This is a genomic window from Methylobacterium ajmalii, from assembly GCF_036448855.1.
Classification (GTDB): domain Bacteria; phylum Pseudomonadota; class Alphaproteobacteria; order Rhizobiales; family Beijerinckiaceae; genus Methylobacterium; species Methylobacterium ajmalii.
Genome location: NZ_JAZFXT010000028.1, coordinates 110,940 through 166,939 on the forward strand (window position 1 = coordinate 110,940; position 56,000 = coordinate 166,939).

At 72.2% G+C, this 56,000-nt stretch carries 47 protein-coding genes (1 of these 47 only partly in view); 29 read left to right on the top strand and 18 right to left on the bottom strand.

Annotated features, from left to right (window positions below; genetic code table 11):
* The first annotated feature begins 405 nt into the window (after positions 1 to 405).
* The 3 genes from V3T34_RS14015 to V3T34_RS14025 all read left to right on the top strand — a co-directional run bounded on the left by V3T34_RS14015 (position 406) and on the right by V3T34_RS14025 (position 2,806).
* Positions 406 to 1,341: a sugar kinase gene (locus V3T34_RS14015; RefSeq protein WP_305076922.1), complete on the top strand. Its 936-nt coding sequence runs from the start codon at positions 406 to 408 to the stop codon at positions 1,339 to 1,341.
* Entirely contained in the window at positions 1,338 to 1,982 is a 645-nt protein-coding gene (eda, locus tag V3T34_RS14020) for a bifunctional 4-hydroxy-2-oxoglutarate aldolase/2-dehydro-3-deoxy-phosphogluconate aldolase (protein ID WP_091881572.1), read from the top strand. Before V3T34_RS14015 ends, eda begins: the two co-directional genes overlap by 4 nt.
* Before the next feature lie 191 nt (positions 1,983 to 2,173).
* Positions 2,174 to 2,806: a L,D-transpeptidase gene (locus tag V3T34_RS14025; RefSeq protein WP_060846957.1), complete on the top strand. Its 633-nt coding sequence runs from the start codon at positions 2,174 to 2,176 to the stop codon at positions 2,804 to 2,806.
* 157 nt (positions 2,807 to 2,963) lie between these two features.
* Here V3T34_RS14025 and V3T34_RS14030 read toward each other — a convergent pair whose 3' ends face one another.
* The gene (locus V3T34_RS14030) at positions 2,964 to 3,758 is read right to left on the bottom strand and encodes an AraC family transcriptional regulator (protein ID WP_305076921.1); all 795 of its coding nucleotides are present in this window, start codon (positions 3,756 to 3,758) and stop codon (positions 2,964 to 2,966) included.
* A gap of 108 nt (positions 3,759 to 3,866) precedes the next feature.
* On the opposite strand from V3T34_RS14030, the gene V3T34_RS14035 reads away from it, so the two are divergent.
* Both V3T34_RS14035 and V3T34_RS14040 read left to right on the top strand, forming a co-directional pair.
* Complete coding sequence (locus V3T34_RS14035; RefSeq protein WP_305076920.1) at positions 3,867 to 5,186, top strand: tetratricopeptide repeat protein; 1,320 nt, start codon at positions 3,867 to 3,869, stop codon at positions 5,184 to 5,186.
* 11 nt (positions 5,187 to 5,197) lie between these two features.
* Positions 5,198 to 6,421, top strand: a complete 1,224-nt coding sequence (locus V3T34_RS14040) for an MFS transporter (protein ID WP_305076919.1) — start codon at positions 5,198 to 5,200, stop codon at positions 6,419 to 6,421.
* Between the two features lie 8 nt (positions 6,422 to 6,429).
* Here the strand turns inward: V3T34_RS14040 and V3T34_RS14045 are convergent, their stop codons facing one another.
* Entirely contained in the window at positions 6,430 to 6,816 is a 387-nt protein-coding gene (locus tag V3T34_RS14045; protein WP_091881561.1) for a gamma-butyrobetaine hydroxylase family protein, read from the bottom strand.
* A 127-nt stretch (positions 6,817 to 6,943) separates the two neighbouring features.
* Here V3T34_RS14045 and moaA point away from each other — a divergent pair, with 127 nt between their 5' ends.
* Complete coding sequence (gene moaA, locus V3T34_RS14050) at positions 6,944 to 7,993, top strand: GTP 3',8-cyclase MoaA (RefSeq protein WP_407942706.1); 1,050 nt, start codon at positions 6,944 to 6,946, stop codon at positions 7,991 to 7,993.
* Positions 7,994 to 8,016: 23 nt separating this feature from the next.
* Here moaA and V3T34_RS14055 read toward each other — a convergent pair whose 3' ends face one another.
* On the bottom strand, positions 8,017 to 9,744 hold the full coding sequence (locus V3T34_RS14055) for a chemotaxis protein (protein WP_305076918.1): 1,728 nt from the start codon (positions 9,742 to 9,744) through the stop codon (positions 8,017 to 8,019).
* Positions 9,745 to 9,948: 204 nt separating this feature from the next.
* On the opposite strand from V3T34_RS14055, the gene V3T34_RS14060 reads away from it, so the two are divergent.
* Positions 9,949 to 10,734 carry a transporter substrate-binding domain-containing protein gene (locus V3T34_RS14060; protein ID WP_305076917.1) on the top strand — a complete coding sequence of 262 codons (786 nt, stop codon included), beginning with the start codon at positions 9,949 to 9,951 and terminating at the stop codon, positions 10,732 to 10,734.
* Positions 10,735 to 10,858: 124 nt separating this feature from the next.
* The gene (locus tag V3T34_RS14065) at positions 10,859 to 11,725 is read left to right on the top strand and encodes an NAD(P)-dependent oxidoreductase (RefSeq protein WP_060846949.1); all 867 of its coding nucleotides are present in this window, start codon (positions 10,859 to 10,861) and stop codon (positions 11,723 to 11,725) included.
* A 40-nt stretch (positions 11,726 to 11,765) separates the two neighbouring features.
* Here the strand turns inward: V3T34_RS14065 and glpK are convergent, their stop codons facing one another.
* The 10 genes from glpK to V3T34_RS14115 form a co-directional block, all read right to left on the bottom strand.
* The gene (glpK, locus tag V3T34_RS14070; RefSeq protein ID WP_060846948.1) at positions 11,766 to 13,259 is read right to left on the bottom strand and encodes a glycerol kinase GlpK; all 1,494 of its coding nucleotides are present in this window, start codon (positions 13,257 to 13,259) and stop codon (positions 11,766 to 11,768) included.
* Positions 13,260 to 13,399: 140 nt separating this feature from the next.
* Positions 13,400 to 15,145 carry an ABC transporter substrate-binding protein gene (locus V3T34_RS14075; protein WP_091881550.1) on the bottom strand — a complete coding sequence of 582 codons (1,746 nt, stop codon included), beginning with the start codon at positions 15,143 to 15,145 and terminating at the stop codon, positions 13,400 to 13,402.
* A gap of 110 nt (positions 15,146 to 15,255) precedes the next feature.
* The gene (locus V3T34_RS14080; RefSeq protein ID WP_060846946.1) at positions 15,256 to 15,537 is read right to left on the bottom strand and encodes a DUF2160 domain-containing protein; all 282 of its coding nucleotides are present in this window, start codon (positions 15,535 to 15,537) and stop codon (positions 15,256 to 15,258) included.
* 15 nt (positions 15,538 to 15,552) lie between these two features.
* A complete protein-coding gene (locus tag V3T34_RS14085; protein ID WP_305076915.1) occupies positions 15,553 to 16,350 on the bottom strand; it encodes a carbohydrate ABC transporter permease in 798 nt (265 codons plus the stop codon).
* The gene (locus V3T34_RS14090; protein ID WP_060846944.1) at positions 16,350 to 17,321 is read right to left on the bottom strand and encodes a carbohydrate ABC transporter permease; all 972 of its coding nucleotides are present in this window, start codon (positions 17,319 to 17,321) and stop codon (positions 16,350 to 16,352) included. Before V3T34_RS14090 ends, V3T34_RS14085 begins: the two co-directional genes overlap by 1 nt.
* On the bottom strand, positions 17,318 to 18,403 hold the full coding sequence (locus V3T34_RS14095; protein WP_060846943.1) for an ABC transporter ATP-binding protein: 1,086 nt from the start codon (positions 18,401 to 18,403) through the stop codon (positions 17,318 to 17,320). The genes V3T34_RS14090 and V3T34_RS14095 overlap by 4 nt, the downstream gene beginning before the upstream one ends.
* A 14-nt stretch (positions 18,404 to 18,417) precedes the next feature.
* On the bottom strand, positions 18,418 to 19,503 hold the full coding sequence (locus tag V3T34_RS14100) for an ABC transporter ATP-binding protein (protein WP_305076914.1): 1,086 nt from the start codon (positions 19,501 to 19,503) through the stop codon (positions 18,418 to 18,420).
* Between the two features lie 22 nt (positions 19,504 to 19,525).
* Positions 19,526 to 21,082, bottom strand: coding sequence for a glycerol-3-phosphate dehydrogenase (gene glpD / locus V3T34_RS14105; RefSeq protein WP_331369195.1), 1,557 nt, complete (start codon positions 21,080 to 21,082; stop codon positions 19,526 to 19,528).
* 133 nt (positions 21,083 to 21,215) lie between these two features.
* The gene (locus V3T34_RS14110) at positions 21,216 to 22,031 is read right to left on the bottom strand and encodes a DeoR/GlpR family DNA-binding transcription regulator (RefSeq protein ID WP_200601980.1); all 816 of its coding nucleotides are present in this window, start codon (positions 22,029 to 22,031) and stop codon (positions 21,216 to 21,218) included.
* Between the two features lie 469 nt (positions 22,032 to 22,500).
* Complete coding sequence (locus tag V3T34_RS14115) at positions 22,501 to 23,565, bottom strand: RHE_PE00001 family protein (protein WP_305076912.1); 1,065 nt, start codon at positions 23,563 to 23,565, stop codon at positions 22,501 to 22,503.
* Between the two features lie 187 nt (positions 23,566 to 23,752).
* Here V3T34_RS14115 and V3T34_RS14120 point away from each other — a divergent pair, with 187 nt between their 5' ends.
* The 4 genes from V3T34_RS14120 (at position 23,753) to V3T34_RS14135 (ending at position 29,602) form a co-directional block, all read left to right on the top strand.
* Positions 23,753 to 24,664 carry a glycosyltransferase family protein gene (locus V3T34_RS14120; RefSeq protein ID WP_060846938.1) on the top strand — a complete coding sequence of 304 codons (912 nt, stop codon included), beginning with the start codon at positions 23,753 to 23,755 and terminating at the stop codon, positions 24,662 to 24,664.
* The gene (locus V3T34_RS14125) at positions 24,655 to 25,608 is read left to right on the top strand and encodes a glycosyltransferase family 2 protein (protein ID WP_407942709.1); all 954 of its coding nucleotides are present in this window, start codon (positions 24,655 to 24,657) and stop codon (positions 25,606 to 25,608) included. The genes V3T34_RS14120 and V3T34_RS14125 overlap by 10 nt, the downstream gene beginning before the upstream one ends.
* A gap of 40 nt (positions 25,609 to 25,648) precedes the next feature.
* Positions 25,649 to 27,418, top strand: coding sequence for an ABC transporter ATP-binding protein (locus V3T34_RS14130; RefSeq protein ID WP_305076910.1), 1,770 nt, complete (start codon positions 25,649 to 25,651; stop codon positions 27,416 to 27,418).
* Between the two features lie 144 nt (positions 27,419 to 27,562).
* Entirely contained in the window at positions 27,563 to 29,602 is a 2,040-nt protein-coding gene (locus tag V3T34_RS14135) for a methyl-accepting chemotaxis protein (protein ID WP_305076909.1), read from the top strand.
* 67 nt (positions 29,603 to 29,669) lie between these two features.
* Here V3T34_RS14135 and V3T34_RS14140 read toward each other — a convergent pair whose 3' ends face one another.
* Positions 29,670 to 30,290 carry a pyridoxamine 5'-phosphate oxidase family protein gene (locus V3T34_RS14140; protein WP_305076908.1) on the bottom strand — a complete coding sequence of 207 codons (621 nt, stop codon included), beginning with the start codon at positions 30,288 to 30,290 and terminating at the stop codon, positions 29,670 to 29,672.
* Positions 30,291 to 30,536: 246 nt separating this feature from the next.
* Here V3T34_RS14140 and repA point away from each other — a divergent pair, with 246 nt between their 5' ends.
* From repA to V3T34_RS14175, 7 genes are all read left to right on the top strand, one after another.
* Entirely contained in the window at positions 30,537 to 31,757 is a 1,221-nt protein-coding gene (gene repA, locus V3T34_RS14145) for a plasmid partitioning protein RepA (protein ID WP_091746799.1), read from the top strand.
* Positions 31,754 to 32,800, top strand: a complete 1,047-nt coding sequence (gene repB / locus V3T34_RS14150; protein ID WP_305076907.1) for a plasmid partitioning protein RepB — start codon at positions 31,754 to 31,756, stop codon at positions 32,798 to 32,800. Before repA ends, repB begins: the two co-directional genes overlap by 4 nt.
* A gap of 199 nt (positions 32,801 to 32,999) precedes the next feature.
* The gene (locus V3T34_RS14155; RefSeq protein ID WP_091747057.1) at positions 33,000 to 34,133 is read left to right on the top strand and encodes a replication protein RepA; all 1,134 of its coding nucleotides are present in this window, start codon (positions 33,000 to 33,002) and stop codon (positions 34,131 to 34,133) included.
* A gap of 2,332 nt (positions 34,134 to 36,465) precedes the next feature.
* Entirely contained in the window at positions 36,466 to 37,206 is a 741-nt protein-coding gene (locus tag V3T34_RS14160; RefSeq protein WP_091746805.1) for an ImuA family protein, read from the top strand.
* Positions 37,124 to 38,626: a DUF6504 family protein gene (locus V3T34_RS14165; RefSeq protein WP_082742481.1), complete on the top strand. Its 1,503-nt coding sequence runs from the start codon at positions 37,124 to 37,126 to the stop codon at positions 38,624 to 38,626. The genes V3T34_RS14160 and V3T34_RS14165 overlap by 83 nt, the downstream gene beginning before the upstream one ends.
* 223 nt (positions 38,627 to 38,849) lie before the next feature.
* Positions 38,850 to 42,071 (top strand): error-prone DNA polymerase, encoded by a 3,222-nt coding sequence (locus V3T34_RS14170; RefSeq protein WP_305076906.1) that lies wholly within the window; start codon positions 38,850 to 38,852, stop codon positions 42,069 to 42,071.
* A gap of 14 nt (positions 42,072 to 42,085) precedes the next feature.
* The gene (locus V3T34_RS14175) at positions 42,086 to 42,241 is read left to right on the top strand and encodes a hypothetical protein (RefSeq protein ID WP_167543915.1); all 156 of its coding nucleotides are present in this window, start codon (positions 42,086 to 42,088) and stop codon (positions 42,239 to 42,241) included.
* A gap of 197 nt (positions 42,242 to 42,438) precedes the next feature.
* Here the strand turns inward: V3T34_RS14175 and V3T34_RS14180 are convergent, their stop codons facing one another.
* Complete coding sequence (locus V3T34_RS14180; RefSeq protein ID WP_236044353.1) at positions 42,439 to 42,849, bottom strand: tellurite resistance TerB family protein; 411 nt, start codon at positions 42,847 to 42,849, stop codon at positions 42,439 to 42,441.
* 593 nt (positions 42,850 to 43,442) lie between these two features.
* On the opposite strand from V3T34_RS14180, the gene msuE reads away from it, so the two are divergent.
* The 5 genes from msuE (at position 43,443) to ssuD (ending at position 48,095) form a co-directional block, all read left to right on the top strand.
* On the top strand, positions 43,443 to 44,024 hold the full coding sequence (gene msuE, locus V3T34_RS14185) for an FMN reductase (protein WP_060846929.1): 582 nt from the start codon (positions 43,443 to 43,445) through the stop codon (positions 44,022 to 44,024).
* Entirely contained in the window at positions 44,021 to 44,977 is a 957-nt protein-coding gene (locus V3T34_RS14190; protein ID WP_305076905.1) for an aliphatic sulfonate ABC transporter substrate-binding protein, read from the top strand. The genes msuE and V3T34_RS14190 overlap by 4 nt, the downstream gene beginning before the upstream one ends.
* A gap of 7 nt (positions 44,978 to 44,984) precedes the next feature.
* On the top strand, positions 44,985 to 45,785 hold the full coding sequence (locus V3T34_RS14195; RefSeq protein WP_305076904.1) for an ABC transporter permease subunit: 801 nt from the start codon (positions 44,985 to 44,987) through the stop codon (positions 45,783 to 45,785).
* A gap of 43 nt (positions 45,786 to 45,828) precedes the next feature.
* Entirely contained in the window at positions 45,829 to 46,659 is an 831-nt protein-coding gene (locus V3T34_RS14200; RefSeq protein WP_305076903.1) for an ATP-binding cassette domain-containing protein, read from the top strand.
* Positions 46,660 to 46,931: 272 nt separating this feature from the next.
* Complete coding sequence (gene ssuD / locus V3T34_RS14205; RefSeq protein ID WP_060846925.1) at positions 46,932 to 48,095, top strand: FMNH2-dependent alkanesulfonate monooxygenase; 1,164 nt, start codon at positions 46,932 to 46,934, stop codon at positions 48,093 to 48,095.
* A gap of 111 nt (positions 48,096 to 48,206) precedes the next feature.
* Here ssuD and V3T34_RS14210 read toward each other — a convergent pair whose 3' ends face one another.
* Positions 48,207 to 48,884 carry a GntR family transcriptional regulator gene (locus tag V3T34_RS14210; RefSeq protein ID WP_091881519.1) on the bottom strand — a complete coding sequence of 226 codons (678 nt, stop codon included), beginning with the start codon at positions 48,882 to 48,884 and terminating at the stop codon, positions 48,207 to 48,209.
* A gap of 131 nt (positions 48,885 to 49,015) precedes the next feature.
* Here V3T34_RS14210 and V3T34_RS14215 point away from each other — a divergent pair, with 131 nt between their 5' ends.
* The 3 genes from V3T34_RS14215 to V3T34_RS14225 all read left to right on the top strand — a co-directional run bounded on the left by V3T34_RS14215 (position 49,016) and on the right by V3T34_RS14225 (position 52,714).
* A complete protein-coding gene (locus tag V3T34_RS14215; protein WP_305079042.1) occupies positions 49,016 to 50,431 on the top strand; it encodes an FAD-binding oxidoreductase in 1,416 nt (471 codons plus the stop codon).
* A gap of 73 nt (positions 50,432 to 50,504) precedes the next feature.
* Positions 50,505 to 51,845 (top strand): MFS transporter, encoded by a 1,341-nt coding sequence (locus V3T34_RS14220; protein WP_060846922.1) that lies wholly within the window; start codon positions 50,505 to 50,507, stop codon positions 51,843 to 51,845.
* Entirely contained in the window at positions 51,842 to 52,714 is an 873-nt protein-coding gene (locus tag V3T34_RS14225; protein ID WP_060846921.1) for an isocitrate lyase/PEP mutase family protein, read from the top strand. The genes V3T34_RS14220 and V3T34_RS14225 overlap by 4 nt, the downstream gene beginning before the upstream one ends.
* 267 nt (positions 52,715 to 52,981) lie before the next feature.
* Here the strand turns inward: V3T34_RS14225 and V3T34_RS14230 are convergent, their stop codons facing one another.
* Both V3T34_RS14230 and V3T34_RS14235 read right to left on the bottom strand, forming a co-directional pair.
* Positions 52,982 to 53,941 carry a D-2-hydroxyacid dehydrogenase gene (locus V3T34_RS14230; RefSeq protein WP_305079041.1) on the bottom strand — a complete coding sequence of 320 codons (960 nt, stop codon included), beginning with the start codon at positions 53,939 to 53,941 and terminating at the stop codon, positions 52,982 to 52,984.
* A 173-nt stretch (positions 53,942 to 54,114) separates the two neighbouring features.
* On the bottom strand, positions 54,115 to 54,384 hold the full coding sequence (locus V3T34_RS14235) for a hypothetical protein (protein ID WP_060846919.1): 270 nt from the start codon (positions 54,382 to 54,384) through the stop codon (positions 54,115 to 54,117).
* Positions 54,385 to 54,547: 163 nt separating this feature from the next.
* On the opposite strand from V3T34_RS14235, the gene V3T34_RS14240 reads away from it, so the two are divergent.
* A complete protein-coding gene (locus V3T34_RS14240; protein ID WP_305079040.1) occupies positions 54,548 to 55,057 on the top strand; it encodes a (2Fe-2S)-binding protein in 510 nt (169 codons plus the stop codon).
* Positions 55,054 to 56,000, top strand: the 5' portion of a protein-coding gene (locus tag V3T34_RS14245; RefSeq protein WP_305079039.1) for an FAD binding domain-containing protein. 109 nt of this gene lie beyond the right edge of the window; the window shows 947 of its 1,056 coding nt (coding positions 1-947); its start codon is at positions 55,054 to 55,056; the stop codon falls past the right edge of the window. The genes V3T34_RS14240 and V3T34_RS14245 overlap by 4 nt, the downstream gene beginning before the upstream one ends.

A 56,000-nucleotide genomic window follows, 5' to 3' on the forward strand; every position in this document is an offset into this window, starting at 1 on the left:
CCCCCGCGGCTGCGGCGGGGACACGACCTGTCGCCTCGTCCCGGCAGACGAGGTTGTGCATCTTCTAGCGTCTCCTCCAGATCGTTCAATAGCTGACCTTGCGTGCGGTTGCTGCCGTTACGACACGGTAAACCGTCCGCGCATGCCGCAGCCTCGCCGCGCCGGGGCCGGGGATGTGCCCGGGCTCCCCCGCCCCAGGCCCTTGATCGCGCCGCAACTTTCGCGGCGCGAGCGGTATCCAGCGCCGGCGGAGATGCTCTAGGGAAAGGGATGGACGCGGCGCGGGCCGCCCCGGACGCGCCGATGCCACCCCCACCAAAGGGGAAGGCGCGGACGGGGATGCCGGCGCGGACGATGCGCCACCCGGACGGAACGCCGTCCGCGCGCGGGAGGGGGACGGACACGATGACGACGAGGGTCGCCTGCATCGGCGAGTGCATGATGGAGCTGTCGGAGCGGCCCGACGGCAGCCTGCTGCGCGGCTACGGTGGCGATACGCTGAACACCGCCCTCTATCTCGCCCGCCTCGGCGTCGCGGTCGACTACGTGACGGCGCTCGGCGACGATCCGTGGAGCGAGGAGATGCGGGCGGCCTGGGCGGCCGAGGGCATCGGCACCGATCGGGTGCGCCGCCTGCCGGGCCGGATGCCCGGGCTCTACATCATCCGCACCGACGGATCCGGCGAGCGCAGCTTCCACTACTGGCGCGACAGCGCGGCCGCCCGCGACCTGTTCTCCGGCCCCGGCGCCGCCGAGACCCGGGCGGCGCTCGCCGGGTACGACCTCGTCTACGCCTCCGGCATCAGCCTGTCGCTCTACGGCGAGGACGGCCGGGCGGCCTTGGCCGAGACCTGCCGGGCCGTGCAGGCGAAGGGCGGGCGCGTCGCCTTCGACACCAATTACCGGCCCCGCGGCTGGCCCGACAAGGCGAAGGCACAGGAGGCTTTCCGCGCCGCGATGGCGGCGGCCGACCTGATCTTCGCCTCCACGGAAGACCTCGACTGGCTCTACGGGCCGGAGGGCGAGGCGGAGGTGCTGCGCCACCGCGGTCGCTGCGAGATCGTCCTGAAGGGCGGCGGCTCGCCCCCCGCCGTGCGGGTGCTCGCGGGCGGGGACGACGTGAGCGTGCCGGCCTCGCCCGTCGCCTCGGTCGTCGACACCACCGCGGCGGGCGACAGCTTCGCGGCCGCCTACATGGCGGCGCGCCTCGCCGGCCGGCCCCCCGCCGAGGCCGCCGCGCACGGCCACCGCCTCGCCGGCGCGGTGATCGGACACCGCGGCGCCGTGATTCCCCGGGCGGCGATGCCCGCCCTCCCCCCCGACCAGGACGACCAGCCATGACCGCCGAATCCCGCGCCCGCCGCCTCGACGCGCTGCTCGCCGCCTCGCCGGTGATCCCCGTCATCACCGTGCCGGAGCTCGCCCACGCGGTGCCGCTCGCCCGCGCCCTGGTGGCGGGGGGCATCACGACCCTCGAGATCACCCTGCGCACGCCGGTGGCCCGGGACGCGGCGCGGGCGATCATGGCGGAGGTGCCGGAGGCGGTGGTGGGCCTCGGCACGGTGCTGAATCCGGCCGACCTCCAGACCGCCCACGACCTCGGCGCCCGCTTCGCGCTGAGCCCCGGGGCGACGCCGGAGCTGCTGGCGGCCGCCGCCGCCAGCGACATGGTGTTCATGCCCGGCATCGCCACGCCCTCCGACCTGATGCAGGTGCTGGCCGCCGGCTTCACGGTGGCGAAGTTCTTCCCCGCGGTGCCGGCCGGCGGCATGGCGGCGCTCAAGGCGCTGGGCGGGCCCTTCCCGCAGGCCCGCTTCTGCCCGACCGGCGGCATCGGCGAGGCCGACGCCAAGGCCTGGCTCGCCCTGCCGAACGTCGCGGCGGTCGGCGGCTCCTGGCTGGCGCCGGAGGCCGAGATCCGCGCCGGCAACTTCGCCGCCATCACCGAGCGGGCCCGCCGGACGCTCGCCGCGCTGCAGTAACACGCGGGAAACGTGCCCGCGCCGCCCCGGTGTGGCGCGGGCACAACGCCAACTTCGCAACTGCGAAGCTTCGCCGGATTTAAGCTTGGCTTTGGATCGTGGGCGTTTACGGCTTGGCTATCGGTTCCGCCGTACGGTGCCGGACGCGTTCGAACCGTCCCGTCCCGCGCTTCCCCATCCGAGAGGCTTTCATGCGCCGCTTCGTTCCCGCCCTGGCCGGGCTGGCCTGCGCCGTCACCGCCTGGGCGGCGCCCGCCGCCGCCTACGAGATCGACCCGCTCACCCGCCAGCCCCTGGACCAGCCGCTCACCGTGACGGTGCGGTCCCCCGCCGCGGCTGCCGCCGCCGTCGATCCCCTCGACGCCGCGGTGCCGAAGCTGAGCCCGATCCCGCGCGAGACGGTGGCGTATGCCGGCCCCTACGGCGCCGGCACCATCGTGGTTTCGACCGCCGAGCGCCGGCTCTACTACGTGCTCGGCAACGGCCAGGCCCTGCGCTACGGCGTCGGCGTCGGCCGCCCGGGCTTCACCTGGAACGGCGTCCAGACCATCTCGATGAAGCGCGAGTGGCCGGATTGGCGCCCGCCGGCGCAGATGATCCGCCGCCGGCCCGACCTGCCGCGCCACATGAAGGGCGGCCCCGAGAACCCGCTCGGCGCCCGCGCGATGTATCTCGGCGGCTCGCTCTACCGCATCCACGGCTCCAACGAGCCCGAGACCATCGGCACCGCCGTCTCCTCCGGCTGCATCCGGATGACCAACGACGACGTGATGGACCTCTACACCCGCGCCAAGGTCGGCACGAAGGTGATCGTGCAGCGCTGATCCCCGGCGGATCGCGGTCGGATGTTTCGGAAAAAGGCCGGCCCTCGTGCCGGCCTTTTTAATGTCGAATGGTCCAGCATTCTCGACTGCATGGCGCCGGTCTCCCGTCCCCCGCAGAAGGGTGAGGGGAGAAAGCGCGAAATTTTCCGACGGTTCGTCACCCCCCGCCCCCCACCGGCCTCCCCCGCATGTAGGCCTGGGGCGCCGCGCCCATCTCGCGGCGAAAGGCGTACACGAAGGCCGAGGTCGAGCCGTAGCCGAGCGTCATCGCGGTGCGGGTCACGTCCATCCCGCCGCCCATCAGCTCGATCGCCTTGAACAGCCGCAGGCGCCGGCGCCAGGTGCGCAGGCTCATGCCGAGCTCGGCCTCGAAGCGGCGGGCGAGCGTGCGGCCCGACAGGCCGACGGCCCGGCCCCATTCCTCCGGCCCGCGGGCATCGGCCGGCGCGGCGTCGAGCGCCTCGCAGAGCGCAGCCAGCGGGCCCTCGCGCGGCCAGGGCAGGGCGCCGGGCAGGGGCGCGGCGCGGCGCAGCTGGTCGAGGATCAGGGCGGCGACGCGGCCGGCATAGCCGTCGTCGTCCGCCACCCCGTCGAGCGCCGCCGCCTCGACGATGAGGGCCTGGAGCAGGGGCGGGACGCCGAGCACCGTCGGCCCCCCGGGGAGCCCCGCCCCGGCCGCGTCGGCGATCCACAGGCTGCGGAACTCGGCGCCGAGCAGCGAACCGACCCGGTGCCGGTGTCCGGTCGGCAGCCACACCGCCTGCTCGGGCGAGATCACGAAGGAGCGGCCGTCCACCGCCACGGTCAGCACCCCGGAGACGGCGTAGACGACCTGGTGCCAGGCGTGGGCGTGTTCGGGAAAGGCGTGGCGCGCCGGGATCGACTGCACCCGCACCGTCAGCGGCCGCGGCGCCCGCGAGTCGGGCGGCGTCTCGATCGTCTCCCACCGCATGGCCGGGCTCCATTTTGGCCGCCAGTCTACAAGGCTTGTCGCCCCGTCGAAATACGGACAGCCGACGCTCGGCTATGCAGGGATGGTTCACCGTTCCAGGCCCCCGTCATGGCCCATCACGACCGCCGCTTCCTGCCGCTCTCGACCGCCTCCGACACCGCCGCCGCGCAGTACCGCGAGGGCATCGACCTGATGCTCGCCGCCTGGCCGGGCGCCGCCGAGGCGCTCGACGCGGCGATTGCGGCCGATCCCGGCTTCGCCCTGGCGCATGCCGCCCGGGCCCGCCTGCACGCGATGCGCGGCGAGCCGGCTGCGGCGCGGGCCTGCATCGCGGCCGCCGCCGAGCGGGTGGCGCGGGCCGGGACCGAGCGCGAGCGCAGACACGTCGCGGTGGTGGCGCTGGCGATCGAGGGCCGGTCGGGGGAGGCGCTGGAGCACGCGCTCGCCCATGCCGAGGCCTGGCCGCGCGACGCCTTGATCCTGTCGATGCCGCTCGGCGCCTTCGGGCTCCTGGCCTTCTCGGGGCGGGCCGACCACGACCAGGCCCGGGTCGATCTCTGCGAGCGCCATGCCGCGGCTTACGCCCCGGACGATTGGTGGTTCGCAATCTCACGCGGCTGGGCCCTGACCGAGAACGGCGCCGTGGCGCGGGGCCGGGCGCTGACCGAGCGGGGTTTTGGCCTGCGGCGGGAGAACGCCAACGGCGCCCACGCCCTGTCGCACGCGCTGTTCGAGGACGGGGCCGGGGCGGAGGCCGAGGCGCTGATCGCCGACTGGCTGCCGGGCTACGACCGCGCGGGCGTCCTGCACGGCCACATCGCCTGGCACGCCGCCCTCGCGGCGCTGGAGCGCGGCGACGCGCAAGCCGCCCTCGCCCTCTACGGCGCGCATGTCCGGCCGGGGGTGACGGCGGGTCTCGCCCTCAACGTCGTCACCGACGCGGTCTCGCTGCTCTGGCGCCTCTCGGCCTACGGCCACGCCGTCCCGGCGGGCCTGTGGGACGAGGTCCGGGCCTATGCGGAGCCGCGCTTCGGGGAGGCCGGATTCGGCTTTGCCGACGCGCATATGGGGCTGCTCGCCGCCGCGACCGGCGACCGGGCGGGCGCGGCGTCGCGCATCGCCGCCCTCACCGCCCTCGCCGAGGCCGGCACCCTGGCGGCGGGGCCGGTGGTGCCGGCGATCTGCCGCGCCGCCCTCGCCTTCGCGGACGAGGACTGGGATTCGTGCGTGCGCATCCTCGAACCCGTCGCCGCCGAGGTGGTGCGCCTCGGCGGCAGCGGCGCCCAGCGCGAGGTGATCGAGGACACGCTCCTCGTCGCCCTGATGCGCACCGGCAGGGCCGAGGCGGCGCGCACCCTCCTCGACGCCCGCCTCCACCGCCGCCCCTCGCCGCGCGATGCGCGCTGGCAGGCCCGGCTCACCGCCTGACGGGACGAACGATGTCGAACCCCGCCCTCCCCGCCGCGACGGACTCCGCCGGCTCCGCCCCGTCCGGCACCGGCAACGTCCTGCGCCTCGCCGTGGCGCAGGCGCTCGCCGGCGCCAACTCGGTCGTCGTCTACGCCACCGGCGCGGTGATCGGCAGCCAGCTGGCGCCGGACCCGGCCCTCGCCACCCTGCCGGTCTCGATCTTCGTCGTCGGCATGGCCGCCTGCACCCTGCCGGCCGGGCGCATCGCCCGCCGCCACGGCCGGCGCGCGGCGTTCCTCGCCGGCACCGGCTGCGGCGTGCTGGTCGGGCTCCTCGCGTCGCTCGCGGTGGTGCTCGGCTCGTTCTGGCTGTTCTGCCTCGCGACCTTCTTCGGCGGCGCCTACGCGGCGGTGGTCCTGTCCTTCCGCTTCGCCGCCGCCGATTGCGTCGCGCCGGAGCGCCGGCCGCGCGCCCTCTCGGCCGTGATGGCCGGCGGGGTCTTCGCCGGGATCATCGGGCCGCAGCTCGTCAGCCACACCATGGCCCTGTGGCCCGCCCACCTGTTCGCCGCGACCTTCCTGGCCCAGGCCGCGGTGGCGGCCCTCTCGGCTGTGGTGCTGGCCGGGGTGCGGCTGCCGGGCCCGACGAGCGCGGAGCTCTCGGGCGGTCGCCCCCTCGCGACGATCGCCCGCCAGCCCCGCTTCGTCACCGCGGTGGTGTGCGGGGTCGTGTCCTACCTGCTGATGAACTTCCTGATGACCGCGGCGCCGCTCGCCATGCACCTGTGCGGCCTGACGCAGGACGACGCCAATCTCGGCCTGCAATGGCACGTCATCGCCATGTACGCCCCGAGCTTCTTCACCGGGCGGCTGATCGCGCGCTTCGGGGCGCGCCACGTCGTGGCGGCGGGGCTCGCGCTCACCGGGGCTGCGGCCCTCGTCGGCCTGTCGGGGCTGGACCTCGCCCATTTCTGGGTCTTCCTGGTCCTCCTCGGGATCGGCTGGAACTTCGGCTTCGTCGGAGCCTCCGCGATGGTGCTCGAATGCCACCGGCCGGAGGAACGCACCCGGGTCCAGTCGCTCAACGACTTCGCGGTGTTCGGCACGATGGCGGTCGGCTCGTTCTCCTCCGGCGGGCTCCTGGCCCATTACGGCTGGGAGGTCGTCCTGTGGGTGTCGTTCGGGCCGCTCGCCCTGGCGGTCGCGGCGCTCGCCCTGGCAGCCGCCGCCCGGCCCGCCCCGGCGGTCGGCTGAGGGACGCCTCAGCGCCGCCGCGCTGGCTCGCGGCTCAAGTTGCGGGCCGCCAGCTCCTCCTCGTAGCGGGCAAACCGCGTCGCCCGCTCCTCGCCGAGGCGGCGCAGGAAGTCGAAGGCGTAGATCCCGGTATCGTGCATGTCGTCGAAGGTGAGCTTGACCGCGTAGTTGCCGACGGGCGCCACCGCCAGGATCTCGACCTCGCGCTTGCCGGGAATCCATTGCCGCTCGGAGGGGGCGTGGCCCTGGACCTCGGCCGAGGGACTCTCGACCCGCAGGTACTCCGCCGGGAGCGCGTAGGCCGCGCCGCTGGCATAGGCGACGTGGAGGGTGCGCTTGTCGCGCGAGAGCCGGATCTCGGTCGGCCAGTCGGCATCCGTGGTCGCGTCGGGCATGGGTCCGCGTCTCCCTGCTGCGCCGGCGTCGCTTGCCGGTCGGCCTGCGAGCGCTCATATGCAGACGGGACGCCGGCCGCCAGTGCCGCGCCCGAGGAAAGCCGTCTCCGTCGAGGATTGCAGCCGCATGTGGGGCCCCCGTACCGACGATCCGATGCCGGCGGCGTCCGTGCCGGCACGGCCCGCGCCGCTGATCGATCCGTTCCAGCGCGCCATCACCTACCTGCGCGTCTCGGTGACCGACCGGTGCGACCTGCGCTGCGTCTACTGCATGTCCGAGGACATGGCGTTCCTGCCCAAGCGCGACCTGCTCACGCTGGAGGAGCTGGACCGGGTCTGCTCGGTCTTCGTCGAGCGCGGCGTGAGGAAGCTGCGCATCACCGGCGGCGAGCCGCTGGTGCGGCGCGACATCATGCGGCTGTTCAGGAACCTCTCGCGCCACCTCGCCTCCGGCGCGCTGGAGGAGATGACGCTCACCACCAACGGCACCCGCCTGCGCCAGCACGCGGCCGAGCTGGCGGATCTCGGCATGCGCCGGATCAACGTCTCGCTCGACACCCTCGACCCGGAAAAATTCCGGGCGATCACCCGGCGCGGCGACCTCGACACGGTGCTCGACGGCATCGCGGCGGCCCGCGAGGCGGGCCTGAAGGTCAAGATCAATGCCGTGGCGCTGAAGGGCGTCAACGAGCACGAGATCCCGGCGATGCTCGACTGGGCCCACGGGCTCGGCATGGAGATGACGCTGATCGAGGTGATGCCGCTCGGCGACATCGAGCCCGACCGGGTCGACCAGTTCCTGCCGCTCTCGGTGGTGCGCGAGCGCCTGTCGGAGCGCTACACGCTCACGCCCCTGCCCGACCGCACCGGCGGCCCCGCCCGCTACGTGCGGGTGGAGGAGACCGGCGGGCGGCTCGGCTTCATCACGCCGCTCACCCACAATTTCTGCGAGAGCTGCAACCGGGTGCGCCTGACCTGCACCGGCCAGCTCTACCTGTGCCTCGGCCAGGAGGACGCCGCCGACCTGCGGGCGGCGCTCCGCGCCTCACCGGACGACGCCGTGGTGGCCGAGGCGATCCGGGAGGCGATCACCCGCAAGCCCAAGGGCCACGACTTCGTCATCGCCCGCCAGGCCAAGCCCGCGGTGGCGCGCCACATGAGCACGACGGGGGGCTGAAGGCCCGCTTCCCACCACCCCTCTCAGATCCGGAACCCCATCCTGAGCGCCCCCCAGTGCCGGCCGTGGACGCGGATCGGGCTCGCGACCTCGCGTAACGGTGGGCGGCCGGCCTCGTCCTGCGGGCAGGCCTGGACCAGGAAGGCCCGGGTCGAGCGGGCCGCCGACAGGCCGATGCGGTCGTCGTAGAGCCGGCGCTGGCGGGCGTGCAGGGCGTTCCAGGCCGGGTCGCCGGCCCGGGGCGCCTGGGCCCGGGCGCGGTTGTGGACCGGCGCGTAGCCGTTGCGGTCGACCGCGATGCAGAACGCCGTGCGCGGATCGGCGAGCAGCAGCGGCTCGAGGATCGGCGGCAGGATGTCTTCCAGTACCGGCACCGCGGCGGTGAGGTAGTGCGGCGGCTCGATGCCGGCGACCGGCCGGTAGGTGGTGTCGAACAGGGCCTGGCGGGTGAGCCGGCCCTCGGCCAGCACCTGCTCCAGCGCGGCACCGATGGAAGCGGCGCCGCCCGTCGCCGCCCCGATCAGCGGCCGGTTCTCCTCCTCGATCGCCACCAGGGCGTCGCGCATGCGCTCCTCGGAGACGGCGTCGGCGAGCGCGCAGTGCAGGCCCCGCGGGCTCGTGCCGACGACGAGGACCTGCATCCGGCCGGGACCGCGCAGGTCGAGGGACAGACGGGCGCCGACCGGCGCGGCGCAGCCCTCCGGCGGGGTCAGCAGCAGGCCGCCGCGGCTCACGTCGAGCACCCGCCCGAGGCCCCAGTTGCCGACCCGGACCGCGAGGTCGACCGGGTAGCGGTCGTGCTCGCGCCGGTCGCCGATCTCGGCCTGGCGCAGGGACGCCACGGTGCGCCCGGCGAGCCCCCCGGCGAGGCCCGCGATGCCGGCGCCGACCGATTGGGCGGTCTCCATCCGCCGGGCCGCCTCGCGGGCGGCGCTCGCCGCCGCATCGGCGTCGCGGTCGAGGAGGTCGGTCGCGGCGAAGAGGTCCTGCGCCGTCCCGGCGAGGTGCCGGGCGGTCGCCGCCTGGGCGGTCGCCGCCGCCTCGGCGGTGGCGACCGCCGGGCGCAGGCCGGCGAGCGAGGTCGCGACGCCGCCCGCCGCCACCGCCCCGGGGCCGGAGAGGCGGCGGTTGAGGGCGCGCACCGCCTCGACCGCCCGGGCGGCGTCCGCGGACAGGAGCTTGAACTCCTCCGCCATCTGCCAGAGCGTTTCGCCGCCGGTCCCGGCGCGGACGGCCTCGACGGTGGCGCCGAGGGCGAGGCGGTTGGCCTGGCGTGCCAGGGTCGCCACCGCCTCGACGAGGCGGGCGGAATCCTGGGCGGCCTCGACCATCTCGGTCTCGAGGACGCGGCTCTGGGCGTCGGTGCGTTCGAGGTGGCGGGCGGCCTGGACCAGCACCCCGGCGAGGCCGTCGGCCTCCTCGGCGAGCGTGTCGGCGGCGGCCCCGAGGGCGAGGCCCCGGGCGCCCGCCGTCCCGGCCCCGGCCGCGAGGGCGTCGAGGTTCCGGGCGAGGGCGGCGGCGTCCGAGGCCGCGGCGGCGGTCTCGGCGCAGCCGTCGCGGGCCGCGACCCCGACGGCGCGAGCGGCCCGCACCAGTTCCGCCTCGACCCGGTCGACGGCGTCGCGCCCGGCCCGGTCCGCGTCGCGCTCCGGCTCCCCGGCCGCCGGCCCGGCGACGGCGAGCGGGGGCAGGATCTCGACCGCGTCGGCGCGGTCGCGGGAGGGATGAGGCGGGCGGAAGCTCAGGCGCATGACCGGATGAGAGCGCGCGATTGTCTAAGGAGCAGTTAACCCTGACAGGGGGTTAGCGCCGGCGGGGCCGGGCGCCCGGCGGACCGCGCGAGTTGCGTCCGCGGGCGTCACCGTGGCAGGGTCCGCGCCGCCGTGCCCGATCCCGCATCGGGCCCGGTCCGAGATGCCCCCGGACGATCGTCCTCCACGAGAGAACCCTGCCGGATGAGCCGCCTGCTCTCCCGCCTCCTGCTCCTGTCGCTGCTGGCCGCCCCGCCGGCCCTCGCCGAGGATGCGCCCTCGCCGCCCCCGCCCTCCCCGGTGCGCATCGCCACCGAGGGCGGCCGTCCGCCGTTCAACTACGTCGAGGACGGCAAGCCGGCGGGATTCGAGGTCGACCTCGCCCGGGCCTTGTGCGCCGAGGCCCGGCTCACCTGCACGGTCGTGCTCCACCAGTGGGACGGCATCATCAAGGGCCTGGAGGCCGGCGAGTACGACGCCATCATGGCGGCGATGGCGATCACCCCGAAGCGGGCCGCCCGCATCGCCTTCACCAAGCCGTACCTGCGGGTTCCGTTCTCCTACGTGGCGCGGCGGGACTCCTCCCTGGCGAACCCGACCCCGGCGGCCCTGAAGGGGCTCACGATCGGCGTGGCGGCGCACGGGCCGCAGGTCGCCTTCCTGGAGCAGCGGGTGCCGGGCGCCACGATCCGTACCTTCGACACCCTCGCCGACGCGACCCTGGACCTGCGGGCCGGGCGGGTCGACCTGGTGCTCGGCGACAAGCTCGAGCTCACCACCTTCCTCTCCCGGCCCGAGGGCGAGGCCTGCTGCCGCCTCGTCGGCGACGTGCCGGCCGGCGAGCCGCTGCTCGGCGAGGGCGCCGGCATCGGCCTGCGCAAGGGCGACACCGCCCTGCGCGAGGCCTTCGACCGCGCGCTCGCGGCGCTCGACGCCGATGGGCGCTACGACCGCATCCGGGCGAAATACGTCCCGTTCGACACGAAGTGACGGATCGGCCCTCCCCGGGCGCGATCGTGCGGGGAGAGGCGGCGCGCCGGTTTGACGGGCGTGGGCGCGGCTCACTACACCGGGGGCCGAGCGCCGCGGGACGACGGCGTGGGAGGACGAGCGCATGGCAAAGGTCGCGTTTCTGGGTCTCGGCGTGATGGGGGGGCCGATGGCCCGCCACCTCGCCGCCAAGGGCCATGACGTCACGGTCTACAACCGCACCAAGGCCAAGGCCGACGAGTGGGTGGGTGCCCATGGCGGCAAGGCCGCGGCGACGCCCCGCGAGGCGGCGGAAGGCCAGGAGATCGTCTTCGCCTGCGTCGGCAACGACGACGACCTGCGCCAGGTCACCACCGGGCCGGACGGCGCCTTCTCGGCGATGGGCAAGGGCACGGTCTTCGTCGATCACACCACCGCCTCGGCGGAGGTCGCCCGCGAGCTCGCGGCGGCGGCCGAACAGGCCGGCTTCGGCTTCATCGACGCCCCGGTCTCCGGCGGCCAAGCGGGCGCCGAGAACGGCGTGCTGACGGTCATGTGCGGCGGCGACGCGGAGACCTTCGCGCGGGTCGAGCCGGTGATCGGGTCGTATGCCCGCGCCTGCCGGCTGCTGGGGCCCGTCGGCGCCGGCCAGCTCGCCAAGATGATGAACCAGATCTGCATCGCGGGCCTCGTCCAGGGCCTGTCGGAGGCGGTGCATTTCGGCAAGCGGGCCGGGCTCGACATTGAGGCGGTGCTCGACGTGATCTCCAAGGGCGCCGCCGGCTCCTGGCAAATGGAGAACCGCGGCAAGACCATGAACGAGGGCAAGTTCGAGTTCGGCTTCGCCGTCGACTGGATGCGCAAGGACCTGTCGATCGTGCTCGCCGAGGCCCGCCGCAACAAGGCCAGGCTGCCGGTGACGGCTTTGGTCGACCAGTTCTACGCCGACGTGCAGAGCCTGGGCGGCGGGCGCTGGGACACGTCGAGCCTGCTCGCGCGGCTGGAGAAGTAGGAACGGAAAGGGGGCCGAAAGGCCCCCTTCTCTTATCGCCCTACTTCCCCACCAGGCAGCTCACGGCCTTGCGCCAGCCGGCGAGCCGACGCTCTCGCATGGTCGGCTCCATCGCCGGGGCGAAGCGGCGCTCCAGGCGCCAATGGTCGGCGAAGTGCTCGGGCTCCGGGTAGAGGCCGCAGGCCAGCCCCGCGAGGTAGGCGGCGCCCAAGGCGGTCGTTTCCTTCACCTCGGGCCGGTCGACCGGGGCGGCCAGCAGGTCGGCGAGGCGCTGCATCGTCCAGTCGGAGGCGACCATGCCGCCATCGACCCTGAGCACCGTGGCGCTCCCCTCCCCGTCCGGCCAGTCGGCCCGCATGGCGGCCAGGAGGTCGGCGGTCTGATAGCACACGCTCTCGAGCGCGGCGCGGGCGAGCTCGGCCGGGCCGGTGCCGCGGGTCAGTCCGAACAGGGCGCCGCGGGCGTCGGGCTCCCAGTGGGGCGCGCCGAGTCCGACGAAGGCCGGCACAAGATAGACCTCCTGCGCCGGGTCGGCCCGCTCGGCGAGCGCCCCGGTCTCGGCCGCCGATTCGATGATTCCGAGCCCGTCGCGCAGCCACTGCACCGCCGCACCGGCGACGAAGATCGAGCCTTCGAGCGCGTAGGTACGCCGGCCGTTCAGCTGGTAGGCGATGGTGGTGAGGAGCTTGTTCTTCGAGGCGACCGGCTGGTCGCCGGTGTTGAGGAGGGCAAAGCACCCGGTGCCGTAGGTCGACTTGACCATGCCGGGCCGGAAGCAGGCCTGGCCGACCACCGCCGCCTGCTGGTCGCCGGCCACGCCCCGGATCGGGATCGACGCGCCGAACAGCGCCGGGTCGGTCTCGCCGAAATCGCCGGAGGAATCGCGCACCTCCGGCAGCATCGAGGCCGGGACGCCCAGGAGCGCCATCAGCTCCTCGTCCCAGGCGCCGCGATGGATGTCGAAGAGGAGCGTGCGCGAGGCGTTGGTGGCGTCGGTGACGTGGAGCCGCCCACCGGTGAGGCGCCACAGCAGGTACGAATCGACGGTGCCGAAGGCGAGCTCGCCGGCCTCGGCCCGGGCGCGGGCGCCGGGCACGTTGTCGAGGATCCAGGCGATCTTGGTGCCGGAGAAGTAGGGGTCGAGGATCAGGCCGGTCCTGGCCGTGACCAGCGGCTCGTGGCCGGCCTCCTTCAGGCGGGCGCAGATCCCGGCCGAGCGCCGGTCCTGCCACACGATGGCCCGGTGCACCGCCTCGCCGGTGCGCTTGTCCCAGACCAGCGTCGTCTCGCGCTGGTTGGTGATGCCGATCGCCGCGATGTCCCGCGCCGTCACCCCGGCCTGCTTCATCGCCGCCCGGCAGGTCTCGAGGGTCGTGCGCCAGAGGTCCTCCGGCTCGTGCTCGACCCAGCCCGAAGCCGGGAAATGCTGCGGGAACTCCGCCTGGGCGAGGCCGGCGATCGAGGTGTCGGGCCGGAACAGCAGGGCGCGCGAGGAGGTGGTGCCCTGGTCGATGGCGAGGATGAGGGAGGACATCGGTTCTGCGCTCGTCGGAGGGGTGGAGGTTCCGCCGTGACGGTTTCCCTCGCGACGCGCGCGGCGGTTGCCGCCATCCTGGCGAGACCCGGATCATCGCGGAAGGGAGCCGGGGCTTGAGCGCCCCGGCTCCCTCGGCGTCAGCCGCGCTTCGGAGGCGAAGCCGGCCAGCTCTTGATCAGGGTGTCGTAGTCGATCGTCTCACCCTTCGGCTTCTCGTCGGCGAGCTTGCGCTGGGGCGCCAGCGTGCCGTCCTTCTTGGCCTGCTCGTACCAGTGCTCGGCCGAGGTCTTGGGGTTGAGCTTCGGGCCGCACTCGCCCTGGACCTTGGAGCGCTCGAGGCGCGCCATCACGTCGTCCTGGGCGTTGGCGAGCGCGTCCATCGCCGCCTGCGGGGTCTTGGCGCCCGAGGAGGCGTCGCCGATGTTCTGCCACCACAGCTGGGCGAGCTTGGGGTAGTCCGGCACGTTCACGCCGGTCGGGGTCCACTGCGTGCGGGCCGGCGAGCGGTAGAACTCGACCAGGCCGCCGAGCTTCGGCGCCCGCTCGGTGAAGGACTTGTCCCAGATGTCGCTCTCGCGGATGAAGGTGAGGCCGACATGGCTCTTCTTCAGGCTGACCGACTTCGAGACGATGAACTGCTGGTAGAGCCAGGCCGCCTTGCGGCGCTCGAGCGGGGTCGACTTCAGCAGGGTGAGCGAGCCGGCATCCTGGTAGCCGAGCTTCATGCCCTCCTTCCAGTACGGGCCCTTCGGCGAGGGCGCCATGCGCCACTTCGGCGTGCCGTCCTGGTTCATCACCGGCAGGCCGGGCTTGACCATGTCGGCGGTGAAGGCGGTGTACCAGAACATCTGCTGGGCGACGTTGCCCTGCGACGGCACCGGACCCGATTCGGAGAAGGTCATGCCGGCGGCCTGGGGCGGGGCGTACTTCTTCAGCCACTCGACGTACTTCGTCACCGAGTAGACCGCGGCCGGGCCGTTGGTGTCGCCGCCGCGCTCGATCGAGGAGCCGACCGGGCGGCAGCCCTCCATGCGGATGCCCCACTCATCGACCGGCTTGCCGTTCGGAAGGCCCTTGTCGCCGTTGCCGGCCATCGACAGCCACGCGTCGGTGAAGCGCCAGCCGAGGGACGGGTCCTTCTTGCCGTAGTCCATGTGGCCATAGACCTTGACGCCGTCGATCTCCTTCACGTCGTTGGTGAAGAATTCGGCGATGTCCTCGTAGGCCGACCAGTTGACCGGCACGCCGAGCTCGTAGCCGTACTTGGCCTTGAACTTCTGCTTGAGGTCGGCACGGGTGAACCAGTCGTAGCGGAACCAGTACAGGTTGGCGAACTGCTGGTCGGGCAGCTGGTAGAGCTTGTTATCCGGGCCGGTACCGAAGGACTTGCCGATGAAATCGTCGAGGTCGAGGGTCGGCGAGGTGACGTCCTTGGCCTCACCGGTCATGAAGTCGGAGAGCGCCACGGTCTGGCCGTAGCGGAAATGGGTGCCGACGAGGTCGGAATCATTGATCCAGCCGTCGTAGATGTTCTTGCCCGACTGCATCTGGGTCTGGATCTTCTCGACCACGTCGCCCTCCTGCAGGAGGTCGTGGCGCACCTTGATCCCGGTGATCTCCGAGAAGGCCTTCGCCAGCGTGCGGGCCTCGTACTCGTGCGTGGTGATGGTCTCGGAGACGAAGTTGATCTCCATGCCGGCGAAGGGCTTCGCCGCATCGATGAACCACTGCATCTCCTTGAGCTGCTCTTCCTTCGACAGGGTCGAGGGCTGGAACTCGGTGTCGACCCAGCGCTTGGCCTCCTCCATGCCGGCGAAGGCGTGGCCGGCGGCGAGGCTGAGCGCCAGCGCGCTCGCGGCGGTGAGCAGAGTGTGGCGTTTCATGGATGGTCCCTCCCTGGTGGATTGTTCGCCGGGCCTGCCCGGGCGGGCCCGTCGGTCTCTTTTGGTCTTGCGCATCGCTCCGTGACGAAGCGATGTCGCGGCCGGACGCCTCAGGCGAAGCGGAACATCGCCGCGCCGTAGACGAGCGAGAGCGCGAGCGCCCATTCGAGGCTCGGGCCGACGAGGCCGAGCCAGGCGAGATTGATGAAGGCGGTACCGACCAGCGTCAGAAACAGCCGGTCGCCCCGGGTCGTCGGGATCCGCAGGATCCCGACCTTCTCGGTCTCCGGCCGCCAGACGGCGAGCGCGGTCATCAGGGCGAGAAGGCCGGCGATGACCGCGAAGAACACGGCGGTCTGCCAGGTCCAGGCCATCCAGGCGAAATCAGGCATCTTGGCTCTCCCCGATCACACCCGGCCGAGGGCGAAGCCCTTGGCGATGTAGTTGCGCACGAACCAGATCACGAGGGCGCCCGGCACGATGGTGAGGACACCGGCCGCGGCGAGCAGGCCCCAATCCATGCCGGCGGCCGAGACCGTGCGGGTCATGGTGGCGGCGATGGGCTTGGCGTCGACCGAGGTGAGGGTGCGGGCGAGCAAGAGCTCGACCCAGGAGAACATGAAGCAGAAGAAGGCGGCGACGCCGATGCCCGACGCGATCAGCGGCATGAAGATCTTCGTAAAGAAGCGCGGGAACGAGTAGCCGTCGATCGCCGCGGTCTCGTCGATCTCGCGGGGCACGCCCGACATGAAGCCTTCGAGAATCCACACCGCCAGCGGCACGTTGAACAGGCAGTGGGCCAGCGCCACGGCCCAGGGCGTGTCGAACAGGCCGACCGCCGAGTAGAGGTTGAAGAACGGCAGCGCGAACACCGCCGGCGGCGCCATCCGGTTCGAGAGCAGCCAGAAGAACAGGTGCTTGTCGCCGATGAAGCTGTAGCGCGAGAAGGCGTAGGCCGCCGGCAGCGCCAGGCCGATCGACAGCACCGTGTTGATCGCCACGTAGGACAGCGAGTTCAGGTAGCCGCCGTACCAGCTCGGGTCGGTGAAGATCCGGATGTAGTTGTCGAACGTGATCGCATGCGGCCAGAGCGTCATGCCGGAATTGATTTCCTGGTTGGTCTTCAGGCTCATGTTCACGAGCCAGTAGATCGGGACCATCAGGAACAGGAGATAGAGCGTCATCACGACGTGGCGCGGGCGCATCAGGCGGCCCTCCGGTCGAGCGGGATGGTGGTGGCCTGGGGCAGGCTGCCGGAGGCGGCCGCGTCCGCGGGATCGTCGGCCAGCACCGTGCGGTTGCCGGCGTCCACGTTGGTCATCACGGTGTAGAACACCCAGCAGACGCTCAGGATGATCAGGTTGTAGACCAGCGACATCGCCGCCGCCCGGCCGAGGTCGAACTGGCCCAGCGCCAGCTTGACGAGGTCGATCGACAGGAAGGTCGTGGCGTTGCCGGGCCCGCCGCCGGTGAGCACGAAGGGCTCGGTGTAGATCATGAACGAGTCCATGAAGCGCAGCAGCACGGCGATGAGCAGGACCCGGCGCATCTTCGGCAGCTGGATGGTGCGGAAGATCGCCCACTGGCTCGCCCCGTCGATGCGGGCGGCCTGGTAGTAGGCGTCGGGGATCGACTTGAGGCCGGCATAGCACAGCAGCGCGACGAGGCTCGTCCAGTGCCAGACGTCCATGGTCACGATGGTGACCCAGGCGGCGAGCGCCGAGCCGGCGTAGTTGTAGTCGATGCCGAGGCCGTTGAGGGTCGCGCCCAACAGCCCGATATCGGTGCGGGCGAAGACCTGCCAGATCGTGCCGACGACGTTCCACGGGATGAGGAGCGGCAGCGCCATCAGCACGAGGCAGAAGGCGACCGAGCGGCCCTCCCGCGGCATCGACAGCGCCACCGCGATGCCGAGCGGCACCTCGATCGCCAGGATGATCGCGGAAAAGAGCAGGTTGCGCCACAGCGAATCGAAGAAGCGCTCGCCGAACTGGCTCGACGGGTCGAGCAATTCCTGGAACCAGCCGAGGCCGTTCCAGAAGAACTGGTTGTTCCCGAACGTGTCCTGGAACGAGTAGTTGACCACCGTCATCAGCGGCAGCACCGCCGAGAAGGCGACGACGGCGAAGACCGGCAGGACGAGGAGCCAGGCCTTCTGGTTGACGGTCTTGGTCATGCGGCCTCTCCCGGCACCAGGGCGCCGTCGGCGTAGATGTGGATCTGGCGCGGATCGAGGGCCAGCGCCGCTTCCGCTCCGTCGAGGCTCTGGCCCTCCGCCACCGTGGCGACGAGGGAGCGCCCCCCCAGCTCGACCCGGGCGAGGCGCTGGCGGCCGATATCGTCGATGCGCTTGACCTGCACCGGGAGCCCGAGGCCCTTGGGCGCCAGATGCACGTATTCGGGCCGCACACCGAGCTCGATGCGCTTGCCCTTGGGCAGCTCCGGATAGTGGCGCGCGAGCGGGATGGCGTGGCCCTCGATCGTCGCGGTCGCGCCCTGCACCTCGGCCGGCAGCAGGTTCATGCCGGGCGAGCCGATGAAGTGGCCGACGAAGGTGTGGGCCGGGCGCTCGAACAGCTCGTCCGGCGTGCCGGTCTGCACCACCGCCCCGTCATGCATCACCACCACCGTGTCGGCGAAGGTCAGCGCCTCGGTCTGGTCGTGGGTGACGTAGATCATCGTCAGGTCGAGCTTGCGGTGAAGCTCCTTCAGGGTCGAGCGCAGCTGCCATTTCAGGTGCGGGTCGATGACGGTGAGCGGCTCGTCGAACAGGATCGCCGCCACGTCCGGGCGCACGAGGCCCCGGCCGAGCGAGATCTTCTGCTTCATGTCCGCCGTCAGGTTGTTGGCGCGGCGGTCCAGCACCCGGGTGAGATCGAGAAGCCCGGCGATCTCCTCGACCCGCGACCGGATGGTGGCCGGCGCCACGCGCCGGTTCTTCAACGGGAAGGCCAGGTTCTCGCGCACCGTCATGGTGTCGTAGACGACCGGGAACTGGAACACCTGGGCGATGTTGCGCCCCTCGGTCGGCACCGTGGTGACGTCGCGGTCGTCGAACAGGATGCGGCCGCGGGTCGGGACGACGAGGCCCGAGATGATGTTGAGCAACGTGGACTTGCCGCAGCCCGACGGCCCGAGCAGCGCGTAGGCGCCGCCCTGGCGCCAGACGTGGTCGATCTCCTTCAGGGCGTAATCCTGAGGGCCTTGCGGGTTCGGGCCGTAGGCGTGGGCGAGATGGTCGAGGGTGATGCGGGCCATGGATCCCCTCCGTCTCAGGCGGCCGCCGGCAGGTCGAAGGCGGCGGTGCGGCCGCTCTCGTCGAACACCAGGGCGTGGCGGGGGTCGAGATAGGCGGTCACCGCCGTGCCGGGCTCGAGCCGGCGCACGCCGGCGACCAGCGCGATCAGGCGGCTCTCGCCGGCATCGACGTGAACGTAGCTCTCCGAGCCGGTGATCTCGGCGACCGAGACGGTGGCGGGCAGCGCGATCGCCTCCGCGGGCAGCGGATCGAGGGCGAGGTGGTGGGCGCGAAACCCGATCGTGTAGGCGCCGTCCGGCACGCTCGCGAGCGGGCCGGTCGCCCGGATCTGGCCGCCGGTCGGCAGGGTGACCCGGCCGCCGCCCTTCACGATCCGCAGGGTGTTGAGCGGCGGGTCGGAGAAGACCTTTGCCGTGACGAGGTCGTCGGGCCGGCGGTAGACGTCCGGCGTCGGGCCGACCTGCGTGACGCGGCCCTGGTGCAGGGTGGCGGTGCGCCCGCCGAGCATCAGGGCCTCGGCCGGCTCGGTGGTGGCGTAGACGAAGATCGCGCCGGTGGCCGCGAAGATGCGCGGCAGCTCCTCGCGCAGTTCCTCGCGCAGCTTGTAGTCGAGGTTCGCCAGCGGCTCGTCCATCAGCACGAGGTCGGCGCGCTTGCAGAGCGCGCGGGCGATGGCGGTGCGCTGCTGCTGGCCGCCCGACAGTTCGAGGGGCTTGCGCTTCAAGTAGGGGGTGAGCCGCAGCAGGCCCGCCGCCTCCTGCACCCGCGCCTCGATCTCGCCCTTCGCCACGCCCGCCACCCGCATCGGCGAGGCGATGTTCTCGTAGACCGAGAGGGACGGGTAGTTGATGAATTGCTGGTAGACCATCGCGACGTTGCGGCGCTGCACCGGCAGGCCGGTCACGTCCTTGCCGTCGGCGACGATCCGGCCCTCGCTCGGGGCCTCGAGGCCGGCCATCAGGCGCATCAAGGTGGTCTTGCCGGCCAGCGTCTGGCCGAGCAGCACGTTGAGCGAGCCCTTCGGCAACGTCAGGCTGACGTCGCGGATATGGGTCTCGGGGCCGACCCGCTTGGTGACGTTCTCCAGGATCAGGGTCATGGCGCCCTCCCGTCTCTTCTTGTCAGGCCGCGTTGGGGGCGGCGGCGGCGCGGCGCATGAACTCGTCGAGGGCTTCGGCCTCGGCGGGGTTGACCCTAAGACCGAGCTTCGAACGGCGCCAGAGCACGTCCTCGGCGCGCGATGCCCATTCGCGGCGCATCAGGTGGCGCACCTCGCGCTCGGTGAGGTCGGCGCCGAACAGCCGGCCGAGATCGGCCATGGAGCGGGCCCCGCTCAGGATCTCGCGGGCGTCGGTGCCGTAGGCCCGCACCAGCCGGGCGACCAGCGCCTCCGGCACGCCGGGATGCTGGCGCGCGAGCCCCGCCACGATGTCGTCGTAGCTCTCCTTCGGGAAGTTGCCGCCCGGCAGGACGGCGCCCGAGGTCCAGGGCTCTTTACGCGCCGCCGGCAGGTGGTCCTTCAGGCGGTCGAGCGCCGATTCGGCGAGGCGGCGATAGGTGGTGATCTTGCCGCCGAAGACCGAGAGCATCGCCGGCTGGCCCTGCGGCGCGTCGAGGGTCAGCACGTAGTCGCGGGTGGCTTCCTGGGCCTTCGAGGCGCCGTCGTCGTAGAGCGGGCGCACGCCCGAATAGGTCCACACCACCTCGTCGCGGGTGACCGGATCGCGAAAGTACTCGCTGGCGGCGGCGCAGAGATAGGCGATCTCCTCCTCGCTCGCCTTCACGTCGGCGGGGTCGCCCGTGTAGTCGCGGTCGGTGGTACCGATCAGCGTGAAGTCGCGCTCGTAGGGGATCGCGAAGATGATGCGCTGGTCGGCGTTCTGGAAGATGTAGGCCCGGTCGTGCCGGAACAGGCGCCGCACCACGATGTGGCTGCCCTGGACGAGGCGCACGCCCTCCGAGGAATTGGCCCGCGCCACGCCGGTGAGCACGTCGGCGACCCAGGGGCCGGCGGCGTTGACGAGGGTGCGCACCCGCACCGTGTCGCGGGCCCCGGTCTCCCGGTCCTCGACCGTCAGCTCCCACAGGCCGCCGCTGCGCGCGGCGGTGACGACCCGGGTGCGCGGGCGGATCACCGCGCCGCGCTCGGCGGCGTCGCGGGCGTTCAGCACCACGAGGCGCGAATCCTCGACCCAGCAATCCGAATATTCGAAAGCGCGGCGAAAGCCGGTTTTGAGCGGTTCGCCGGCCGGATCGCGGGTGAGGTCGAGGGTGCGGGTGCCGGGCAGGCGCTTGCGGCCGCCGAGGTTGTCGTAGAGCAGGAGCCCGAGGCGCAGGAGCCAGCCGGGGCGCAGGCCGGAATGGTGCGGCAGCACGAAGCGCAGCGGCCAGACGATGTGGGGCGCCATGCCCCACAGGACCTCGCGCTCCATCAGGGCCTCGCGGACCAGGCGGAACTCGTAATGCTCCAGGTAGCGCAGGCCGCCGTGGATCAGCTTGGTCGAGGTCGAGGAGGTGCCGCTGGCGAGGTCGTTCTGCTCGAACAGCACCACAGAGGCGCCGCGGCCCACCGCGTCGCGGGCGATGCCGCAGCCGTTGATGCCGCCACCGATCACCGCGAGGTCGAACACCCCGCGCGTATCGCCGGGCTGCTGCCTGGGGGCCAAGCTGGGGGCCAAGGCCACCTCCCTGTCGGAGCCTTTCGGCTCTTTCGTTTGCATCCTGGCGCGAATCTAGACGCGGGCGCGGATCGACGCAAGCGAAACCGAAAGCGAACGGGTGCGAACGAAAGTCGATGGCTTTCGGTTTCGCCTATTCCGCGGCGTCGGAGGTCTCCTGCGCGGGCGCCTCGGCACCGGCCTCGACCAGGGCGACGCGGTGGGCCGCGCACATCTCGCGCAGGTTCGCGGAGGGCAGCGCGTCGGTGACGAAGTAGTCGAGCTCGCGCAGGTGGCCGACCCGGATCGGCGCCGATCGCTCCAGCTTCAGCTTGTCGGCGACCAGGATCACCCGCCGGGCATTCTCGATGATGGCGCGGGCGACGCGGACCTCGCGGTAGTCGAAATCGAGCAGCGTGCCGTCCTCGTCGATCGCCGAGGCGCCGATCACCGCGTAGTCGACCTTGAACTGGTTGATGAAGTCGACCGCCGCCGAGCCGATCACCGCCCCGTCGGCCCGCCGCACCGGCCCACCGGCGACGATCAGGCTCATCTTCGGATGTCGGTAGAGCAGGGTCGCGACGTTGAGGTTGTTGGTGATGACCAGCAGGTCCTCGTGGTCGCCGAGCGCGCGCGCCACCTCCTCGGTGGTGGTGCCGATGTTGATGAACAGCGACGCGCTATTGGGGATGAGCCTTGCCGCCGCCTCGCCGATCGCCCGCTTCTCGCCGTGGGCGACGAGGCGGCGGGCCTCGTAGGACACGTTCTCGACGCCCGAGGCCACCACGGCGCCGCCGTGGATGCGCGACAGGAGCCGGCTGTCGCACAACTCGTTGAGATCCTTGCGGATCGTCTGCGGCGTCACCTCGAACCGCGCCGCCAGTTCCTCGACGCTGACCCGCCCGTGCAGGCGGGCGAGGGCGAGGATGTCCTGCTGGCGCTGGGAAACCTGGTCGATCACGACGCGCATGCCTTGGTGTTGGCCCGCCGGGGCGCTTCTTGCGCGCCGGGGCGCGGGGGTGCGCATTGTCGGGGGAAGCGGGGGTGGGCGCAATCGGGTGGGATCGGGTCGTCCCAGGTCGGTGCTGCCCAGCGCACGGCAAGGGCGGGAAGCCCGCGCAAGCTTCGTCTTCTCTCCAATCCGAGACCTCATCCTGAGGTGCGAGTGAAACGAGCCTCGAAGGAGGGCTCCAGAAGTCTCGGGGCTTTCTGGAGCCCTCCTTCGAGGTCAGTCGATCTTCGATCGCGTGCGATCTGCGATCGCCAACACCTCAGGATGAGGTGGCGGGTAGGACGAAGCATGTTGATCAGGCTCCTGGTTGGGATGGAATGAAACGGTACGCATCCGCTTTATCCTGCCCCACCTGCGAATCCGGGCTCCGCTTCGCGGCCCCGGAATGACACGGAGGGTGTCAGTTCCATCAAGGCGCCCCCCATCCTCACACGATCCCCCACGCCCGGTACCGCCGCCGTTCCGTCAACTCCCGCGGCCGGGCCGATCCCAGTTCCGCCAGCATCCCCTCCACAGCCTGCGGGGTGACGGCGAGCGCTCGCGCCGCGCTCGCCACCGTCACCAGCGGGGTGCCGACGAACAAGTCGACGAGTTGCGGCAGGCGCGAGGTCCGGCGCTTGCCGGCGCAGGCGCGCAGCATCACCTCGCGGGCGAGGGCCAGGCGATCGAGGTCGCGTCCCATCAGGCGGGCGGCGGTCTCGACCGCGCCCAGAAGGCCGGCCAGGCGCTCGGGAAGCGGCAGCGCCCGCGACCAGCGCGCCCGGCTCTCGCGCAGGCCCAGCGCCAGGGCGGGCAGGTGGGCCCGCGCCTTGCCCCGGGCCCGCAGCAGGGCCGCCGCGGCAAGCGGCCCGCGATGGCCCTGGCGCGGCGCCGGATCGAGGACCAGCCAGGCATCGAGGGCGACGGCGGCGGCCAGGACCGCCGGCAGGTCGCGGGTCTCGTCGAGCACCCGGCGCCAGGCGGCGACCGGGTCGTCCTCCGCGGCACCGGCCGGGATCGGCGCCCCCGTCTCGTGCGCCGCGAGGGTGCGGCGGGTGCGGGCGAGGAGGCGGTCGATGGCCGCGAAGTCGTCGTCGAAGGCGTCCGCCTCCAGCGAGCCGCCCTCCTCGTCGTCTGCCGGCATGCGCGGGTCGGAACCGGCGAGCAGGGCCCAGCCCTCCGCGGAAAAGGCCCAGCCCGGGGGCGCGGCGGCGAGCCGGCGGCGCTCGGCCAGCACCGCGACGGCGCGTCCGAGCGCCAGGTTCGGGCGGCGCACGTCCATCGCCGCCTCGTGCAGCACCAGATCCTCCAGGGCGACGAGCTCGCCGTCGAGGTGCAGGGCGGCCTGAGCGTCGAACAGGTGCGCCCGCGCCCGGGCACCGTCGGCGAGCACCGGCTCGGTCCGGACGAGCCGCTCGTCGAGGCGCACGAGCTCGTCGGACGCCGCCTCCAGCGGCGCGGCGAGGCGCCGCCAGGCGGTCGGGAGCCGGACGGTAGCGAGATCATAAACCATTGCGGCGGCACGATATGGATTCTCAGTTCCAAGGAAACCGGGCCTCGGCTTGGGTCCACGGGTGATCGAGGCGAGGGGCCGAAATCGGCGTGCAGGCCGGATCGCCGCAATTCCGCTGCCGCGGCGGCGTATTGACCGGCGTGATCCGACGGCCCTAGGGCGACGGGCCGCCCCCCTCCGATCGAGCATGCCCGAAACCTCGCCCCCGCCCCTCCCCTCCCCGGTCGCCATCGGCGTCACGGTCTTCCGGCCGACGCCGGAGCAGGTCGCCGCCCTCCTCGCCCGGGCCGAGGCCGAGCCGCGGCGGACGATCGTGTTCGACAATGGCGGCCTGCCGCCCGAGGCGGCGGCCCGGCTGCGCGCCGGCGGCGGCCTGGTCCTGTCGGGGGACGGCAATATCGGGGTCGGCGGCGCCCTCGACGCGATCGCGCGGGCCGCCGCCGCGGCAGGCGCGGCCCAGGTGCTGCTCCTCGACCAGGACGCCGCCTTCACGCCCGATCAGGTCTCGGACCTCGAGGCGGCGATGGCGCGGCTGCGCGGGTCGCACCCGCCTCCGGCGGTCGTCGGCCCGCGGCCGGAGGCGGCGCCCGGCCGCAAGGCGCCGGCCTATCCGCGCCGGCCGGGCGTGCCGGATCGCGGCGGGCTCGTGCCGGTGGAGTTCCTGGCGACCTCGGGCTCCCTCGTCGACCTCGCCGCCTACGCGGCGATCGGCCCGTTCCGCAGCGACTTCTTCATCGACGGCGTCGACCTCGAATGGTGCTTTCGCGCCTGGGCCCGAGGCCATGCCTGCTGGATGGAGCCCGGGACCGCCCTCCCCCACCGGGTCGGCGCCGGGGTGATCCGCCTGCGGGCGCTCGGGATCGAGATGCCGCGCCAGCCGCTGTTTCGCATGGCGGCCTACCTGCGCAACAGCGTCTATGCCTGGCGGCTGCCGCACGTGCCCCGGCGCTGGACGATGCGCCAGGCCACCTACCTGCCGCTCCAGGCCCTGCTCGTCTGGGCCGATTCCGGCTACCGCCCCGCCGTCGCGATGCGGCTCGCCGGCGCGGTGATCGACGGCCTGCGCGGCCGGCTCGGGCCGCCGAAGGGATTGTCATGACGCCCGTGACCCCCGCCCTCGACGTGGTGATCGTCAACTGGAACGGCGGCGCGCTGCTGCGGGCCTGCCTCGCCAGCCTGGCGGCAGCCGAAGCCGCCCTCGGCGACGCCCTCGCCCTGCACGTCGTCGTGGTCGACAACGCCTCGAGCGACGGCTCGCTGGAGGGGCTGGCGCGCCTGCGCCACGGCCCGGCCGTGGTCGCCAACCCCGACAACCAGGGTTTCGGCCGTGCCTGCAACGCCGGCGCGGCGCGGGGCGAGGCCGCCGCGATCCTGTTTCTCAACCCCGACGCGCGGGTCACCGCCGAGGCGCTGCTCGGCGCCCGCGCGGCCCTGACGGCGGACGAGGCCACCGGCATCGTCGGGGCGCAGCTCCTCGACGACGCGGGTGCCGTGCAGCGCGCCTGCGCCCGGCGGCCGACCGCCCGCTCGCTCCTCGGCCAGGCGCTGCTCCTCGACCGGGCCGGCCTCGTCCCCTCCCACTTCATGACCGAGTGGGACCACGCCGACGAGCGGCCGGTCGATCAGGTGATGGGCGCCTTCCTGATGATCCGCCGCTCGCTCTTTACGGCGCTTGGCGGCTTCGACGAGCGCTTCTTCGTCTATTACGAGGATGTCGATCTCTGCGCCCGCGCCTGGGACGCGGGCTTCGCGGTGCGCCACCTCGCCGGCATCTCCGTGCGGCACGAGGGCCAGGGCACCACCCGGGCGGCCAAGGCGCATCGGCTGGCCTGCTTCCTCGAGAGCCAGATCCGCTACGCCGCCAAGCATCACGGCCGGGCGACCGCGCTCGCCCTCGTCGCCACGGCCTTCTGCGCGCAGGTGCCGCTGCGCCTCGTCCAGGCGCTGGCGCGGCTGTCCGTGCGGGAGGCCGGCGAGGTCCTGCGCGGCGCCGGATTGCTGGCCCGCCGCCTGCCCGGCCTCGCGCGGTCCTCCACCCGCTGATCGCCCTCCCCTCCCCCGACGACGTTCCGACGAGTCCGCGATGCGCGCCCTGATCGACCTTCTCCGCGCCATGACCCCGCGCGAGCGCCGCCGCGCCGGGCTGATCGGGGCCGGGCTGGCGCTCGCCGCCCTGCTCGAGGTGGTCGGCGTCGCCTCGGTGGTGCCGTTCCTGACCCTCGTCGGCGATCCGGCGGCGGCCTCACGCATCCCGGCGCTGGGTGCGATCCGCGACGGGCTCGGGCTCGCCGACGACCGCGGCTTCCTGATCGTCGTCGGGCTCGGCGCGCTGAGCGCGATCCTCGTCACCTCCTGCGTCAATGCCGGGCTCACCTACGCCCAGCTGCGCTTCAGCCACGCCGTCGGCTACGGCTTCGCCCGGCGGCTGCTGTTTCGCACCGTCGACCGGGAGCGGCTGTTCTTCTCCACCGCCAACAGCGCCGAGCTCGCCAAGACGATCCTGAGCGAGACCGACCGCCTCGTCGTCGGCGTGCTGACCCCCGCCACGGTCATCGCCTCGCGGGCGACCTCGGCCACCGCCGTCATCGTCTTTCTGCTCGTCGTCTCGCCGCGCCTCGCGCTGATCCTCGGGGCCGGGTTCGGCGGGCTCTATGTCGGCATCTTCCTGGTGGTGCGGGCGCGGCTCGCCCGCATCGGCGCCCGGGCGGTCGCCGGCAACGAGGGCCGGTTCCGGGTGGTGCACGAGACGATCGGCGGCCTGACCGAGCTCAAGCTCTACGGCCGGGCGGAGACCTTCGCGAGCCGGTTCGAGGCTCCGGCCCGGGCCTACGCGCAGGCGAGCGCCGAGAGCCTGCTCACCGGGCAGTTGCCGCGCTTCGTCATCGAGGCCCTGGCCTTCGGCGGGGTCATCGTGGTGGTGCTGTTCGCGCTCTCGCAGGGGCTAGACACCGCCGGCCTCCTGCCGCTGCTCGGCCTGTTCGCCTTCGCGGGCTACCGGATGCTGCCGGCGTTCCAGAACGTGTTCAACGCGCTCGCGCTCCTGCGCTTCACCCTGCCGGCGGTGCGGCTCGTGGTCGACGGCCTCGCCGGCGAACGGGAGACCGTCCGCCGTACCCCCGAGCGGCTGCCGTTCCGCGACGCGATCCGCCTCGAGCGCGTCGGGTTCGACTACGAGCCCGGCCGTCCGGCACTCACGGGCATCGACCTCGTCATCCCCGCCCACGCCACGGTCGGCCTCGTCGGCCGCACCGGCTCTGGCAAGTCGACCCTGATCGGGCTGATCCTCGGCTTCCTCACGCCCACGACCGGCCGCCTCGCGGTGGACGGGGTCGCGCTCGACGCCACGACCCTGCCGGCCTGGCAGAACCGCATCGGCTACGTGCCGCAGGACATCTTCCTCGTCGACGGCACCATCGCGGACAACATCGCCTTCGGGCTCGACGCGATCGACGATGCGGCGGTGGAGCGGGCGGCGCGGCTCGCCGGGGCGCACGACTTCGTCGCCGCCCTGCCGGAAGGCTACGCGACCCGCGTCGGCGAGCGCGGCGCCCGGCTCTCCGGCGGCCAGCGCCAGCGCATCGGCATCGCCCGGGCGCTCTACCACGACCCCGACGTGATCGTGTTCGACGAGGCGACCTCCGCCCTCGACGAGGAGACCGAGGGCGTGGTGATGCGGGCGGTCCAGGGGCTCGCCGGCACCCGCACCCTGATCATGATCGCCCACCGTCTCACCAGCCTCGCCGGGGCCGACACGGTGCACGTCCTGGAGGACGGCCGGATCGTCGCCTCGGGCCCGCCCGGCGAGGTCCTGCCGCAGGTGTCGCGGGCGGAATCACTCCTGGATCGGGAGTAATCGCGTGGTGTAACGCCCGGCATGGCCGGCCGTCCATGCCGATATGCGATTTCGAATCCTTCGGTTACGAAAATGGTCTCCGATCCGGTGATTTATTAACCATCGTCATCGATCAATGAGCATCGGTGATGGTGGGACCGATCGATGATTCACAAGGGCAGCCTGTCCAGTAAATTGACGCTCATGGCCGGCTCGGCGATCGGCCTGACCGTCCTCGTCTTCGTCGGTGTCGCGGGATGGACGGCGGCCGAGCGGACGAACGCCGAGATCCTGCAACTCGCCACGGAAAAGGCCGCCGGCACCACGGCAGAAACCTCGATCCAGATCGTGGACGCGATCTCCGCCAGCCGGGCGCTCGCCGCCACGATGTCGGGCCAGCTGAGCGGCGGCGGCGTGCGCAAGGTCGATGTGGTCGCGGCGACCAAGGCCTTGATCCAGGATTATCCGACCCTCTTCGGCGCCTGGATGACGGACACCGTCGACAAGCGGGCGGCGAAATCCCTGACGGGCTCGGGCTACGAGAACGAGGCCGGCCTGTTCACGCCGTACTGGACCCGCAAGGACGACGGCACGCTCGCCTTCGCGACCTTCCCGGTCAATCCCGCGCAGCAATGGTATCGCGACCCGATCCAGTCCGGCGCAAGCCTCCTCGTCGAACCGTACGTGACCAGCCAGGGCCAGCTCGTCGCCTCGATCAGCGCACCGCTCAAGGTCGACGGCGCAGTCGTCGGCGTGGCCGGCGTCGACATCCGGTTGAACGGGCTGGCGGCCGCGTTCGCGGCCCTGAAGCCGTTCGAGGGCGGGCGCGTGCTGCTGCTGTCGAACGCCCGCAAGTGGATCGTCCCGCCGAAGAGCGACCTCCTGATGAAGGACTATGACGGGATCGGCGTGGCCGAGGTCGCGGCCGCCTTGGCCGACCGGCGCCCGCGCACCCTCCGGGGCAGCCCGGACGGCGGGGTCCGCCTCGTCTATCCCTTCACCCAGCCGGGCATGAACACGACCTGGGCCCTGGTGATGGACGTCCCGGCCACCGCCTTCACCCAGCCGATCTACCGGCGCGTCGCCGAGACCGCCGCGGGCGGACTGTTCATCCTCGTCGTCCTCGTCGGCGTCGTCGCGGCGGCGAGCCGGACCCTGATCGGAGCGCCGCTCAAGCGCTGCCTCGATACGGTCCAGGCCCTGATCGACCGGCGCTACGACGTGGCGATCACCGGCACCGAGCGTGACGACGAGATCGGCCGGATCAACCGGGCGCTCGCGGTGTTCCGCGACAAGGCGCACCAGGCCGACCTCCTGACGAGCGAGAGCGAGGCAGAGCAGCAGCGCCGCGTGGCCCGCGCGCAGCGCATCGACCGTCTCGTCTCCGACTTCCAGAACACCATCGCCGGCTCTCTCGAGATCGTCACCTCGGCGGCGACCGAGCTCGACGCCACCGCCCGCTCGATGACCCAGATCGCCGACGACACCAACGGTCAGGCCGTCGCCTCGAGCGCCGCGGCCGAGCACACGGCGGTCAACGTGCAGACCGTGGCGGCGGCGGCCGAGGAGATGGTCTCCTCGCTCCGGGAAATCGAGCGGCAGGTGCTGCGCTCCAACGAGGTCGCCAGCCATGCCGCGCACGAGGCCGCGGCGACCGGTACCGCCATGGCGGCCCTGACGGCCGCCGCCGACCAGATCGGCGCCGCCGTCACCCTCATCTCGACCATCGCCGGGCAGACCAACCTTCTCGCGCTCAACGCCACCATCGAGGCGGCCCGGGCCGGCGAGGCGGGGCGCGGCTTCTCGGTCGTCGCGGCGGAAGTGAAGGAACTCGCGAGTCAGACCGGCCGGGCCACGGAAGAGATCACCGGCCAGATCGGCGCGATCCAGGCCGCCACCGGCCAGGCGACGGAGGCGATCCGGCAGATCGACCGCACCATCGCCGGGATGGGCGAGATCAGCGCCGCGATCGCCGCGACGGTCTCCCAGCAGACCGCCGCCACCGGCGAGATCTCACGCAACGCGAGCGAGGCGGCTCGCGGCACCCGCGACGTGTCGCAGACCGTGTCGCGGGTGCTGGTCTCCTCCGGCGAGACCGGCAGCGCCGCCTCGCAGGTGCTGAGCGCCGCCGCCGAGCTGGCGACGCAATCGCTCAGCGTGAAGCAGAAGGTCGACGGCTTCCTGCGCGACATCCGGGCGGCCTGACCCGTCCACCCTCCCCTCCGCCCGTCCCGTTCCCCCGCGCGCCGCACGGCGTCGCGGGGGTTTTTCGTCACCACATCGTCCGGCGCGCCCGCTCGGCCCAGGCCTCGTCGTAGGCTGCGCCGCCGACCCGGCCCTCGCTCAACTCGGCCAGGATCTCGCCCGGGCTCGGCAGGCTCCTGGGATCGACCCGGGCGTCGACCCGCCACAGGCCGGAGCGGATCAGCGCCCGGGCGCACTGGAAATAGACCTCGCCCACCCGGATCACCATCACGGTGCGGGGTGCCTTGCCGTCGACCGCGAAGGAGGCGCACAGCTCCGGATCGTCGTCGATCGTCGCGCGGCCGTTGACCCTGAGCGCGTTGCCGATGCCGGGGATCAGGAACATCAGCCCGACCCGCGGATCGCGCACGACGTTGCGCAGGCTGTCGATCCGGTTGTTGCCGCGGCGGTCCGGCAGGAGCAGCGTCGTCGGATCGGCCACGCGCACGAAGCCCGGGCGGTCGCCGCGCGGCGAGCAGTCGAGCCCATCAGGCCCCACGGTTGCGAGCGACACGAACGGTGCCGCCGCGATGAAGCACCGGTAATGCGGCGTGACGTGGTCGGTCACCTTGGCGGTCGAGGCCTCGCCGACCGCACCGAACTCGCCGTAGATTCGCTCCAGGTCGTCCACGCTCCTCAGGATCGCCATCGGCCGGTCTCCTCTCGCGCAAAGCCGGGGCCTGCATAAACCACGGCGCGGCGCAGCCCTATCGCGGTTGCCGGCACGCGGCGCGGGAGGTCTCGTCCACGCTGGGCTTCCGGCGGGCGTTGCCACCTGGCAACCGCGGCCGCCGTCAGGCCGGTTAAGGATCGTTAACCAAAAACCGTTTGCCTCACCACGGCCACGCTGGCATCGTCTTACGGAATTTTTCCGCGATGCGCCCGAGTACCGTAAATGCCAGATGTGCCGCAGGAGCAGGCAAACGCCGCAGCCTCCGACCGTCCCTCGATCACCCGGATCATCGCCGAGGACGGCAGCGCCCTGTCGAGCGAGCTGAATGCGCTCCGACGCACCCTCTTCCCGCCGGCCTCGCACAAGCTCTTGCGCTCGTTCTCCTCAGGCGAGGCGGCGAAGCTGATCGGCGTGGCGGACGGCTACCTGCGCCAGCTCTCGCTCGCCAGCAAGGGCCCGCAGCCGGAGATCGGCCCGGGCGGGCGCCGCTCCTATACGCTCGGCCAGATCAACGAGCTGCGCCAGCTCCTCGACGACGGACCGAAATCGAAGCGCTACGTGCCCCACCGCTCCGGCACCGAGCATTGCCAGGTGCTGGCGGTGGTGAACTTCAAGGGCGGGTCGGGCAAGACCACCACGGCGGCGCATCTCGCCCAGTACCTGGCGCTCCGCGGCTACCGGGTGCTCGCCGTCGACCTCGACCCGCAGGCCTCGCTGACCGCGCTCCACGGCTACCAGCCGGAATTCGACGTCGGCCCGAACCAGACCCTCTATGCCGCGATCCGCCATGACGACGAGCAGAAGCCGCTCTCCGAAGTGGTGCGCAAGACCTACTTCCCGGGGCTCGACCTCGTGCCGGGCAACCTCGAACTGATGGAGTTCGAGCACGACACCCCGCGGGTGCTGGCCGACCGCAATGCCGAGCCGTTCTTCGGCCGCATCGCCACGGCGCTCGGCAGCGTCGCCGACGATTACGACGTGATGATCCTCGACTGTCCGCCGCAGCTCGGCTTCCTGACGCTGGGCGCGCTCTGCGCCGCCACCGCGATGCTGGTGACGGTGCATCCGCAGATGCTCGACGTGATGTCGATGTGCCAGTTCCTGCTGATGGCCTCCGATCTCCTCGGCGTGGTGCAGGAGGCCGGGGCCGATCTCGACTACGACTTCCTGCGCTACGTCGTGACCCGCTACGAGCCGTCCGACGCCCCCCAGACCCAGATGGTCGGCTTCATGCGCTCGCTGTTTCGCGAGCGGGTGCTCACCCACCTGATGCTGAAATCGACCGCCGTGTCGGATGCCGGCCTGTCGAAGCAGACCCTGTACGAGATCGGCCGCGAGAGCTTCACCCGCGCCACCTACGACCGGGCGATCGAGGCGCTCGACGGGGTCAACGGCGAGATCGAGGCCTTGATGCACCGCGCCTGGGGACGCGTGCCGTCATGAAGCGCAAGGACGCCCTCCGCGCCGCGCTCGGCGCCCGATCCCTCGACCGCGAGACGCCGCCGGCGGAGTTGCCAGCTGGCAACCCGGCCGAGACGCCGGTGCCCGATCCCACCCCGGAGGCGCCCCGACCGCTGGTGCGCTCCGGTGCCGTCGGCGCCATGGGGCGCAGCCTCGGGCGCATCGCCAGCGCGGCGGCGGAAGCCCGCGCCATGGTGGCCTCCGGCGACCGGGTGGTCGAGCTCGAGACCGCGCTCGTCGACGGCTCGTTCGTGAAGGACCGCCTGTCGGTCGATCCGGAGGAGCACGCTGCCTTCGTGGCGCTGATCCGCGAGCGCGGCCAGCAGGTGCCGATCCTGGTGCGGCCGCACCCGACCGAGGCCGGCCGCTACCAAGTCGCCTACGGCCACCGCCGCCTGCGGGCGGCGATCGAGCTCGGCCGGCCGATCCGGGCAGTGGTCAAGACGCTCTCCGACGAGGATCTCGTCGTCGCGCAGGGCCAGGAGAATTCGGCCCGGGCCGATCTCAGCTACATCGAGCGGGCGCTGTTCGCGATCGCGCTCGAGGATCGCGGCTTCGACCGCGCCACCGTCATGGCGGCGCTCGCGGTTGAGAAGACCCAGCTCTCGCGCCTGCTCGGCATCGGCCGGGCGGTGCCGGCCGACATCGTGGCAGCGATCGGCCCGGCACCGAAGGCCGGGCGGCCGCGCTGGACCGCGCTCGTCGAGGCGCTCGCCCGGGAGGGGGCCGGCGAGGTAGTCGGCCGCGTCCTGGCAACGCCGGATTTTTCGGAGCTGTCCTCGGACGACCGCTTCACCCGGCTGTTTTCGACTCTCACCGCGCCGGCGCCGCGACCGGCGCCGGTGCCGGCGGTGTGGACCACTCTCGGCGGCCGGCCGGTGGTGCGGATCGACCGCGGCCGCCAGGGCACCCAGCTCACCGTCGATGACAGCCTCGAGCCGGACTTCGCCGCCTACCTGATCCAGAGTCTTCCGCAACTCTACGCCGCGTTCGCCGAGTCGAAGTCCCGCGACGAGACCGATTAAGGTTTGTCCCACGTCACAGCCGGAGAGATGAAGACTCTCCGGTTAGCCACACCGATTCACAGGAATCTGGCGCTCTGCTTCGAAATCTCGCCCGACTCGACTCTGTCGAGTCGGGTTTCGCGCGTTAGGACTCCACCAAACAGAGTCACAATGCGCGCCTGCCCAAGGCGACATGCCCCTGCGGAGCCCCTTGGTGGAGATGACGACCCCGCCGCCATCCGTCCTCGAACCGGTCGAGGGCGTGCGCGACCCCGATCTCCTCGAGATCGTCGAGAAGGCGCGCGGCAGCGTCGCCTACAAGGCGACGCTCGCCTTCGTGCGCGCCAGCCAGGCCAAGCGCGACGCCGAGTTGGAAGCGCGCGACAAGCTGGTGGTGCTGAAGGCCGAGGCCGCCGCCGAGCGCGCCCGGCTGCCCCGCAACGCGCGCCGCCGCGACATGGTGCGCGAGGTGATCGAGAACGAACCGGCAGCGCCCGAGAACATCCAGCACATCCACTCGGTGCTGGCGCTGTGCGGCCTGCCGTATCGCGAGCCCAAGGGCGTCACCAACGTCTCGCGGGAATACGGCCGCAACACCCTCGCCATCAATGCCGGCCGGCTGATCAACCCGTCGACCGGCGAGATGGAGATGCAGGGGCTGCCCTACGGCCCGAAGGCACGCCTGCTGCTGCTGCATCTCTGCACCGAGGCGGTGCGCCAGCGCAGCCCCAAGGTCGAGGTGGCGCAGAGCATGTCGGGGTTCATCCGCGACATGGGCTTTCCGGTCACCGGGGGCGAGCGCGGCACGCTCAAGCAATTCAAGGAGCAGCTCAACCGGCTCGCCGCCTGCTCGATGCAGATCGGCCTGTGGGACGGCACCCGCGCCTCGACCCTCAACGTGCCGCCATTCCGGCAGATGGACGTGTGGCTGCCGCTGCACAACCACCCGGACCAGGGCCTGCTCTGGTCCTCGACCATCACCTTCCACCGCGAGTTCTACGACAACCTGATCCAGCACGCCCTGCCGGTCGACATCCGGGCCGCCCGGGCGTTCGCCGGTTCGGCGCGCAAGCTCGACCTGCTGTTCTGGGTCGGCTACCGCCTCTCGCGCCTGGAAAGGCCTTTGCGGCTCACCTGGGACAACCTCTACAAGCAGTTCGGCAGCGAGAACGGCTCGATCCGCTCCTTCCGGCAGGAATTTCGCAAGGATGTTGCCCATCTCACCGAGGTGTTTCCGCGCCTGCGCCTGACCCTCGACGACGGCGGCATGCAGCTGCTGCCCTCCGACCCGAAGGACCTCCTGGTGCCGCCCAAGGCGGCGCTGGCGAATAGGCGAGCCCGCGCAAGGGCTTGATTCCGCCGACTTGCCTACGCGGCGGCCCGGAGGAGGGGAGGGGCGTCGGCTGCGCATGACGTCTCGCGCCGGTGGTGCGGGATCGTCTGCGTGACGTCGTGACGATAAATAGGATTTATTTCCTTTATCCGATGGCGACTCGGTTTCATTTTTCGGTCGCGACATCCGCTTGCCCGGCAGAGCCGCCAACCGGCGTTTCTCCTCGGCATCCACGCCGGATCCCATCTCTCGGGTGGTCGAGCGCGCGCGCAGAGCTCGCCCCGAGAGGCATTGATTTCGCTCGAAACATTCAATCCCATTCGCGCCCTCATCCCGAGGTGTCAGGCGATTGAAGATCGGTTGGATTGGACGAAGACTTCCAGAACTCGCTGCGGTCCCTGAGTCGTTTCTTCGAGGTCCGTCCATCTTCCATGGGCCACCGCCCCAGGATGGGGCCGAGAACGGCATAGACTCTTCAGCTTGGGTCGAACATGCCCTCGAAGGAGACGTGCGGATCCGCCGGGATCTTGCGAGAGAGGAGGCGTGCCGGCCCTATGGTCGGACGGCCTTACCCACGAGGGCGCACGAGCCGTCTCGTCCCGGTTGCCAGCTGGCTCGGTCCCCCCTCGACGCGACGACCTGCGCTACGCGTGAGCCGACGCCGGGATCGCGGCTGCTGCCGTGAGGCCTCACGCTGGCCCGGCGGCCGCTCGTCGACCCGGCGTACCTCATCCGGACATGATCGTGACGTGGGGAGCGCAGGAGACGTGCAAGTCTCTCGGCGCGGCCCGGAGTCCTCGTTCGAGTCTCGTCCCTGCGCAAGCCCCGGCGCGCTGTCATATCGATGGTCATTTTTGATTTTTGTAGATATATTTTTGTTTTACCTGCTCAATAAGACGGATTTTTATTCGAAAAACACATTGCATGGCGCAAGATGTAGGTTGATCATCGAAAATATGAGCGATTATCCGCCAGAATGACATGCGTGATCGATCGCGTCGGTCCAGCCCCGCACGCCCGTCCTACGCCGAGTTGCCTACGCTTCGGCCACCACGGACACGCCCTCCGGCACGCTGAACTGCCTACGCCTCCGGTCACCGCCGCTCCCCCCGGAATCGAGCGCTTCCGCGTTGAGATTCCGCATCTTTTCCGGGACCGTCGCCACGCAGAGCCGCCTACGGTCCGTGACCGCATCGACGCCGAATTGCCTACGCGGCCGCAGGACGGCGCAGGCTCCCGCCAACCTTCCGGGGCAACGGCGCCGGGAGTCGCGCCAAAGTATATCCGGCCGCCGGCAAGGCCCGGCGAGTCGAGAGGGAGTCCCGCATCGGGACGGCGAATCATCAGGAGTCGTCGAGGCGAGTCGGTTCACCCGGCTCAAGCCTCGGCTGGACTCATCCCCGGGGAAACGCGGCCGGTTGTTCTGGGCTTTGTCGAACGAGGACTCAGGCGCCGCGAGTCTCCGACTCGCCGCCCGAGGCTGCAAGACTCTCGGCCTTGGGTGGACGATGGGCCCAAGGGCTGAAACCGGAGCGGATAGGGGAGGGCGCTCCCGCCAAGCCGGCACGCGATCCGCGCACCCGCCGGTCGAGCCCGAGAACCCCCTAAATCCCGATCCCCAAATCCCTTTTTATGAGAGATTCAGAATCTAGATTCAGAGTCTGAATCCGTAGAGCTATATGGGTATTATATGGGGTGGCGATTTTCCCTTGCCGATCAAGGGCTTGACCCCTGTTCGCGTAGGCAGGTCTGCGCGGTCGCGTAGGCAACTCGGCGCAGGCCCGTAGGCTCATCTGCGCGGAATCAGGGGGGCCGGGAAGGCGACTCTGCGCAGGCCCGTAGGTTACTCGGCGCAAGGCCCCGATTAACAGCTTGGAAAGCTGTGTGAATCGCGGATGGCCCGCCGTAGGCAAGTCGGCGTGCCGGTCGGGGCCCGCGGCAGGCCTCGGCGAGGCCCGATTCCGGGCTCGCGCCCGACCTCGATTCTCGCCCCCGGCATGGCCGGAGCCCGAAACCCCGGATTCTCCGCCAGGAGGCCCGTGGAGGCCCGTCCGACCCGGGGACAGTTGTACGGCACCTGCCGGCACCGAATCCAGCTCAGCGGCGATCCTGACGGCTTGGCGCGGGTTGTCCCACGGCTATGCCCGAATCCGGCGCGGGCCCCGAGCCGGACCGATCGCGTTGTTGTCCAAGGCCTTGCGACTCGGGCCGAGGCCGTTGTCCCCGCTGCCGTCAACAGGGAGCCGGGATTCCGGGGGCCGATCGGGCCGTCCGTCCACAGCCCCGGTTGACACCCCCTCGAAACCGAACAAAACAGGAACATATTCGGGTTTCGGTCGGTGATGGGCATGAGATGCGACAGGCCGGGCGGGAACGGCAACTCGCGGCGTTGCGCGAGCAGATCGGCGGGCTGGCGCCCGAGGCGGCGGGACGTCCGGTCCTGTCCTTCGGCGTCGACCCGATCGACACCCATCTGCCGGGCGGGGGCCTGCGCCTCGGCGCGGTGCACGAGGTGCTGGCGGCGGGCCCGGTGGACGGGGAGGGGGCGCTCGCGGCTTTGTTCGTCGCCGCGATCCTGGCCCGGCTCCCCGGCCCGGTCCTGTGGTGCCTCACCCGCCGCGACCTCTTCGCCCCCGGCCTCGCCGCGGTCGGTCTCCATCCCGACCGGGTGCTCTACGCCGAGACCCGGCGCGAGACCGAGGTGCTGCCCACCATGGAGGAGGGGTTGCGCCATCGCGGCCTCGCGGCGGTGGTCGGCGAGGTCGCCCGGCTCGGGCTCACCCCGTCGCGCCGGCTCCAGCTCGCCGCCGAGGGCAGCGGGGGCCTCGCCCTGGTGATCCGCCGCTGGGGCGCCGCCGTGCCCGAGCCCAACGCCGCCGCCACCCGCTGGGGCGTCACCGCGGCGCCGTCTCCCGCTCTCTCCGTCCCGGGCCTGTCGCGGGCCCGCTGGACCGTGGCGCTCGTTCGCGCCCGGGGCGCCGAGCCCCGCACCTGGCTCCTCGAGGCTCCCGATGCGAAGGGTCGTCTGCGTCTTCCTGCCGAGCTGGCCGACCGACCGCTGGCGGCGCCGGCACGGCGGGCCGCCGCCGGATGAGCCGGTGGTGGCCGCCGGCCAGGACGGGCCGCGCCGGGTGATCACCGCCCTCGACCGGGCCGCCCGGGCGGCTGGCCTGCGCCCCGGCCTCGCTCTGGCGCAGGCGCAGGCGATGGTGCCGGGCCTCGCGGTGATCGCCGCCGACCCGGAGGGCGACGCGGCGGCGCTCCACCGCCTCGCGGCCTGGTGCCTGATCTACGCGCCCCTCGTCGCCCCCGACCCGCCGGACGGGATCTGGATCGACGTCGCCGGCGCCGCCCACCTGCAGGGCGGCGAGGCGGCGTTGCTCGGCTCCCTGCGGCGGCGCCTCGCCCGGGCCGGCTACCGGGTGCGGGTGGCGCTCGCCGACACGCCGGGCGCCGCCTGGGCCGCCGCCCGCTGCCTGCCGCCGGAGACCGTGCTGCCGCCGGCCGGGCAGCGCCCCCACCTCCTCGACCTGCCACTCTGGGCCCTGCGCCTCGATCGTGGGACCGTCTCGGGTCTGGCCCAGCTCGGCCTCACCCGGGTCGCCCACCTCCTCGACCAGCCGCGCGGCCCGCTGCGCCTGCGCTTCGGCGAGGAGCCCGGCCGCCGCCTCGACCAGGCCCTCGGCCATGCCCCCGAGCCGCTCGCCTATCTCGCGCCCCCGGCCGAGCACGCCGTGCGCCTCGCCTTCCCGGAGCCGATCGGGGCGCCCGAGACCCTGGCCCGGGTGGCCGGGCGGCTCTGCGCCATGCTGGCCGAGGCGCTTACCCGGCACGGGCTCGGGGCACGCCGGCTCGACCTGGTGTTTCGCCGCGTCGACGGCCTCGACCAGGCGGTCAGCGTCGGCACCGCCCGGCCGAGCCGAGACCCCACCCACCTCGCCCGCCTGCTCACCGAGCGTCTGCCGCAGATCGATCCCGGCCACGGCCTCGACGAGGCGCGGCTGTCGGCTCCCCGCGTCGAGCGCCTGGACGCGCGCCAGCTCGCCGCCCCCGGCGAGGAGCCGGACCCCGACGCGATGGCCGAGCTCGTCGACCGGCTGGTGCTGCGCCTCGGGCCCGGCCGGGTGTTTCGCCGCAGCCCGGTCGAGAGCGAGTGGCCCGAGCGGGCGGTGCGCCGGGTCGCCCCGTTGAGCCCGGCCACCGGCGTCACCTGGCCCGCCGACCTGCCGCGGCCCGGCCGGCTGCTGCCCGTGCCGGAGCCGGTGGCGGTCCTGGCCGCGCTGCCCGACGCGCCGCCCACCGCCTTCACCTGGCGCGGCACCCGCCGCCGGGTGGCGCGGGCCGATGGGCCGGAGCGCATCTTCGGCGAGTGGTGGCTCGCCGAGGACGAGGTCGCGGCCACCCGCGACTACTACCGGGTCGAGGACGAGACCGGCGCCCGCTACTGGCTGTTTCGCGATTGCCTGACCCGGGAGGGCGCGCGCTGGTGGCTGCACGGCCTGGGGGAGGCGTGATGCGCCGGATCGCTCGGAGCCTGCTCGATCGGGCCGGATCTCGTCCCATCCGCGACCTCGTCCTGAGGTGCGACCGGAGGGAGCCTCGAAGGAGGGCTCCAGGAATCACCGCGACATCCGGAGCCCTCCTTCGAGGCTCCCTGACGGTCGCACCTCGGGATGAGGTCGCGGGTGGGACGGGACATGCCGACGGTGCCGTCGTCGGCAGCCGGTCGCGCCCCCGATGACCGTCGAGCTCCAGGTCACCACCCATTACTCGTTCCTGCGCGGCGCCTCCTCGCCCGAGGAGCTGTTCGCGGCCGCCGCCCTCCTGGGCATCCGGGCGCTCGCCGTCACCGACCGCAACTCGCTCGCCGGGCTGGTGCGGGCGCATGCGGCCGCGCGCACCACCGGCTGCCGGCTCGTCGTCGGCTGCCGGCTCGATCTCGCGGAAGGCTGGAGCCTGCTCGTCTACCCGACCGACCGGGCGGCCTATGGCCGGCTCTGCCGGCTCCTCACCCTCGGGCGCTCGCGCGAGCGCGCGCCCCGCGGCGGTTGCCACCTGACAACCGCCGACGTGGCGGAGTGGAGCCGGGGCCTGCTCGCGGTGCTGCCGGCCGACCGCGCCGACGAGACCCTGACGGAGCGCCTGCGCCTGCTGAAGGCGATCTTCGGAAAAGACCTGTCCTGCGGCCTGTCGCGCCGCTTCGGCGTCAACGACCACCTGCGGCTCGCCGAGATCGCCGGCCTCGCCCGGGCGGCGCGGGTGCCGACCGTCGCCCTCGGCGACGTGCTCTACCACGTCCCGGAGCGGCGGATGATGCAGGACGTGGTCACCTGTATCCGCCTCAAGACCACGATCGAGGCGGCGGGCTTTGCCCGCGAGCGCCATGCCGGGCGCCACCTGCACGAGCCCGACGAGACCGCGCGCCTGTTCGCCCGCCACCCGGAGGCGCTGGCCCGGGCCGTCGCAATCGCCGAAGCCTGCCGCTTCTCCCTCGACGAGCTGACCTACACCTACCCGGACGAGGCCGGCGAGGACGGCCGGCCGGCCCAGGTGCGGCTGGCCGCCATGACCTGGGAGGGGGCGGCGAAGCGCTTCCCGGCCGGGGTGCCGGAAGCGGTCCGCAAGCAGCTCGCGGACGAGCTCGATCTCGTCGCCAAGAAGCAATACGCGCCGTACTTCCTCACCGTCGAGGCGATCGTCCGCTACGCCCGCTCCCAGGGCATCCTGTGCCAGGGCCGCGGCTCGGCGGCGAATTCGGCGATCTGCTACTGCCTGCACATCACCGCCATCGACCCCGTCGACCAGGGCCTGCTCTTCGCCCGCTTCATCAACGAGACCCGCGACGAGCCCCCCGACATCGACGTCGATTTCGAGCACGAGCGCCGGGAGGAGGTGATCCAATGGATCTACGCCACCTACGGCCGCGCGCGCGCCGCGCTCACCGCCACGGTGATCCGCTACGGCGCCCGCGGCGCGGTGCGGGAGGTCGGCAAGGTGCTGGGCGTGCCCGAGGACGTCACCGGCGCGCTCGCCCGCCTGGTCTGGGGCTGGTCGCGCGACGGCGTCGGCGAGCGCGAGGCCAAGGCGCTCGGCCTCGACCTCTCACAGCGCCGCTTGCGCCTGACTCTGGAGATCGCCCGGGCGCTGATCGGCACGCCGCGCCATTTCGGCCAGCATCCGGGCGGATTCGTCCTCACCCTCGACCGGCTCGACGACCTCTGCCCGGTGGTCCCGGCCCGGATGGAGAACCGCCAGATCATCGAATGGGACAAGGACGACATCGAGACCCTGCGCTTCATGAAGGTCGACGTGCTTGGGCTGGGCATGCTCGGCTGCCTGCGCCGGGCCTTCACGCTGCTCGCCGAGCACCGGCCCGAGACCAGTCCGCCGCGGGAGATCGCCGACATCCCGCCGGACGATCGTAAGACCTACGAGATGATCCAGAAGGCCGACACGATCGGGGTGTTCCAGATCGAGAGCCGGGCCCAGATGGCGATGCTGCCGCGGATGCAGCCCAAGGACCTCTACGACCTCACCATCGAGGTCGCGATCGTGCGGCCGGGCCCGATCCAGGGCGACATGGTCCACCCCTATCTGCGTCGGCGTCGCGGGATCGACCCGGTCACCTACCCGACCGAGGCCCTGAAGGCGGTGCTGAAGCGGACCCTCGGCGTGCCGCTGTTCCAGGAGCAGGCGATGCAGGTCGCGATCGTCGCCGCCGGCTTCAGCCCCGCCGAGGCCGACGGCCTGCGCCGCGCCATGGGCACCTTCAAGGGCGACGGCACCATCACCCTCTACGAGGAGAAGCTCGTCGGCGGCATGATCGCCAACGGCTACGACCCGGATTTCGCCGCCCGCACCTACCGCCAGCTCGAGGGCTTCGGCTCCTACGGCTTCCCGGAGAGCCACGCCGCCTCCTTCGCCCTCATCGCCTACGCCTCGTCCTGGCTGAAGTGCAACCATCCCGACGTGTTCGCTTGCGCCCTCCTCAACGCCCAGCCGATGGGGTTCTACGCCCCGGCCCAGATCGTGCGCGACGCGCGCGCCCACGACGTCGAGATCCGGCCGATCGACGTCAACGCCTCGCGCTGGGACTGCACCCTGGAGCCGGCCGGGGAGGGGAGGCTGGCGGTGCGTCTCGGTTTGCGTCTGGTCCGGGGCCTGGGGAACCAGGACGGTGCCCGGATCGCCACCGTGCGGGAGGTCGACCTGTTTCGCTCGGTCGAGGACTTGTGGCGCCGGGCCGGGCTGTCGCTGAAGGGCCTGCGGAGCCTGGCCGCGGCGGATGCCTTCGCGGGCCTCGGCCTCGATCGCCGCGCCGCCCTGTGGGCGATCCGCGGCCTCGCGCCCGAGCCGCTGCCGCTCTTCGCGGCGGCCGACCGGCGCGAGGCCGCGCCGCTCCCCGAGATCGCCGAGCCGCCGGTGCGCCTGATCCCCCTGGGGGAGGGGGCCGCCGTGGTGGCGGATTACCGGGCCTCGGGCCTCAGCCTCGGCCGCCACCCGCTCGCCTTCCTGCGAATGGGCCTGTCGCGCGATGGCGTTTCGGCCTGCGCGGCGCTCCGCCGGCTGCGCGACGGCGCCCGGGTGACCGTGGCGGGGCTGGTGCTGGTGCGCCAGAAGCCGGGCTCGGCCAAGGGCGTGATGTTCATCACGCTGGAGGACGAGACCGACACCGCCAACCTGGTGATCTGGCCGTCCCTGTTCACCCGCCAGCGCACCCTGATCCTCCAGGCCGGCCTGATGGCCGCCCGCGGCCGGGTGCAGCGCGAGGGCGAGGTGATCCACCTCGTCGCCGAGCATCTGATCGACCGCTCGGACCTGCTCGCCCGCGTGGCCGAGGACGCGCCGGGCGAGCCCCTGGCGGTCGATGGCGGCCGGGGGGACGAGGCGCGGCGCGGCGGTGCCGATGCCCGGGGTGCGGCCCGGCCGCTGCGGGTCGGGAGCCGGGATTTCCGGTGAGGGAGGGGCGAGTCATGCGCTCGATGCCCTCGCGCCGCATCGCAAGCGATCAATCGCGACCTTCTCTACTTTTCCATCAGGCCATCCGCAAAAAAAATCATCGCAAAATCAAGCGCGGGATTTTCTCTCCCGAGGGGCAGGGCCATCGCATGTCGGCGAAGGTCATCTGAGTATGCTGGATCGCTGTTGGCACGGCGCATCCATCGAGCAGCCTCCCCGGTCGGAGAGGCCGCTGTCTGGCGTCATCCGCAGTGCGGATCGGATCGCAGCCGATCGCGATGCGATTGCCCTGCCCGCGGAGGGGGACGGGGAAGCCCGCGTTTATCTTGTGAGCCGAGCGGATCGGAGCACGCCCGGCCGCCTCGCCTCACCGGTCCAGCACCGCCCGGTCGTTCTTCGCCACCAGGGCCTTGAAGTACGGGGTCAGCTCCTGCTCCGACAGGCCGAAGGCCTCGGCGAACTGCATGATGAGGCGCTGCTCGCCCGGCTCGGCTTCGCCGTCCGCCATGGCGCTGTCGATCATGTTGAGGACGATGCAGAGCCGCTGGTCCGGGCGCAGGCGGGGCGCCGCGTCGGCCAGGAACTGCGCCGGCTGGGTGGCGCGGGCGTAGCGGACGGCGGATTCGAGGTGCTGGCGCGTCGTGTGGCGGCCGAGCACGGACATCAGGTGGCCGACCTCCTCCGGGTCGATCTCGCCGTCCGAACCCATGCAGTAGATCAGCGAGACCGCGAGGCAGGTCCGCGGCGTGAGGTCGAGCGAGGTCTGCGACTTGAACATGTTGAACATCGTCGGGGGCCCCTGGCAAGGTGCTCTGCAAGATGCCGAAACGGATTGTCCGCGACGATCCGTCAGCACGGGCGGTCGATTACCCCAATGATGCGCCGATGTCGATCATCGTAACCCATGTCGAGGCGGAGTATTTTTACATCGCCCGGTATTCTTTTTATCGGCACACACTCCCATATAGCGGCTCTCGACTGCCATGCACGTTCGCAGGTCGGATTTAATCCCGATCCTGCGCTCGATTCGTGGCGGCCGGGCCGGCCTCGCTGCCCGGTTCCGGCGAGCCCGTAGATCCGGTCCCATGGATCCGGATCCGAGTTCCGCCCGGCCGGCGCAGCGCTGCGCGCCCGTCCGGTCGAGGGAGACGGTCGGACCCGGTGTGCGGCGTCATCGTTCCAGGTTTCGAGCATCGGGAAATCGTATTTTCTCAAATATCTCGCCTTTATGGCAATAAATACTCCCTCAATACATTCATTTGAAATTCCATTTCGTTGACTGATCTTGGGGGCGGCGGCATCGTAGAGGCATCAGCACGGGGGTTGGACGCCCCGGCCGTGCCGCCCTCCTCGAGCATCGGATGGACCTCCATGACGCGCCTGCGCCTCGTCGGCTTCTCCGCCAACATCCAGCGGCCCTCGAAGACCCGCACCCTGGTCGAGGCGATCGCCGCCGAGGCCGCCGTGCGGGTGCCGGTCGACGTGCGGATCTTCGATCTGGTCGATGCCGGCCCGGGCCTCGGGGGAGCCTTCTCCCGCGACCAGCTCTCGCTGCCGGCCCGGCGCATCGTCGAGGCGGTGGAGGAGGCCGACGCCCTCGTGGTCGGCACCCCCGTCTACAAGGGCGCCTATACGGGCCTGTTCAAGCACCTGTTCGACCTCGTCTCGCCCGAGGCGCTCGCCGGCAAGCCGGTGGCCCTCGCCGCCACCGGCGGCGGGTCGCGCCACGCGCTGGTGGTCGAGCATTCCCTGCGCCCGCTCTTCGGCTTCTTCACCGCGTTGACCGTCCCGACGGCGGTCTACGCCTCCGATCCCGACTTCCGCGACGGCGGCCTCGACTCCGTGGTGATCCGCCAGCGGGTGGCGGAGGCCGGCGCCCAGCTCGCGGCGCTGGCCGGCGCCCGGGCCGCCGAGGCCGCCCCCCTCGCTCGCGTCGCCGGAGGTGCCCGGTGATCGACCGTCGCACGCTGCTGGCGGCGGCGCTCGCCGGCGTCGCCCTGCCGGCTCCCTCGCCGGCCTCGGCCGCCGGCGCCGACACCCTGCGCATCGGCTACCAGAAGAACGGCATCCTGGTCGTCGCCAAGCAGCAAGGGTCGATCGAGGCGGCGCTCAAGCCCCTCGGCGTCGGGGTGACCTGGGTCGAGTTCTCGTTCGGCCCGCCGCTCCTCGAGGCGATCAGCCTGGGGGCCCTCGATCTCGGCCAGACCGGGGACGCGCCGCCGGTCTTCGCGCAGGCCGCCGGGTCGCCCCTCGTCTACGTGGCGGCCCAGGAGGCGGCGGGCTCGGGCGCGGCGGTGCTGGTCCAGAAGGATTCGCCCATCCGTACCCTGGCGGATCTGAGGGGCAAGCGCGTCGCCTTCGCCAAGGCGTCGAGCGCCCACAATCTCACCATCGCTGCGCTGGAGAAGGCGGGGCTGACCTACCGCGACATCGAGCCGGTGACGCTCGCCCCGGCCGATGCGGCCGCCGCCTTCGCCCGCGGCAGCGTCGATGCCTGGACGATCTGGGACCCGTACTTCGCCATCGCGGAGATGCAGCCGACGACCCGGGTGCTGGCGCTCGCCACCGACATCGCCAAGCCCAACAACTTCTTCCTCGCCCACAGGACCGTCGCGACCGAGCGCGCCCCGGTGCTCGACGCGGCGCTCGAGGCGCTGTCCGGCGTGGCGCGCTGGTGCGAGGCCAACCGCGGCGAGGTGGCCGCCCTCCTCTCCAGGGGTACCGGCGTGCCGCTCACCGCGACCCGCCGGGCGGTGGACCGCACCGACTACGTCATCGGCCCGATGACCCCGAGCGCCATCGCCGAGCAGCAGCGCGTCGCCGACCGCTTCCACGCCCTCGGCCTGATCCCGCGGCCGATCCGGATCGCCGACGCGCTCCGCACGCCCGCCTCCCAGAACGGCTGATCCTCCCATGTCCGCGATCTCCCGGCCCGCCCTCCCTTCCCCCGCCTCGGTCGCGCGCCGCCTCGCCCCCTGGCTGCTCCCGGCCGCGATCCTCCTCGGCTGGCAGGCCGCCGGCTCGGCCGGGCTGGTCTCGACCCGGCTGATGCCGGCTCCCCTCGACGTGGCGGCGGCCGGCTGGCGGCTGGCCGAGACCGGCGAACTCTGGACCAATCTCGGCGTCAGCTTCCTGCGGGCGGCGAGCGGCTTCCTCATCGGCGGCGGCATCGGCTTTTTCCTCGGGCTCGCCAACGGGCTGTCGCGCCTCTCCGACAGCCTCACCGACACCACCGTGCAGATGATCCGCAACATCCCGCACCTGTCGCTGATCCCGCTCGTCATCCTGTGGTTCGGCATCGGCGAGGAGGCCAAGCTCTTCCTGGTGGCGCTCGGCGTGTTCTTCCCGATCTACGCCAACACCCTGCACGGCATCCGCTCGGTCGATCCGCAGCTGGTCGAGATGGGCCGGATCTACGGCATGTCGCGGCCCGAGCTCTTCTGGCGCGTGGTGCTGCCCGGCGCCCTGCCGTCGGTCTTCGTGGGGCTGCGCTACGCGCTCGGCATCATGTGGCTGACGCTCATCGTCGCCGAGACGATCTCGGCCTCCTCCGGGCTCGGCTACATGGCGATGCAGGCGCGCGAGTTCATGCTGGTCGACGTCGTGGTGCTGGCGATCCTGATCTACGCGCTGCTCGGCAAGGTCGCCGACCTGGCGACCCGCCGGCTCGAGCGCGCCTGCCTCGCCTGGAACCCCGCCTACCGCGCCGCCTGACCCCCCGCCCGCGTCCAGAATCTCCGCACCAGGATCTTCCCACATGTTCGCCAGCACCCTGCGCCGGTTCGAGGGCGCCCCCGCCGCCCGTGCGAACCTGCGCCGCGAGGCCATCGACCGCGAGATCGCCCGCGACCGGGCCGCTCCCGGCCTCGGCCTCACCCTGCGCGGCCTCTCCAAGAGCTTCGACGGCGGCAAGCCGGTCATCGACGGGCTCGACCTGCACATCCCGGCGGGCCAGTTCGTCGCCGTGGTCGGGCGCTCGGGCTGCGGCAAGTCCACCCTGCTGCGCCTGATCCTCGGCCTCGAGGCGCCGAGCGCCGGCCGCGTCGCGGTCGAGGACAGCCCGCGCGGCGACGCCCCGCGCCGGATCATGTTCCAGGAGCCGCGCCTCCTGCCCTGGGCCAGCGTCCTCGACAACGTCGCGGTCGGCCTGCGCGGCGGCACGGCGGCGGAGCGGCGTGCCCGCGCCGCATCGGCGCTCGCGGAGGTCGGCCTCGCCGAGAAGGCGGAGCAGTGGCCCGCCACCCTCTCGGGCGGCCAGCGCCAGCGGGTGGCCCTCGCCCGCGCCCTCGTCAGCCGTCCGGGGCTGCTCGCCCTCGACGAGCCCCTCGGGGCCCTCGACGCGCTCACCCGCATCGACATGCAGGCGATGATCGAGCGGATCTGGCGTGCGCAGGGCTTCACGGCCCTCCTCGTCACCCATGACGTCGCCGAGGCGGTGGCGCTCGCCGACCGCATCCTCGTCGTCGAATCCGGCCGCATCGCCCTCGACGTGGCGGTGCCGGTGCCCCGCCCGCGCCGCCGCGGCGACCCGGAGCTGGCGGCCCTCGAAGGCCGCATCCTCGACCACCTGCTGGATGGGCGGGGTTGACGGATCGTTCGGAGAACAATCGGACGAAACGCCCGCTTCGCCCCACCCGCAACCTCATCTTGAGGTGTCGGCGATCATAGATCGCACACGATCGCAGATCGACTGACCTCGAGGGAGGGCTCCAGCTAGCCCTGAGACTTCTGGAGCCCTCCTTCGAGGCTCCCTGCGGTCGTGTGCGATCTATGATCGCCGACACCTCAGGATGAGGCCGCGGGTGGGAAAACTCGATCACTGCCGCCGAACAGGCGCTCCTCTTTCCCGGAGTCTTCCCCATGACCGGCCAGACCGACGTCCTCTGGTTCCTGCCCACCCATGGCGACGGCCGCTATCTCGGCGCCCAGGAAGGCGCGCGCGCCGTCTCGCTGCCCTACCTGCGCCAGATCGCCCAGGCCGCGGACGAGCTCGGCTATTACGGGGTGCTGCTGCCGACCGGGCGCTCGTGCGAGGATTCCTGGGTCGTCGCCTCGGCGCTGGCACCGCTCACGCAGCGCCTGCGCTTCCTGGTGGCGGTGCGGCCGGGCCTGCAATTGCCCTCGACCGCCGCCCGCATGGCCGCCACCCTCGACCGGATCTCGGACGGGCGGCTCCTCATCAACGTGGTCACGGGCGGCGACCCCGTGGAGCTGCGCGGCGACGGCGTCTTTCTCGGCCACGACGAGCGCTACGCGGTGACCGACGAGTTCCTGCGGGTCTGGCGCGCGCTCCTCTCCGGCGAGACCGTGACCTACCGGGGCGAGCACCTGCAGGTCGAGGACGGCCGGCTGATCTTCCCGCCGGTGCAGACACCCTACCCGCCGCTCTATTTCGGCGGCTCGTCGCCGGCCGGGATCGAGGTCGCGGCCGACCATTGCGACGTCTACCTGACCTGGGGCGAGCCCCCGGCCGGCGTGGCGGAAAAGATCGCCCGGGCCCGCGAGGCGGCCGACAAGCGCGGAAAGACCTTCTCGTACGGCATCCGCCTGCACGTCATCGTGCGCGAGACCGAATCCGCGGCCTGGGAGGCGGCCGAGTCGCTGATCTCGCGCCTCGACGACGCCACCATCGCCAAGGCGCAGGCGACCCTGGCGCGCCAGGATTCCGTCGGCCAGAGCCGGATGATGCAGCTTCACGGCGGCCGGCGCGACAAGCTCGTGGTCTCGCCGAACCTCTGGGCCGGCGTCGGCTTGGTGCGGGGCGGGGCGGGCACCGCGCTCGTCGGCTCGCCCGACCAGGTCGCCGACCGGATGAAGGAATACATCGATCTCGGCATCGACCGCTTCATCCTCTCCGGCTACCCGCACCTGGAGGAGGCCTACCGCTTCGCCGAGCTTGTCTTCCCCAAGCTCCCCTTGCGCAGCACCACCGGCCGGGCGGCGACCAATGCCCGCAACGACGGCCCGTTCGGCGAGGTGATCGCCAACGACATCGTGCCGACCCGGGGCGTCTCGGCGCATTGAGGGTGGTTCACGGCCCGCTCCGCCCGGAGCGGGCCGCCGCGACCGACGCCCCGATTCGGCACCCGGGAATTCGGCGCCAAACTCCCGGCACGCGCAGGCCCGCCCGGCCCCCTACCCGGCGCGCACCCGGATCGCCTCGCGATACACCGCGGCGGAGCGCAGGATGTGGCGGCTCAGGATCGCCAGCAGGGCCTCCGCCTCGCCCGCCGCGAAATGCCCGATCATCGCCGCGTGCTCGGAGAACGAGGTGTCCTGCTCGTGCAGGCGCGGCACCGAGAGATGGGCGCGCAACGCCGCCACCTGCCAGGCGATGGATTCGTAGGCCTTCGCCAGGTAGCCGTTGCCGCACTGGCCCAGGAAGCTGGCGTGGAATACGGTGTCGGCCCGGGCATAGGCGCGGCCGTCGCCGGCCCGGCGCGCCTGCTCCATCGCCGCGTGGGCCGCCCGCAGGCCTGCGAGCGCCGCTTCCGGCGCGACCGCGAGGCTGAGTCGGACCGCCTCGCTCTCGAGCATCAGCCGGAACGCCGCGAGCTGGTCGACGTCGTCGGGCGAGGGGTCGAACACGAAGGTGCCCTTCTTGGGCACGATCACCACCAGCCCCTGCGCCTGGAGGCGCGTCAGCGCCTCGCGCATCGGCGTGCGGCTCACCCCCATGGCGAGGCCGACGCCGTCCTCCGGCAGGGCCTGGCCGAAGGCGAGTTCCGCGTTCACGATGGCGTCGCGGATGCGCTCCTCGACCGCGGCGGAGAGCGATTTCGGAACCTTGAGATCGAGCTGGATCGACGGCATGCCGGCTTATCGCACAGGCCCATCCCGTCCGCGACCGGCACATCTGTTGTATCCAAGGTACGATAGACTTGATTGCCGCTCGTGATTGCGGCACGCTCCCGGGCAACGATCGAATCGCCGGGAGGGGCGTCATGGAAGGAAGCATCGCGGCCCGTCCGCTCCGGGCCGGCCTGCCGGATGGGCTGGCGCAGACGCTCGCCGACCTCCTCGGCGACCGCTTCACCCGCGGCCTGCCCGAGCGCGAGCATCACGGCCGCGGCGAGTCCTATCACCCGACGCGGCCGCCCGACGCGGTCTGCTACGCCCTCACGACGGACGAGGTGTCGGCCATCGTGCGCGCCTGCGCGGGCCACCACGTTCCGGTCATCCCGTTCGGCGGCGGCACCTCGCTGGAGGGCCACGTCGCGGCGCTCCACGGCGGCGTCTGCCTCGATCTGAGCCGGATGACCCGCATCGCCGCGGTGCGGGCCGACGACCTCGACGCGACGGTGGAGGCCGGGGTCACGCGCCAGCAGCTCAACGCGCATCTGCGCGACACTGGCCTGTTCTTTCCCGTCGATCCCGGCGGCGAGAGCACGCTGGGCGGCATGGCGGCGACCCGGGCGTCCGGCACCAACGCGGTGCGCTACGGCACGATGAAGGACAACGTCGTGTCCCTCACCGCCGTGATGGCGGACGGCACGGTGATCCGCACCGGCTCGCGGGCACGCAAATCCTCGGCGGGCTACGACCTGACCCGGCTGCTGGTCGGATCGGAGGGCACGCTCGGCATCGTCACCGAATTGACGGTGCGGCTCCACGGCATCCCGGAGGCGGTCGCGGCCTCGGTCTGCGCCTTTCCGAGCGTCGAGGCGGCGGTGGCGACCGTGGTCGAGATCGTCCAGTGCGGGGTGCCGATCGCCCGGGTCGAGCTTCTCGATCCGGTCACCATCGCGGCGGTGAACCGCCATTCGGGCACCGCGCTCACCGAGGCGCCGACCCTGTTCATGGAGTTCCACGGCACGGCGGCCGGCACCGCCGAGCAGATGGCGCTTGTCGGCGCGCTCGCCGAGGGCAACGGGGCGCTCGGCTTCGAGACCGCCGCCGATGCCGACGCCCGGGCGCGGCTGTGGCGGGCGCGCCACGACGTGCACTACGCGGTCCAGGCCCTGCGCCCCAACGGTCGGGTCTGGAGCACCGACGTCTGCGTGCCGATCGCCAGCCTGCCGCGCTGTCTCGCCGAGACCCGGGCCGACATCGCCGGCGCCTCGTTCCCGATCACCACGGTCGGCCATGTCGGCGACGGCAACTTCCATCTCGGCCTGATCGTCGATCCGTCGAGCGAGGCGGAGCTGGCGGAGGCCGCGGCGCTCAACGACCGGCTGGTGCGCCGCGCCATCGCCATGGACGGCACCTGCACCGGCGAGCACGGCATCGGCTCCGGCAAGGTCAAGTTCATGGACCTCGAGCACGGCGCGGCGATCGGGGTGATGCGGGCGATCAAGCAGGCGCTCGATCCGCTCGGCATCCTCAATCCAGGCAAGGTGCTGCCGGACGAAGCGGACTGAGCGCCGCCACGACAGCCGCGACGACCAAGAATCACAGCCAAGAAACACCACGACAAACGAAGGGGAACGCCCGATGACACCTGCCGTCGCCTCACCGCCGTCGGACACCGAGGCCGCCGTCGCCACCGCCCGGCGGCGCCTGGTGCCGTTCCTGGTGCTGATGTACCTGCTGGCCTATCTCGACCGCGCCAACGTGGCATACGCCAAGCAGGCGCTCCAGCTCTCGACCGGGATCTCGGAGGCGGCCTTCGCCTTCGCGGCGGGCATCTTCTTCATCGGCTACGCGGTGTTCGAGTTGCCGAGCAACCTGATCCTGCACCGGGTCGGGGCGCGGGTCTGGCTGTCGCGCATCATGGTGACCTGGGGCCTGCTCGCCGCCGCCATGGCCTTCGTGCAGGGCGACACCTCGTTCGCGCTGCTGCGGGTGCTGCTCGGAATCGCTGAGGCCGGCTTCTTCCCCGGCGTGCTGCTCTACCTGACCTACTGGTTCCCGGCGAAGGAGCGGGCCCAGATCCTCGGCCTGTTCTACCTGAGCCAGCCGCTCTGCTTCATCCTCGGCGGGCCGATCTCGGGCCTCCTCCTCGACATGCACGGCGCCTTCGGGCTGACCGGCTGGCAGCTGATGTTCCTGGTCGAGGGCCTGGCCGCCTCGCTCGTCGGCGTGTGGGCCTACTTCTACCTCACCGACCGGCCGCGCGACGCCGCCTGGATGCCGGCCCGCCAGCAGGCGGCGCTCGAGGCCTCGATCGCCACCGAGAACGCCGCCAAGTCGGCGCACGGCGCGGTCCATCTCGGTGCGATCTTCCGCAACCCGCTGCTGGCGCATTTCGCGCTCACCTACTTCTCGATCGCGATCTGCGGCTACGGCATCGCCTTCTACCTGCCGGCGCAGGTGAGCGCGCTGCTCGGCACCAAGATCGGCCTCGGCGTGACCCTCGTCACCAGCATCCCGTGGCTCTGCGCCTTCGCGGTCAGCGCGTTCTGGCCGGGCCTCGCCCAGCGCAGCGGGCGCCGGCGGACCTTCGCGGTCGTCTCGCTCCTCTGCGCCGGCCTCGGCATGATCGCGTCCGGCTACCTACCGCCGCTGGTCGCCGTGGTGGCGCTCTGCGTCTCGGTCGCCGGGCTGATCAGCGCCCAGCCGATCTTCTGGACCTTCCCGATGGGGTATTTCGGCGGCGCCGCGGCGGCCGGCGGCATCGCGGTCATCAACGCGATCGGCAATCTCGGCGGCTTCGTGGCCCCGAACCTCAAGGTCGCGGCCGAGGGCTGGGCCGGCACCGGCCTCGCCGGCCTGTGGGTGATCGGCGGCGGCGCGCTCCTCGCCTCGCTCCTCGTCGCGCTGATCCCGGCCCGGGCCGAGCTCAGGGACGAGGCCCGCACCGACGCCGTCGCCTCGAAGGGCGCCCTGGCATGACGGCCCGCACGAGCCCCGCCGCCCGGCTGCGCGCCGGGATGGCGGAGGGGATCGTCATGGCGCCGGGCGCGGCCGACGCCCTGACGGCCCGCCTCGTCGAGCGGGCCGGCTTCCCGGCGGTCTACATGACGGGCTTCGGCGCCACGGCTGCCCGGCTCGGCCTGCCCGATCTCGGCCTGATGTCGCAGACCGAGATGACCGAGCACGCCCGGATCATGACCCGGGCGGTGACCATCCCGGTCGTCGCCGACGCCGATACCGGCTATGGCGGGCCGGCCAACCTCCACCGCACGGTGCGCGAATACGTCCAGGCCGGGGTGGCGGCGATCCACCTGGAGGATCAGGTCGCGCCAAAGCGCTGCGGCCAGCTCGCCGGCATCCGCCTCGTCGACGCCGAGGAGAACGCCCGCCGTCTCGCCTGCGCCCTCGAGGCGCGGGGCGAGGACGACCTCCTGGTCATCGGCCGCACCGACGCGCTGCCGGCGATGGGCCTCGACGAGGCGGTCCGCCGGGCCGCCCTCTACGCGCAGGCGGGGGTGGACCTCGTCTTCGTCGACGGGGTCAAGCGCGTCGCCGAGGTCGAGGCGATCGCCCGCGCCGTGCCGGGGCCGAAGGTGGTGTCGATCGTCGACGGCACCGAGGCGGTGGCGCTGACGGCCGCCGACCTCCAGGGGATGGGCTTCAGCCTCGCCTTCTACGCGCTGAGCGCCCTGTTCTCCGCCGTACGGGCGATGGAGGAGACCCTGGCGGCGCTCCGGCGCGACGGCACGCCGAGCGGTCGCGCCGACGCCATGACGAGCTACGGCGCCTTCGCGGATCTGGTCGATCTCGCCGGGCACCAGGCGCGGGCGGACCGGTTCGGGGGTTGAAGGGGAGCCGGGGATGTCTCCGTCTCGACGCAAGTCGTCGAACCGTTCTCTCCCGTTCCCAGGCTGGAAAGAGCGGGGCCGCCTTGGGTGATGACGCGGCGCGCGTCCCCTCTCCCGAGGGGCAGGGCCGCCGCATCCAGGCGAAGTCCGTACGGGTGCGCTGGCTCGCCGGCGGTACCCCGGTTGCGCACGAGGGTGTGCTGGAGATCGGCGGGATCGAGGAGGCGCGGGGTCCGGCAGAGGCAATCGTGCCGGGGCTGCCCCCCCTCACACCACCGGGTTCACCAGTTCCTCCCCCCGCCGCAGCCGCCCGAGATTCTCGATGAGCAGGGCGATCACCCGGCCCTCGTAGAGGCTCGTCTCGCCGGCGCTGTGGGGCGTGACGATCACGTTCGGCATTCGCCAGAACGGCGCGTCGGCCGGCAGCGGCTCATCGTGGAAGCAATCGAGGCCGGCGCCGGCGATCCGGCCCTCGGTCAGTGCGCGGGCGAGCGCGTCCTGGTCGACCACCCGGCCGCGGGCGACGTTGATGAGCAGCGCGCCCGTCTTCATCGCCGCCAGCGCGGCTTCGTCGATGAGGTTCTCGGTCTCCGGCGTCAGCGGGCAGGCGAGCGCCACCACGTCGGCCTCTTTCAAGGCCGCGTGCAGCCGGTCCGGAGAAAAGACCGCCTCGACCGGGTCGCCCGCCTCGAGCGGGCGGCGGCGCAGGCCGATCACCCGCATGTCGAAGGCCTGGCCCAGCCGGGCGATGCGGGTGCCGATGCGCCCGAGCCCGATCACCAGCAGCGTCCGGCCGCCGAGTTCCTGCTCGCGCCGAGCCGGATCGGCAATCATCGGCCGCCAGGTCGCGGCGGCCTGGTTGCGCAGGGCTTCCGGCAGGCGGCGGGTGAGGCCGAGCATCAGCGCGAGCGCATGCTCGGCCACCGCGCGCTCGTTGCCGCCCTGCGCGCTGGCGAGGCGGATGCCGCGCGCGCGCAAGGCGTCCTTCGGGAACTGGTCGGTGCCGGCGCTGACCGACTGGATGAAGCGCAGGCGCGGCGCCCGCTCCAGGAGGGCGTGCCGCCACAGGCCCGAGACCACCAGCACCTCGGCCTGCGCCACCGCCTCGTCCAGTGCCGCGGCGTCGCGCACCTCGACGAAGGGCCCGGACGCGCCCGCCGCCCGGTAGGCATCGCCGAGGCGATAGGCGGCGTGGGCAAGGACGATCGGGCTGGCGGGGACGGTCATCGGCGGGCGGCTCGCGATCTCGCTGGGAAGGCTCGGAGTTCACACCGGGGCCGGATCCGAGGCAAGGCATGACGCCACGCATGCAAGAAGGCCCGCCCCCGCTTGCGCGGGGACGGGCCTCACGGCTCGCGAGAGCGGGCTCCCGAACGGGGCGGAACGGGAGTCCGGCTCGATCAGCGGCCGTAGACGTACGGGGCGGCCGGGGCGTAGCCCGGGGGCACCTCGCGAACGAGCACGCCGCGGTCGTCGCGCGGGTAGACGACGACGCTGCCGGTGCTGTCGACGGACGGGACGCCGCCCGGGGCGCCATAGGCGCGCTCGATGCCGCCGAGCGGGCCGCCGGCCTGCGAGCCGGAGCGGTTGTAGGGCGAGCCGCCCTGGGCGAAGGCGGGGGCGGCGGCGACGGTCAGCAGGGCAGCCGCGAGGGCGAGACGGGTCTTCATGTCGGTACCTATCAGTCAAAGGGGACCGCTGAGCGGTTTCGCAGCGTCAACCGTCGTGCCGGCAAAAGGTTCGCTGCGACATGTGCGCTGCCGCACGCGGCCGCATCTAGGCGGTCCGGCCACCCGGATTAGTTTGGAGCCCGTCTAGCCTGGAGGCCGACGCATGAGCTTCGACATCGTCCTGACGGTGAACGGCACGCGGCGCACGATCCCGATACCGGATCCCCGCGTCACCCTGCTCGACCTGCTGCGCGAGAGCCTGCACCTGACCGGCGCCAAGAAGGGCTGCGACCGCGGCCAGTGCGGCGCCTGCACGGTGCTGGTCGACGGCCGGCGGATCAATTCCTGCCTGGCGCTGGCGGCCAGCCTCGACGGGGCCGAGATCCTGACCATCGAGGGATTGGCCGAGGGCGACCGCCTGCACCCGGTGCAGGAGGCCTTCATCGCCCATGACGGGTTCCAGTGCGGCTTCTGCACCCCGGGCCAGATCATGAGCGCGGTCGGGCTGATCCGCGAGGCCCAGGCCGGCGACGACCCCGAGCGAGTGCGCGAGGCGATGAGCGGCAACCTGTGCCGCTGCGGCGCCTATGCGGGCATCACCGAGGCGGTGCTGGAGGCCCAGAAGGCCTTGAGCCAGAACGCCCCCACCACCCGGCAGGGAGAGGCGGCATGATCCCGTTCGAGTACGTCCGCGCCACCGACGTGGCCGAGGCGGTCGCGGCCGGGGCCGCGCCCGGCGCGGCCTATCTCGCCGCCGGCACCAACCTCCTCGACCTGATGAAGGGCGGCGTTGCCCGCCCGACCCGCCTCGTCGACATCACCCGGCTGCCCGGCCTCGCGGCGGTCGAACGACGGGACGACGGCGGCTTGCGCATCGGCGCGCTCGCCCGCAACAGCGACCTCGCGCACGATCCCGCCTTCGCCGAGGCCTATCCCGCGGTGGCCGAGGCTCTGCTCTCCGGCGCCTCGGCGCAGCTGCGCAACGCGGCGACGGCGGCCGGCAACGTGATGCAGCGCACCCGCTGCGCCTACTTCACCGACCCGGGCAGCGCCTGCAACAAGCGCCGGCCCGGCAGCGGCTGCGACGCCATCGGCGGCGAGACCCGGCTCCACGCGATCCTCGGCTGGACCGAGGCCTGCATCGCCACCCACCCGTCGGATTTCTGCGTGCCCCTCGTCGCCCTCGACGCCGGCGTCGAGATCGCCGGGCCCGCCGGCACCCGCCTGGTGCCGCTCGAATCCTTCCACCGCCTGCCCGGCACCACGCCGGAGCGCGAGACGGTGCTGGAGCCCGGCGAGCTGATCACCGCGCTCGTCCTGCCGCCGGAGGCTGCCGCCTTCGCCGGCCACAGCCGCTACCTCAAGGTCCGCGACCGCACCTCCTACGCCTTCGCGGTGGTCTCGGCAGCGGCGGCCCTGCGGCTCGAGGGCGGCCGCATCGCCGAGGCGCGGCTGGCCCTCGGCGGCGTCGCGCTCAAGCCCTGGCGGTCCAGGGACGCGGAAGGCCTGCTCGCCGGCCGCGCGCCGGACGCGGCCGCCTTCCGGGAGGCGGCGGACGCCGCGCTGGCCGGGGCAAGACCCTCCGGCGACAACGCCTTCAAGATCGAGCTTTCTCG

Bases quoted from the DNA above. Each gene is read 5' to 3' on its own strand.
- V3T34_RS14215 (WP_305079042.1), top strand. From the start codon at position 49,016: ATGGAAGGAAGCATCGCGGCCCGTCCGCTCCGGGCCGGCCTGCCGGAT.
- moaA (WP_407942706.1), top strand. From the start codon at position 6,944: ATGTGGGGCCCCCGTACCGACGATCCGATGCCGGCGGCGTCCGTGCCG.
- V3T34_RS14065 (WP_060846949.1), top strand. From the start codon at position 10,859: ATGGCAAAGGTCGCGTTTCTGGGTCTCGGCGTGATGGGGGGGCCGATG.
- V3T34_RS14045 (WP_091881561.1), bottom strand. From the start codon at position 6,816: ATGCCCGACGCGACCACGGATGCCGACTGGCCGACCGAGATCCGGCTC.
- V3T34_RS14120 (WP_060846938.1), top strand. From the start codon at position 23,753: ATGCCCGAAACCTCGCCCCCGCCCCTCCCCTCCCCGGTCGCCATCGGC.
- V3T34_RS14230 (WP_305079041.1), bottom strand. From the start codon at position 53,941: ATGACCGTCCCCGCCAGCCCGATCGTCCTTGCCCACGCCGCCTATCGC.
- repB (WP_305076907.1), top strand. From the start codon at position 31,754: ATGAAGCGCAAGGACGCCCTCCGCGCCGCGCTCGGCGCCCGATCCCTC.
- V3T34_RS14040 (WP_305076919.1), top strand. From the start codon at position 5,198: ATGTCGAACCCCGCCCTCCCCGCCGCGACGGACTCCGCCGGCTCCGCC.
- V3T34_RS14035 (WP_305076920.1), top strand. From the start codon at position 3,867: ATGGCCCATCACGACCGCCGCTTCCTGCCGCTCTCGACCGCCTCCGAC.
- V3T34_RS14175 (WP_167543915.1), top strand. From the start codon at position 42,086: ATGCGCTCGATGCCCTCGCGCCGCATCGCAAGCGATCAATCGCGACCT.
- V3T34_RS14140 (WP_305076908.1), bottom strand. From the start codon at position 30,290: ATGGCGATCCTGAGGAGCGTGGACGACCTGGAGCGAATCTACGGCGAG.
- V3T34_RS14210 (WP_091881519.1), bottom strand. From the start codon at position 48,884: ATGCCGTCGATCCAGCTCGATCTCAAGGTTCCGAAATCGCTCTCCGCC.
- V3T34_RS14060 (WP_305076917.1), top strand. From the start codon at position 9,949: ATGAGCCGCCTGCTCTCCCGCCTCCTGCTCCTGTCGCTGCTGGCCGCC.
- V3T34_RS14090 (WP_060846944.1), bottom strand. From the start codon at position 17,321: ATGACCAAGACCGTCAACCAGAAGGCCTGGCTCCTCGTCCTGCCGGTC.
- V3T34_RS14130 (WP_305076910.1), top strand. From the start codon at position 25,649: ATGCGCGCCCTGATCGACCTTCTCCGCGCCATGACCCCGCGCGAGCGC.
- ssuD (WP_060846925.1), top strand. From the start codon at position 46,932: ATGACCGGCCAGACCGACGTCCTCTGGTTCCTGCCCACCCATGGCGAC.
- V3T34_RS14080 (WP_060846946.1), bottom strand. From the start codon at position 15,537: ATGCCTGATTTCGCCTGGATGGCCTGGACCTGGCAGACCGCCGTGTTC.
- V3T34_RS14160 (WP_091746805.1), top strand. From the start codon at position 36,466: ATGCGACAGGCCGGGCGGGAACGGCAACTCGCGGCGTTGCGCGAGCAG.
- V3T34_RS14240 (WP_305079040.1), top strand. From the start codon at position 54,548: ATGAGCTTCGACATCGTCCTGACGGTGAACGGCACGCGGCGCACGATC.
- V3T34_RS14095 (WP_060846943.1), bottom strand. From the start codon at position 18,403: ATGGCCCGCATCACCCTCGACCATCTCGCCCACGCCTACGGCCCGAAC.
- V3T34_RS14220 (WP_060846922.1), top strand. From the start codon at position 50,505: ATGACACCTGCCGTCGCCTCACCGCCGTCGGACACCGAGGCCGCCGTC.
- V3T34_RS14180 (WP_236044353.1), bottom strand. From the start codon at position 42,849: ATGTTCAAGTCGCAGACCTCGCTCGACCTCACGCCGCGGACCTGCCTC.
- V3T34_RS14055 (WP_305076918.1), bottom strand. From the start codon at position 9,744: ATGCGCCTGAGCTTCCGCCCGCCTCATCCCTCCCGCGACCGCGCCGAC.
- V3T34_RS14235 (WP_060846919.1), bottom strand. From the start codon at position 54,384: ATGAAGACCCGTCTCGCCCTCGCGGCTGCCCTGCTGACCGTCGCCGCC.
- V3T34_RS14225 (WP_060846921.1), top strand. From the start codon at position 51,842: ATGACGGCCCGCACGAGCCCCGCCGCCCGGCTGCGCGCCGGGATGGCG.
- V3T34_RS14075 (WP_091881550.1), bottom strand. From the start codon at position 15,145: ATGAAACGCCACACTCTGCTCACCGCCGCGAGCGCGCTGGCGCTCAGC.
- V3T34_RS14135 (WP_305076909.1), top strand. From the start codon at position 27,563: ATGATTCACAAGGGCAGCCTGTCCAGTAAATTGACGCTCATGGCCGGC.
- V3T34_RS14085 (WP_305076915.1), bottom strand. From the start codon at position 16,350: ATGCGCCCGCGCCACGTCGTGATGACGCTCTATCTCCTGTTCCTGATG.
- eda (WP_091881572.1), top strand. From the start codon at position 1,338: ATGACCGCCGAATCCCGCGCCCGCCGCCTCGACGCGCTGCTCGCCGCC.
- V3T34_RS14195 (WP_305076904.1), top strand. From the start codon at position 44,985: ATGTCCGCGATCTCCCGGCCCGCCCTCCCTTCCCCCGCCTCGGTCGCG.
- V3T34_RS14200 (WP_305076903.1), top strand. From the start codon at position 45,829: ATGTTCGCCAGCACCCTGCGCCGGTTCGAGGGCGCCCCCGCCGCCCGT.
- repA (WP_091746799.1), top strand. From the start codon at position 30,537: ATGCCAGATGTGCCGCAGGAGCAGGCAAACGCCGCAGCCTCCGACCGT.
- V3T34_RS14110 (WP_200601980.1), bottom strand. From the start codon at position 22,031: ATGCGCGTCGTGATCGACCAGGTTTCCCAGCGCCAGCAGGACATCCTC.
- V3T34_RS14165 (WP_082742481.1), top strand. From the start codon at position 37,124: ATGCGAAGGGTCGTCTGCGTCTTCCTGCCGAGCTGGCCGACCGACCGC.
- V3T34_RS14100 (WP_305076914.1), bottom strand. From the start codon at position 19,503: ATGACCCTGATCCTGGAGAACGTCACCAAGCGGGTCGGCCCCGAGACC.
- V3T34_RS14115 (WP_305076912.1), bottom strand. From the start codon at position 23,565: ATGGTTTATGATCTCGCTACCGTCCGGCTCCCGACCGCCTGGCGGCGC.
- V3T34_RS14030 (WP_305076921.1), bottom strand. From the start codon at position 3,758: ATGCGGTGGGAGACGATCGAGACGCCGCCCGACTCGCGGGCGCCGCGG.
- msuE (WP_060846929.1), top strand. From the start codon at position 43,443: ATGACGCGCCTGCGCCTCGTCGGCTTCTCCGCCAACATCCAGCGGCCC.
- V3T34_RS14170 (WP_305076906.1), top strand. From the start codon at position 38,850: ATGACCGTCGAGCTCCAGGTCACCACCCATTACTCGTTCCTGCGCGGC.
- V3T34_RS14155 (WP_091747057.1), top strand. From the start codon at position 33,000: ATGACGACCCCGCCGCCATCCGTCCTCGAACCGGTCGAGGGCGTGCGC.
- glpK (WP_060846948.1), bottom strand. From the start codon at position 13,259: ATGTCCTCCCTCATCCTCGCCATCGACCAGGGCACCACCTCCTCGCGC.
- V3T34_RS14025 (WP_060846957.1), top strand. From the start codon at position 2,174: ATGCGCCGCTTCGTTCCCGCCCTGGCCGGGCTGGCCTGCGCCGTCACC.
- V3T34_RS14015 (WP_305076922.1), top strand. From the start codon at position 406: ATGACGACGAGGGTCGCCTGCATCGGCGAGTGCATGATGGAGCTGTCG.